52 protein-coding genes and 2 tRNA genes (2 of these 54 running past the window's edge) are annotated in these 55744 nt (G+C 70.3%); 27 read left to right on the top strand and 27 right to left on the bottom strand.

Annotated features, from left to right (window positions below; translation table 11 throughout):
* The 3 genes from EV148_RS03720 to EV148_RS03710 form a co-directional block, all read left to right on the top strand.
* A protein-coding gene (locus EV148_RS03720; RefSeq protein WP_131993597.1) for a patatin-like phospholipase family protein crosses the window boundary here: on the top strand, positions 1–1123 show its 3' portion. Its footprint begins 104 nt before the window's first position; only the last 1123 of its 1227 coding nucleotides appear in the window; its start codon lies off the left edge, out of view; its stop codon occupies positions 1121–1123.
* Positions 1124–1344: 221 nt separating this feature from the next.
* Positions 1345–1671 (top strand): tetratricopeptide repeat protein, encoded by a 327-nt coding sequence (locus tag EV148_RS03715; RefSeq protein ID WP_131993997.1) that lies wholly within the window; start codon positions 1345–1347, stop codon positions 1669–1671.
* 17 nt (positions 1672–1688) lie between these two features.
* On the top strand, positions 1689–2270 hold the full coding sequence (locus tag EV148_RS03710) for a hypothetical protein (protein ID WP_131993594.1): 582 nt from the start codon (positions 1689–1691) through the stop codon (positions 2268–2270).
* A 220-nt stretch (positions 2271–2490) separates the two neighbouring features.
* Here EV148_RS03710 and EV148_RS03705 read toward each other — a convergent pair whose 3' ends face one another.
* Entirely contained in the window at positions 2491–3405 is a 915-nt protein-coding gene (locus EV148_RS03705; RefSeq protein ID WP_277871120.1) for an LpxL/LpxP family acyltransferase, read from the bottom strand.
* Between the two features lie 86 nt (positions 3406–3491).
* Here EV148_RS03705 and dtd point away from each other — a divergent pair, with 86 nt between their 5' ends.
* The 3 genes from dtd (at position 3492) to EV148_RS03690 (ending at position 8284) form a co-directional block, all read left to right on the top strand.
* Positions 3492–3932: a D-aminoacyl-tRNA deacylase gene (dtd, locus tag EV148_RS03700; RefSeq protein ID WP_131993588.1), complete on the top strand. Its 441-nt coding sequence runs from the start codon at positions 3492–3494 to the stop codon at positions 3930–3932.
* Positions 3933–4146: 214 nt separating this feature from the next.
* Positions 4147–5991, top strand: coding sequence for an RNA polymerase sigma factor RpoD (gene rpoD / locus EV148_RS03695; RefSeq protein ID WP_131993585.1), 1845 nt, complete (start codon positions 4147–4149; stop codon positions 5989–5991).
* A 298-nt stretch (positions 5992–6289) separates the two neighbouring features.
* On the top strand, positions 6290–8284 hold the full coding sequence (locus tag EV148_RS03690; RefSeq protein WP_131993582.1) for a S8 family serine peptidase: 1995 nt from the start codon (positions 6290–6292) through the stop codon (positions 8282–8284).
* Positions 8285–8332: 48 nt separating this feature from the next.
* Here the strand turns inward: EV148_RS03690 and EV148_RS03685 are convergent, their stop codons facing one another.
* Positions 8333–9832 carry a hypothetical protein gene (locus EV148_RS03685; RefSeq protein ID WP_131993579.1) on the bottom strand — a complete coding sequence of 500 codons (1500 nt, stop codon included), beginning with the start codon at positions 9830–9832 and terminating at the stop codon, positions 8333–8335.
* Between the two features lie 318 nt (positions 9833–10150).
* On the opposite strand from EV148_RS03685, the gene EV148_RS03680 reads away from it, so the two are divergent.
* Both EV148_RS03680 and EV148_RS03675 read left to right on the top strand, forming a co-directional pair.
* Positions 10151–10226, top strand: a tRNA-Ile gene (locus tag EV148_RS03680).
* Positions 10227–10404: 178 nt separating this feature from the next.
* Positions 10405–11631, top strand: a complete 1227-nt coding sequence (locus tag EV148_RS03675) for a tyrosine-type recombinase/integrase (RefSeq protein WP_131993576.1) — start codon at positions 10405–10407, stop codon at positions 11629–11631.
* 142 nt (positions 11632–11773) lie between these two features.
* On the opposite strand, the gene EV148_RS03670 is transcribed toward EV148_RS03675, so the two are convergent.
* The gene (locus tag EV148_RS03670; protein ID WP_131993573.1) at positions 11774–12208 is read right to left on the bottom strand and encodes a hypothetical protein; all 435 of its coding nucleotides are present in this window, start codon (positions 12206–12208) and stop codon (positions 11774–11776) included.
* Positions 12209–12323: 115 nt separating this feature from the next.
* On the opposite strand from EV148_RS03670, the gene EV148_RS03665 reads away from it, so the two are divergent.
* Positions 12324–13283 (top strand): SOS response-associated peptidase family protein, encoded by a 960-nt coding sequence (locus EV148_RS03665; RefSeq protein WP_131993570.1) that lies wholly within the window; start codon positions 12324–12326, stop codon positions 13281–13283.
* Between the two features lie 155 nt (positions 13284–13438).
* Positions 13439–13759, top strand: coding sequence for a hypothetical protein (locus EV148_RS03660; RefSeq protein ID WP_131993567.1), 321 nt, complete (start codon positions 13439–13441; stop codon positions 13757–13759).
* A gap of 349 nt (positions 13760–14108) precedes the next feature.
* On the opposite strand, the gene EV148_RS03655 is transcribed toward EV148_RS03660, so the two are convergent.
* Complete coding sequence (locus tag EV148_RS03655) at positions 14109–14387, bottom strand: hypothetical protein (protein ID WP_131993564.1); 279 nt, start codon at positions 14385–14387, stop codon at positions 14109–14111.
* A 151-nt stretch (positions 14388–14538) separates the two neighbouring features.
* Positions 14539–14865 carry a hypothetical protein gene (locus tag EV148_RS03650; RefSeq protein WP_131993561.1) on the bottom strand — a complete coding sequence of 109 codons (327 nt, stop codon included), beginning with the start codon at positions 14863–14865 and terminating at the stop codon, positions 14539–14541.
* Positions 14866–15551: 686 nt separating this feature from the next.
* Between EV148_RS03650 and EV148_RS19130 the strand changes: the two genes are divergently transcribed.
* From EV148_RS19130 to EV148_RS03630, 3 genes are all read left to right on the top strand, one after another.
* The gene (locus EV148_RS19130) at positions 15552–15893 is read left to right on the top strand and encodes a type II toxin-antitoxin system antitoxin SocA domain-containing protein (protein WP_131993555.1); all 342 of its coding nucleotides are present in this window, start codon (positions 15552–15554) and stop codon (positions 15891–15893) included.
* A 987-nt stretch (positions 15894–16880) separates the two neighbouring features.
* Positions 16881–17489, top strand: a complete 609-nt coding sequence (locus EV148_RS03635) for an OmpW/AlkL family protein (RefSeq protein ID WP_131993552.1) — start codon at positions 16881–16883, stop codon at positions 17487–17489.
* A gap of 1 nt (position 17490) precedes the next feature.
* Complete coding sequence (locus EV148_RS03630; protein ID WP_131993549.1) at positions 17491–18567, top strand: NAD(P)/FAD-dependent oxidoreductase; 1077 nt, start codon at positions 17491–17493, stop codon at positions 18565–18567.
* Positions 18568–18588: 21 nt separating this feature from the next.
* Here EV148_RS03630 and EV148_RS03625 read toward each other — a convergent pair whose 3' ends face one another.
* Entirely contained in the window at positions 18589–19644 is a 1056-nt protein-coding gene (locus EV148_RS03625; protein ID WP_131993546.1) for a hypothetical protein, read from the bottom strand.
* Positions 19645–19823: 179 nt separating this feature from the next.
* On the opposite strand from EV148_RS03625, the gene EV148_RS03620 reads away from it, so the two are divergent.
* Entirely contained in the window at positions 19824–20546 is a 723-nt protein-coding gene (locus EV148_RS03620; protein WP_131993543.1) for a Crp/Fnr family transcriptional regulator, read from the top strand.
* A 30-nt stretch (positions 20547–20576) separates the two neighbouring features.
* Here the strand turns inward: EV148_RS03620 and EV148_RS03615 are convergent, their stop codons facing one another.
* The 12 genes from EV148_RS03615 to EV148_RS03560 form a co-directional block, all read right to left on the bottom strand.
* Positions 20577–22535, bottom strand: a complete 1959-nt coding sequence (locus EV148_RS03615; protein ID WP_131993540.1) for a PAS domain S-box protein — start codon at positions 22533–22535, stop codon at positions 20577–20579.
* Positions 22532–23257 carry a response regulator gene (locus EV148_RS03610; protein ID WP_131993537.1) on the bottom strand — a complete coding sequence of 242 codons (726 nt, stop codon included), beginning with the start codon at positions 23255–23257 and terminating at the stop codon, positions 22532–22534. Before EV148_RS03610 ends, EV148_RS03615 begins: the two co-directional genes overlap by 4 nt.
* Positions 23258–23347: 90 nt before the next feature.
* Positions 23348–23521 carry a cbb3-type cytochrome oxidase assembly protein CcoS gene (gene ccoS, locus EV148_RS03605; protein WP_131993534.1) on the bottom strand — a complete coding sequence of 58 codons (174 nt, stop codon included), beginning with the start codon at positions 23519–23521 and terminating at the stop codon, positions 23348–23350.
* Positions 23518–25941 (bottom strand): heavy metal translocating P-type ATPase, encoded by a 2424-nt coding sequence (locus tag EV148_RS03600; protein ID WP_131993531.1) that lies wholly within the window; start codon positions 25939–25941, stop codon positions 23518–23520. Before EV148_RS03600 ends, ccoS begins: the two co-directional genes overlap by 4 nt.
* Before the next feature lie 4 nt (positions 25942–25945).
* Positions 25946–26170 carry a hypothetical protein gene (locus EV148_RS03595; RefSeq protein WP_131993529.1) on the bottom strand — a complete coding sequence of 75 codons (225 nt, stop codon included), beginning with the start codon at positions 26168–26170 and terminating at the stop codon, positions 25946–25948.
* Positions 26167–27582 (bottom strand): cytochrome c oxidase accessory protein CcoG, encoded by a 1416-nt coding sequence (gene ccoG, locus EV148_RS03590; protein WP_199222706.1) that lies wholly within the window; start codon positions 27580–27582, stop codon positions 26167–26169. Before ccoG ends, EV148_RS03595 begins: the two co-directional genes overlap by 4 nt.
* A complete protein-coding gene (locus EV148_RS03585; RefSeq protein ID WP_241987959.1) occupies positions 27579–27833 on the bottom strand; it encodes a hypothetical protein in 255 nt (84 codons plus the stop codon). The genes ccoG and EV148_RS03585 overlap by 4 nt, the downstream gene beginning before the upstream one ends.
* Positions 27834–27835: 2 nt before the next feature.
* Positions 27836–28771, bottom strand: coding sequence for a cytochrome-c oxidase, cbb3-type subunit III (gene ccoP, locus EV148_RS03580; protein ID WP_131993523.1), 936 nt, complete (start codon positions 28769–28771; stop codon positions 27836–27838).
* The gene (locus tag EV148_RS03575; protein ID WP_131993519.1) at positions 28768–28923 is read right to left on the bottom strand and encodes a cbb3-type cytochrome c oxidase subunit 3; all 156 of its coding nucleotides are present in this window, start codon (positions 28921–28923) and stop codon (positions 28768–28770) included. The genes ccoP and EV148_RS03575 overlap by 4 nt, the downstream gene beginning before the upstream one ends.
* Positions 28920–29543: a cytochrome-c oxidase, cbb3-type subunit II gene (ccoO, locus tag EV148_RS03570; protein ID WP_131993516.1), complete on the bottom strand. Its 624-nt coding sequence runs from the start codon at positions 29541–29543 to the stop codon at positions 28920–28922. The genes EV148_RS03575 and ccoO overlap by 4 nt, the downstream gene beginning before the upstream one ends.
* A 10-nt stretch (positions 29544–29553) precedes the next feature.
* Positions 29554–30978, bottom strand: a complete 1425-nt coding sequence (gene ccoN / locus EV148_RS03565; protein WP_131993513.1) for a cytochrome-c oxidase, cbb3-type subunit I — start codon at positions 30976–30978, stop codon at positions 29554–29556.
* A gap of 151 nt (positions 30979–31129) precedes the next feature.
* The gene (locus EV148_RS03560; RefSeq protein ID WP_131993510.1) at positions 31130–31696 is read right to left on the bottom strand and encodes a GNAT family N-acetyltransferase; all 567 of its coding nucleotides are present in this window, start codon (positions 31694–31696) and stop codon (positions 31130–31132) included.
* Between the two features lie 161 nt (positions 31697–31857).
* Between EV148_RS03560 and EV148_RS03555 the strand changes: the two genes are divergently transcribed.
* Genes EV148_RS03555 through EV148_RS03545 form a run of 3 tightly spaced genes read left to right on the top strand, consistent with a single transcriptional unit; the run spans position 31858 to position 33189 of the window.
* Positions 31858–32148: a hypothetical protein gene (locus EV148_RS03555; RefSeq protein ID WP_131993507.1), complete on the top strand. Its 291-nt coding sequence runs from the start codon at positions 31858–31860 to the stop codon at positions 32146–32148.
* Between the two features lie 15 nt (positions 32149–32163).
* Entirely contained in the window at positions 32164–32988 is an 825-nt protein-coding gene (locus EV148_RS03550; RefSeq protein WP_131993504.1) for a universal stress protein, read from the top strand.
* Between the two features lie 12 nt (positions 32989–33000).
* Positions 33001–33189, top strand: a complete 189-nt coding sequence (locus EV148_RS03545; RefSeq protein ID WP_131993501.1) for a hypothetical protein — start codon at positions 33001–33003, stop codon at positions 33187–33189.
* Between the two features lie 104 nt (positions 33190–33293).
* On the opposite strand, the gene EV148_RS03540 is transcribed toward EV148_RS03545, so the two are convergent.
* From EV148_RS03540 to EV148_RS03525, 4 genes are all read right to left on the bottom strand, one after another.
* On the bottom strand, positions 33294–35831 hold the full coding sequence (locus EV148_RS03540) for a cation-translocating P-type ATPase (RefSeq protein WP_131993498.1): 2538 nt from the start codon (positions 35829–35831) through the stop codon (positions 33294–33296).
* Positions 35832–35877: 46 nt separating this feature from the next.
* Positions 35878–36429 carry a cytochrome b gene (locus tag EV148_RS03535; protein ID WP_131993495.1) on the bottom strand — a complete coding sequence of 184 codons (552 nt, stop codon included), beginning with the start codon at positions 36427–36429 and terminating at the stop codon, positions 35878–35880.
* A 23-nt stretch (positions 36430–36452) separates the two neighbouring features.
* Entirely contained in the window at positions 36453–36767 is a 315-nt protein-coding gene (locus EV148_RS03530) for a DUF190 domain-containing protein (RefSeq protein ID WP_158287301.1), read from the bottom strand.
* Positions 36768–36930: 163 nt separating this feature from the next.
* Positions 36931–37007, bottom strand: a tRNA-Arg gene (locus EV148_RS03525).
* A gap of 226 nt (positions 37008–37233) precedes the next feature.
* Between EV148_RS03525 and EV148_RS03520 the strand changes: the two genes are divergently transcribed.
* Positions 37234–37737, top strand: coding sequence for a c-type cytochrome (locus tag EV148_RS03520; protein WP_131993991.1), 504 nt, complete (start codon positions 37234–37236; stop codon positions 37735–37737).
* A gap of 171 nt (positions 37738–37908) precedes the next feature.
* On the opposite strand, the gene EV148_RS03515 is transcribed toward EV148_RS03520, so the two are convergent.
* On the bottom strand, positions 37909–38502 hold the full coding sequence (locus tag EV148_RS03515) for an acyl carrier protein phosphodiesterase (protein ID WP_131993489.1): 594 nt from the start codon (positions 38500–38502) through the stop codon (positions 37909–37911).
* Between the two features lie 162 nt (positions 38503–38664).
* Here EV148_RS03515 and EV148_RS03510 point away from each other — a divergent pair, with 162 nt between their 5' ends.
* The 6 genes from EV148_RS03510 (at position 38665) to EV148_RS03485 (ending at position 43697) form a co-directional block, all read left to right on the top strand.
* A complete protein-coding gene (locus EV148_RS03510) occupies positions 38665–39345 on the top strand; it encodes an alpha/beta hydrolase (protein ID WP_425479833.1) in 681 nt (226 codons plus the stop codon).
* Positions 39342–40451: a cell division protein ZapE gene (gene zapE, locus EV148_RS03505; RefSeq protein ID WP_131993486.1), complete on the top strand. Its 1110-nt coding sequence runs from the start codon at positions 39342–39344 to the stop codon at positions 40449–40451. Before EV148_RS03510 ends, zapE begins: the two co-directional genes overlap by 4 nt.
* Positions 40448–41938 (top strand): ArnT family glycosyltransferase, encoded by a 1491-nt coding sequence (locus tag EV148_RS03500; protein ID WP_131993483.1) that lies wholly within the window; start codon positions 40448–40450, stop codon positions 41936–41938. Before zapE ends, EV148_RS03500 begins: the two co-directional genes overlap by 4 nt.
* Positions 41935–42759, top strand: a complete 825-nt coding sequence (queF, locus tag EV148_RS03495; protein WP_131993480.1) for an NADPH-dependent 7-cyano-7-deazaguanine reductase QueF — start codon at positions 41935–41937, stop codon at positions 42757–42759. Before EV148_RS03500 ends, queF begins: the two co-directional genes overlap by 4 nt.
* 102 nt (positions 42760–42861) lie before the next feature.
* Positions 42862–43173, top strand: coding sequence for a LysM peptidoglycan-binding domain-containing protein (locus EV148_RS03490; protein WP_131993477.1), 312 nt, complete (start codon positions 42862–42864; stop codon positions 43171–43173).
* A gap of 26 nt (positions 43174–43199) precedes the next feature.
* Positions 43200–43697 carry a hypothetical protein gene (locus EV148_RS03485; protein WP_131993474.1) on the top strand — a complete coding sequence of 166 codons (498 nt, stop codon included), beginning with the start codon at positions 43200–43202 and terminating at the stop codon, positions 43695–43697.
* A 181-nt stretch (positions 43698–43878) separates the two neighbouring features.
* On the opposite strand, the gene EV148_RS03480 is transcribed toward EV148_RS03485, so the two are convergent.
* Complete coding sequence (locus EV148_RS03480; RefSeq protein WP_131993985.1) at positions 43879–44823, bottom strand: DegV family protein; 945 nt, start codon at positions 44821–44823, stop codon at positions 43879–43881.
* A 349-nt stretch (positions 44824–45172) separates the two neighbouring features.
* Here EV148_RS03480 and EV148_RS03475 point away from each other — a divergent pair, with 349 nt between their 5' ends.
* Complete coding sequence (locus tag EV148_RS03475; protein WP_131993471.1) at positions 45173–47395, top strand: NADP-dependent isocitrate dehydrogenase; 2223 nt, start codon at positions 45173–45175, stop codon at positions 47393–47395.
* A 353-nt stretch (positions 47396–47748) separates the two neighbouring features.
* On the opposite strand, the gene EV148_RS03470 is transcribed toward EV148_RS03475, so the two are convergent.
* Both EV148_RS03470 and EV148_RS03465 read right to left on the bottom strand, forming a co-directional pair.
* A complete protein-coding gene (locus EV148_RS03470) occupies positions 47749–50196 on the bottom strand; it encodes a hypothetical protein (RefSeq protein ID WP_131993468.1) in 2448 nt (815 codons plus the stop codon).
* A gap of 75 nt (positions 50197–50271) precedes the next feature.
* Positions 50272–52980, bottom strand: coding sequence for a protein kinase domain-containing protein (locus EV148_RS03465; RefSeq protein WP_131993465.1), 2709 nt, complete (start codon positions 52978–52980; stop codon positions 50272–50274).
* Positions 52981–53213: 233 nt separating this feature from the next.
* On the opposite strand from EV148_RS03465, the gene EV148_RS03460 reads away from it, so the two are divergent.
* Positions 53214–54863 (top strand): hypothetical protein, encoded by a 1650-nt coding sequence (locus tag EV148_RS03460; protein WP_131993462.1) that lies wholly within the window; start codon positions 53214–53216, stop codon positions 54861–54863.
* Between the two features lie 108 nt (positions 54864–54971).
* Here the strand turns inward: EV148_RS03460 and EV148_RS03455 are convergent, their stop codons facing one another.
* On the bottom strand, positions 54972–55139 hold the full coding sequence (locus tag EV148_RS03455; RefSeq protein ID WP_131993459.1) for a DUF1328 domain-containing protein: 168 nt from the start codon (positions 55137–55139) through the stop codon (positions 54972–54974).
* Between the two features lie 201 nt (positions 55140–55340).
* Here EV148_RS03455 and EV148_RS03450 point away from each other — a divergent pair, with 201 nt between their 5' ends.
* Positions 55341–55744, top strand: partial view of a class I SAM-dependent methyltransferase gene (locus EV148_RS03450; protein WP_241987957.1) — the beginning only. The gene runs 553 nt beyond the window's last position; 404 of the gene's 957 nt are visible here — the first part of the coding sequence; it begins with the start codon at positions 55341–55343; the stop codon falls past the right edge of the window.

Below are 55744 nucleotides of genomic sequence, written 5' to 3'. Positions count from 1 at the left end.
CGCGCTCGTGCTGCAGGGTGGCGGTGCGCTGGGCGCCTACCAGTGTGGCGTGTACGAGGCGCTGCACGAGGCCGGCATCCGGCCGAGCTGGTTCGCCGGCACGTCGATCGGCGCGATCAACGCCGCGATCCTCGCCGGCAACGCCCCCGAGCGGCGCGTCGAGCGCCTGCGCGAGTTCTGGCAGACGATCTGCGCCCCTGCGGGCGCGGTCGGCTGGCCGCTCGTCGCGCTCGCCGGCATCGCCGAATGGTTGCCGCCGAGCACGCCGCTCAACGCCTGGCTCAACGCGCTCGGTGCCTGGGGCGCGCTCGCGCACGGCCAGCAAGGCTTCTTCACGCCACGCCTGCCGCCGCCGTTCGCCTTCAGCGACGGCAGCGCCGCGGCGACGAGCTTCTACGACACCGCGCCGCTGAAGGCGACGCTCGAGCGACTGGTCGACTTCGACCGCCTCAATGCGGACGGCGTGCGCCTGTCGGTCGGTGCGACGCACGTCGCGACCGGCAACTTCCGCTACTTCGATTCCGCGCGCGAACGCATCCGGCCCGAGCACATCCTCGCCTCGGGCGCGCTGCCGCCCGCGTTCCCGGCCGTCGCCGTCGACGGCGAACTCTACTGGGATGGCGGCCTCGTCTCCAACACGCCGCTCGAATACGTGCTGGAGTCGCAACCGCGGCGCGACACGCTCGTGCTGCAGGTCGACCTGTGGAGCGCGCGCGGACCGCTGCCGAAGACCGTGCTCGACGTGCTCGAACGCCAGAAGGACATCCAGTACTCCAGCCGCACGCGCCAGGGCACCGACCAGGTCGCCGCGCGCCAGCGCCTGCGCAACGCGCTCGGCCTGCTGCTCGAGCGCGTGCCCGCGGGCCGCCTGCCGGACGGGCTGCGTGCCGAGCTCGAACCATGGCTGTGCGACCGCGTCTTCAACATCGTGCACCTCATCTACCGCGCCAAGTCCTACGAGGAGCAGTACAAGGACTACGCGTTCGGCGCGGCGACGATGCGCGAGCACTGGGCCCTCGGCCGCGACGACATGCGCCGCAGCCTCGACCGACCCGACTATTTCACGCTGCCCGAGCGCGGCCTCGGCGTCGTCACGCACGACATCCATCGCGCCGGCGGGTGAGACCCGCCGCGAGGCGGCTCCCGCCATGGTCGTGCGAGTGACCGGCGACGCGGGCCGCACGCCGCGCCGACCGAGGCCTGGCCCGTGTTTCAGGCTTTTGCTCGTGCCGCGTCATCCCGGGGCGCGGTCGTGCGTTGCAACGGTCGCCTGCCGAACCGGGAGTTTCGATGGATCCTGTCGTGCCGCGTGTATCCGGTGCGCCGACGCGCGATGATGGGCGGATGGAGCCGGACTTCATCGCCCGCCTGCGTACCCAGCTCGGTGGCCCCCGCGACGGCGCCTTGCTGCGCTTCTCGCTCGGCAACGCACTGCTCGGGCAAGGCGATGCCGCGGGTGCGGCGGTCGCGTTGCGCGAAGCGCTCGCGTTCGATCCGCAGTATTCGGCGGCGTGGAAGCTGCTCGGGCGCGCCCTCGCCGACGGCGGCGACATCGCCGGCGCGATCGACGCCTTCGAGCGCGGCATCGCGGTCGCACGCGCGCGCGGCGACGAACAGGCCGCGAAGGAGATGGGCGTGTTCCTGCGCCGCCTGCGGAAGCCGTCGCCCTGAATCGCCTGCATATGCTCATGCTCCTGTCGGTCGCTGTGGTCGCGGCCGGCCTGCTGCGCATCGCCGCGCAGCGGCCGGTCGCGCACGCTGCGGGCGTGCTCGTCGACTCGGCGCCGCGCCAGACCGATCCGGTCGATCCGACCCCGCTGCGGCATGGGGACTATCTGCTGCAACCGCTCGCCGACTTCACGATCGAGGCACGCGTGCTGTCGCGCGAGGACTACCGCTTCGACGAGGGTGCATCGCTGTCGCCGACCGACCTCGCGCTGGGCTGGGGCCGCATGTCCGACAGCGCGGTCATCGACAAGCTCGACATCCGCCAGTCGGTGCGCTTCTTCACCTGGCACTGGCGCGACGCGCAGGCGCTTGCGCCGGCGGAGGTCGTGCGCTCGGCGACCAACCTGCACGCGATCCCGGCCGACGCGGCCATCGCGCGCGCACTCGCGCGCGTGCGCGTCGGCGAGATCGTCGAGTTGCGCGGCCGCCTGGTCGAGGCGAGCCGAGCCGATGGCTGGCACTGGCGCAGCTCGCTCAGCCGCGACGACAGCGGCGCGGGCGCGTGCGAGCTCATGCTGGTGGAGGCGATCGAGCGGCGCTGACGCAAGGGCAGCGTGGACGGCCTTCTTCCGTTCGCCCCGGGCGCAGGCCGCAGGCCCCGAGTCGCAGGGTCGCGAACAAGAACAGGAGACCTTGCTCCCCTCGTGGACCGGCGGCTTCGGCTCCGCCGCTTCGCGGGCCGCGCCCGGCGCGACCGGAATCTTTGCCGTGCGCCGGCCGGCGAAGACACGGAAGGCGCGCGCGACCGGCGCCGGCGAGCCCTCAGTCCTCAGCCCTCAGCCCACGCCCCACCGAATTCGGCCACCGCTTGTACGTCCACTGGTACTGCGTGAACGCGAGGCGCACGCAGTCCTCGACGCCGCGGTTGAGCGCGGTGCAGGCGACGCTGATGTCGGGGTCGGCGATGCCGGCGGGCGCCGGCAGGAAATGCACGCGGTAGCCCGCGCCGCGCGGCAGGCGCTCGACGAAGCTCAGCAACACGCAGGCGCCGGTGCGCTCCGCGAGCCGCGGCAGCAGCACCATCGTCGGTGCAGGCACGCCGAAGAACGGCGCCTGCACGCCTTCGCCCCGGCGCGGCTGCTGGTCGGGCAGGATGCCGACGACGCCGCCGGCGGCGAGGCGCTTGTACAAGGTGCGCACGCCCGCACCTTCGGCCCGGACCTGTTCCACCGGCAGCGCACCGCGTGCCCGCAGCAGCAAGGGTTCGAGGACGGCATGGCGCGGCGCGCGATAGAGGATCGCGAGCGGCGTCTGCATGGCCAGCCAGTAGTTGAGCAGTTCCCAGCAGCCCAGGTGCGGCGCGGCGACGATGAGGCCGCGGCCGGCCGCGAGCGCCGCGTCGAACAGCTCGCGGCCGCGCACGTCGCGCACGAGCGCGAGCGCGTCTTCGGGGCGGTTGCCCCAGATCGCGGCGACCTCGGCGAGCGCCTTGCCGGTCTCGACGAGGCTCGCGCGCGCGAGACGTTGTCTGCTTTCGGTGCTCTCTTGCGTCAATACGAGCTGCAGGTTGCGCTCGGCGACGCGGCGGCTGCGCCCGCCGCGCAGCCACGACAGCCACCCGAACGCCGCGCCGAGCACGTGCACGAGGCGGAGCGGGCAACGGCCGACGAGGCGCAGGCTGCGGTAGAGCAGCGCGGCCGGCCAGGACAAGGCGGGGGACGGCATGGCAACGGCGATTGTAAAGGCGCGGCGCGCAGGGTGCGGACCGATTGACCGTCGCCGGGCTGGCGGCGAGCATGCGGGGCTTGCCGTCGGAGCCCGTGATGATCGCCCTGATCCAGCGCGTCAGCGAAGCGCGCGTCGAAGTCGACGAGGTCGTCGTCGGCCGCATCGATGCGGGCCTGCTCGCGCTCGTCGCGGTCCAGCCCGGCGATGGCGAGCCGCAGGTGCAGCGCATGCTCGAGCGGCTGCTCGGCTACCGCGTGTTCGCCGACGCCGGGGGACGCATGAACCGTTCCCTGGCCGACACCGGCGGCGGCCTGCTGCTGGTGTCGCAATTCACGCTCGCCGCCGACACGCGTTCGGGCACGCGGCCCGGATTCTCCACCGCGGCGGCGCCGGCCGAGGCGGAGCGTTGGTTCGCGCGCCTGGTCGAATTGTCAACATTGCGCCATCCGAGGGTGGAAACCGGGCGTTTCGGCGCCCATATGAGGGTCCATCTGGTCAACGACGGGCCGGTCACGTTCTGGCTCGAGACGCGCTGAGGCGGCGGATGATCCACGTCGGCGGCGTTTTACGTATTAGGAGTAATGGGCCCGCTGGCGTACGGGTTCCCGCGGCCGGAGGCCGCCGGCAGCACGCCGGACTCCGACGGCCCGCGTGCGGTCCGACGGCACCGCCGCAGGCCGGGCCGCCGCGCCCTTGACGCGGCTCCTATACTCACTTTCCTTTGCCGTACAGAAACCTTCCGGAACCGACATGGCCGCAGAGCACAACCAGGAGCAGCAGTCCGAGATCAAGACCCTGATCATCAAGGGCAAGGAACAGGGCTACCTGACCTACGCCGAAGTCAACGACCACCTGCCCGACGACATCGTCGACCCGGAGCAGATCGAAGACATCATCGGCATGATCAACGACATGGGCATCGAGGTGCACGAAGTCGCACCCGATACCGAGACGCTGCTGCCGGAGACGCCGGTCGCGACCGACGACGACACCGCGACCGAGGAAGCGGTCGCCGTGCTCAGCGCCGTCGACGCCGAGGTCGGCCGCACCACCGACCCGGTGCGCATGTACATGCGCGAAATGGGCACGGTCGAGCTCCTGACCCGCGAGGGCGAGATCGCGATCGCCAAGCGCATCGAAGAAGGCCTGAACCAGGTGCAGAGCGCCCTGGCGAGCTTCCCGTGGTCGATCCAGCTGCTGCTGGAGGAATATGACCAGCACCTCGAAGGCAAGAAGCGCCTGTCCGAAGTGCTCGCCGGCTTCGCCGACATGGAGCAGCCGGACGTCGTCGTGGCCGAGGCCGAAGAGACGGTCGCCGCCACCGAGGACGAGGAAGAACACGAGGCGGAGGGCGGCGAGGAGTCCGATCCCGCCGACGTCGGCCTCGACCTCGCCGAGGTCGCGCGCCGCATGGACGAGCTGCGCCAGATCTATGCGAAGTTCCAGAAGACCGCCGACAAGCACGGTACCGCCGACCGCAAGTCGCAGAAGCTGCGCGACGAGATGGCCGAGGCGTTCCTCAAGCTCAAGTTGCCGGCGATCATGATCGACGGCTTCGTCAAGAAGCTGCGCGACGTCGTCAACAACATCCGCAACCACGAGCGGGTGATCGGCGACCTGTGCATCAAGCACGCGCGCATGCCGCGCAAGGACTTCCTCAAGCTGTTCCCGGCCAACGAGACCAACCTCGAGTGGGCCGACGAACTCGCGCGCAAGCGCCAGAAGTGGTCGCCCGCGATCAAGATGCAACGCGACGCGATCGTCGCCGAGCAGGAGAAGCTGATCGCGATCGAGCAGGCGCTCTACCTCGGCGTCGCCGACATCAAGGAGATCAACCGCGCGATGTCGATCGGCGAGGCGAAGGCCCGCCGCGCGAAGAAGGAAATGGTCGAGGCGAACCTGCGCCTGGTGATCTCGATCGCCAAGAAGTACACCAACCGCGGCCTGCAGTTCCTCGACCTGATCCAGGAAGGCAACATCGGCCTGATGAAGGCGGTCGACAAGTTCGAATACCGCCGCGGCTACAAGTTCTCCACCTACGCGACGTGGTGGATCCGCCAGGCGATCACGCGCTCGATCGCCGACCAGGCGCGCACGATCCGCATCCCGGTGCACATGATCGAGACGATCAACAAGCTCAACCGCATCAGCCGCCAGATGCTGCAGGAGATGGGTCGCGAACCCACGCCGGACGAGCTCGCGGTGAAGATGGAGATGCCCGAGGACAAGATCCGCAAGGTGCTCAAGATCGCCAAGGAACCGATCTCGATGGAAACGCCGATCGGCGACGACGAGGACTCGCATCTCGGCGACTTCATCGAGGACGCGACCATCGTCTCGCCGATCGAATCGTCGACCAATATCGGCTTGATGGAAACGGTAAGGGACGTGCTCGCCGGCCTCACGCCGCGCGAGGCGAAGGTGCTGCGCATGCGCTTCGGCATCGACATGAACACCGACCACACGCTGGAAGAAGTCGGCAAGCAGTTCGACGTCACGCGCGAGCGCATCCGCCAGATCGAGGCGAAGGCACTGCGCAAGTTGCGCCACCCGAGCCGTTCGGAACAGCTGCGTTCGTTCCTCGACATCGACTGACGCACCACCTGCGGTACGCCACGAAAACGCCCGCGCCCGTCGCGGGCGTTTTCGTTCGCGCACGGCCATCGCAGGGCCTGCCGGTGGCCGCGGCACGCCCTCGCCCAGCGCACCCCGACGATGCCGCGGCGTACGGGCGGGATGCTTGCGCGCTGCCGCCGCGCCCGCGGTAGACTCGGGCGTTCGGCCGGGGCGGCATGCCGCGAAGCGACCGGGGTCGGAGGGGAACCCGGATCGCATGCACCGCCCTCGCCGTGTCCCCGACCTGCCGGTCGCCAAACGTTGCTGGGGAGTATCCATGAAGCGCCATCGTATTCCGTCGATCCGTCGTTCCACGCGCGGCCTCGCGCTGTGCGCGCTCGCGCTCGCCTGCAGCCAGGCGTTCGCCGCCGAGATCAGTCCCTCGCTCGCGGTCGAGGCCGACGCGGGCGGTCGCGTCGAGGCGCTGATCGTGCTGCCCGACCAGGCGACGCCGGTGCTGGCGCCGCTCGGTCCCGACGCCGACTACCTCGTGCGCCGCCGCGCCCTCGTCGATGCGCTGCGCGCGCGCGCCGACACGGAGCAGGCGGACCTGATCGCCTGGCTGCGCGAACGCGGCATCGAGCATCGCCCCTACTGGATCGCCAACCTCGTCTGGGCGCGCCTGTCGAGCGCCGACCTCGCCGAACTCGCGACGCGCCGCGACGTGGTGCGCGTGGAGCCGAATCCGCGCTTCCAGCACGCGCTGCCGGCCGACGAGCCGGAGACCGCGCAGCCACAGGCGATCGAGACGATCGAATACGGCGTCAACAAGATCAACGCTCCCGCCGTGTGGGCGCTCGGCTACACCGGCCAGGGCGTCGTGATTGCCGGCGAGGACACCGGTTACCGCTGGGACCATGCCGCGCTGAAGTCGCATTACCGCGGCTGGAACGGCACCAGCGCCGACCACAACTACAACTGGCACGACTCGATCCATGACTCGGTCGGCAACGTCTGCGGCAACGACGCGCCCGCGCCGTGCGACGACAACAGCCACGGTACGCACACCGCGGGCACGTTCGCCGGCGACGACGGCGGCAACAACCAGATCGGCGTCGCGCCCGGCGCGAAGTGGATCGGCTGCCGCAACATGGACGCGGGCGCCGGCACGCCGGCGCGCTACATCGAGTGCATGCAATGGATGCTCGCACCGACCAACCTCGCCGGGCAGAACCCCGACCCGGACCTGGCCCCGGACGTCATCAGCAACTCGTGGACCTGCCCGCCGAGCGAAGGCTGCACCACCGGCACCGAGATCAAGACCGCGGTCGACAACCTCGTCACCGGCGGCATCTTCTTCGCGGCCGCCGCCGCGAACGACGGCCCGAGCTGCAGCACGATCACCGACCCGCCGGCGATCTACGACTCCGCGTTCGTCGTCGGCGCGACCGACAGCCAGGATCGCGTCGCGTCGTTCTCGAGCCGCGGCCCGGTCAGTGGCGCATCGCGCGTCCGTCCGGATGCATCGGCCCCGGGCGTCAGCACGCGCTCGGCGACCAACGCGAGCACGACGAGCTACGGCACCAAGAGCGGCACGAGCATGGCGACGCCGCACGTCGCCGGCGCCGCCGCATTGCTGATGTCGGTCAACCCCTCGCTCAAGGGCCATCCGGACCAGGTCGCCGACCTCCTGCGCAACACCGCGGCCACCACGGGCGTGACCGATCCGTCGAACTCCGGTTGCGGCGGCCTGACCATGGCCGACCATCCGAACTACCAGGTCGGCTGGGGCCGCATCGACGTGCTCGCCGCGGCGCAGGCCGCGATGGGTTCGGACCATACGGTCACGCCGAGCGTCGCCGGTGGCCACGGCACGATCACGCCCTCGACGCCGCAGACGGTCGGTGACGGCGCGACGATCGCCTTCACGCTCGCGCCCGACGCGGACTACCACGTCGAGACGCCGATCGGCGGTACCTGCCCGGCCGGTTCGCTCGCCGGCAACGTCTACACGACCGGCGCGATCACCGCGAATTGCACCGTCATCGCCAGCTTCGCGATCGACACCTGGACCGTGAGCGCGAGCGCCGGCCCGAACGGCTCGATCGCGCCGGCGTCGCAGACGGTCGATGCAGGCACGAGCGCGACGCTGACGGTCACGCCCGACACCGGCTTCGTCGTCGCCAGCGTCGTCGGCGATACCTGCACGCTCACGCCGGGCAGTGGCGACACCTGGTCGACCAGCGCGATCCACGGCGACTGCGCGGTGAGCGCGACGTTTGCCGCCGACGGCGACGACACGATCTTCGACGACGGCTTCGACGGCCCCTGACCACCCCCGGTCGCAGGCGGCGCCGCATCGCGCGGCGCCGCCGCGGCGTCAGTTCACCGTGAACGTCACCGGCACCGCCACGCGCCGCCGGGCCAGGTCGTTGTTCGCGACGCAGACGTTCGCGTGGTACGTGCCCGGCGCGAGCGACGACGCGTCGAAGCCGACCGTGACCGGCGTGGTCGCCCCCGCCGCGGTCGAGCCGCGCGTCGTCGAGTAGGTGAGCCACGGCACGTCGTCGGGGTACGCGCACACGCCGCCGAGCCGCGCGACGGCGAACGCGGCGAGCTGGCTCTGGGTCGGGTCCGCACCGATCGCATCGACGAGGGTCAGCGCGCCGGTCGAGGGCTCGATCGCGTACATCTGCGCTTCGCCGACGCTGTTGTTGAACGCGGCGTAATAGAGCGTGCCGCTGTAATCGTCGAAGTCGAGTCCCTGCGCGAAGTTCGCGTCGAAGCCGAGCGAGGCGACGACCGCCGCGTCCCCGGTCGCCTTGTCGATCGCGACGAAATCGTCGGCGACGAGGTCGACGCCGTACATGCGGCCTTCGGCATCGACCGCGATGTCGACGACGAGCGTGCCGTTGGCCGGGTCGCCGATGCCGCCGATGCGCCCGACCAGGGTCGCGGTGGCGGTGAGCGGATCGATCGTGTAGAGGTACGAATCGATGCCGAAGCGCCCTTGCGCGTACGCGCTCGCGTACAGGGTGCCGGTCGAGGCATCCCAGGCGAGTCCGGCCCAATCGATGCCCGCGCCGGCCTCCAGCACGGCGGTGCCGATCACGTCGGTGGACCCGTCGCGCGTGTCGAGCGTGAGCAGGTGCCAGCTGTAGTGATCGATCGCGTACAGCTTCGAGAAGTCCTCGTCGGCGAATTCGCCTGCGGTCAGGACGAGGTCGCCGACGCCCGCGACCGGCGTGATCGTCTCCGGATGCGTCGCGTCGAGGCTGACCAGTGAGGACGTGCCGAAATCGATCGCGAATGCCGCGACGCCCTCCGCCTGCGGCGCCTGCGCACGCGGCGTTCGCGCCGGATGCGGCTTGCGTCGTGGCGCCGGCGCGGCGCTCGTCGCCGCGGGATCGCCGAGCGGCACCGTGTAGCGCGATGTCGCCGGGAGGTGCGCGTCGGTGCCGAACGAGGCAATGTTCCAGGTCAACGGCCGGTTGCCGACGTTGCCGATGTCGAGCGTCGCGCTCGTCGACGTGCCCGCGGCCGCGCCGACATCGAACTGCGCCGGCGTGACGACGATCTGCGGCACGCCGACGTCGAGCACGACCCCGGCACTCGCCGTGTAGGCGACCGGCGTCGTCGGCGAGAACAGGATCGCCTTGCCCGCGCCGACCGATGCGCTCTTGTACGAGTACTGCAGCGCGGCGTCGACCCCGGGCGGCGCATTGAGGCCGATCGTCGCGCTGATGCCGTCGTTGCGCGCGGGATCGCCGACGTCGGTATCGGCGTACTGGAACAGGATCGCATTGCTGCCTTCGTAGATCAGCCGTGCATGAACGGATCGCCGCGGCGCTGGAGCCCGGCGGTGACTGCGGTATGACATGGGTTCCCCTCGCTTCGATGGTGTCCACGCACGCGATGCAGGGCACACGCCCCGCGCCGCCAGCAAGCATGGCCACTGCCGGTACGACCGGCATTCGTCGCGCATGAGGAATCCGTTGCGCGGCCATCACGGGCGCGCTGCAGCGCGTTGAGCCAACGATTAGCGGCCGAGTACAGGCGTCATGCGTACGAGACACTGAGCCGGACCCCGGTGGGCGGTCCCTCGCCGCAGGCGAGCAGCCTCGGGGCCCGGGCCCGCTCGCGCCATCGTGCGGACTCGTCGCCATGCCCGCACGCGGTTAAACTCGCGGGCCATTTCGGGCCTGTAGCACAGCGGTTAGTGCAGGGGACTCATAATCCCTTGGTCCTCGGTTCGAATCCGAGCGGGCCCACCAATTACCAGTCCATCGGCGTCCGGTGTTGTCCGGTGCCGATGGATAGTCCCGCAAAAGGCCGCGATTCATGAGCCTACGCGGTCCGATAGCGTCCGGTGACATCCGACGAAGATGTGAGTAGGGTCTGTGAGTATGGCGGCCGTTACCCGGCGCGCTACTCACTCGGGGCCTACTCACCATGCTGACCGACGCGAAACTGCGAGCGCTGAAGCCGAAGACGAGTGTCTACCGCGTCGCTGATTCAAACGGCCTCTGCATCGAAGTCTCAACCGCTGGCACGCGCCTATGGCGCTATCGCTTTCGGTTCAACGGCAAGGCCAGCATGCTCGCGCTCGGCGAGTATCCGATCGTCTCGCTCGCCAAAGCCCGTAGATCGCGCGACGAAGCCCGTGCAACGCTCGCGGCGGGCGTCTCTCCCGTCGCCGCTGGTCAGGCGCGCAGGGCGACGCAGGCGGAACGCGCCAGCAACACCTTCGCAGCGGTCGGCTCCGAGTACATGGCTCAGCGCGTCAGGACGCTGACCCCGGGATCAGCGAAACGCGAGCGGCGTCTGCTCGAGCGGGATCTCGGACTGCACATCGGAAACATGCCGATCGCCGATGTGACGGCGAAGGCGCTGCTGTCGGCGCTCCGGAGGATTGAAGCTCGCGGAGCGATCGAGACAGCGCACCGTGCGCGATCACTCGCGGCCCAGGTGTTCCGCTACGCGATTGCGACCGGCCGCGCTGAACGCAATCCGGCAGCTGATCTGGTGGGGGCGCTAGCGACTCCGGAGACTCAGCACTTCGCCGCCGTCACCGAACCGAACGACGTCGCGCCGCTGCTGCGCGCGATCCACGGCTATCGCGGGACCGCCATCGTCTCTGCGGCATTGAAGCTTGCGCCGCTCGTATTCGTGCGCCCTGGCGAGCTGCGTACGATGCGATGGGCGGACGTCGACACGAAGGCCGCTGAGTGGCGATTCACCGCGAGCAAAACTAGCACGCCGCACATCGTTCCTCTCTCATCGCAGGCCATCGCCATTCTCGACGAACTACGTCCGTTCACGGCGACGAGCGAGTTCGTGTTCCCGGGTGCGCGCTCGATGCGCCGGCCAATGTCGGAGAACGCGGTCAATGCCGCGCTGCGTGGTCTCGGCTACGACGGCAACACCATGACGGGACATGGATTCCGAGCAATGGCGCGCACGATACTCGATGAGGTGCTCGGGTTCCGGCCCGACTTCATTGAGCAGCAGCTCGCGCACGCAGTGCGTGATCCGCTCGGCCGCGCGTACAACCGCACTGCGCACCTACCTGAGCGTCGCAAGATGATGCAGGCGTGGGCGGACTATCTGGACAACCTGCGCGCCGCGAACAACGTCGTCGCAATCGCGACCAAGAGAGCATCCGGCAAGAGCCGGTAATCGCCGCGACGGCGTGCTGATACACGCCGTCGCGACTTCCACCACCGTTCGAAAGGAGACGGGCGCTGGCACCTGCAGGCCAAGGGCCGAACGATCCGCATCGTCGCGGGTGATGCATACCTCGCGATTTCGGACACCGGGCTCAGCGCGTAGTCGAGATGCCAACGGCGCCATTCGCCCACGCGTCCCCGCATGGAGTGCTGCTCGACGGGGGCGGCGGCGGGTTGAGGCGCTGGAGCTTGTGTAGATCTGCGAGTTCGGGATCGACGCGATCGAACTCGCCGGCGCGCTCTCGAGGCATTTGATCACGCGGCCGCCAGCCGAGCACAAGCCATTCCCCGGGCGGCACCATTGAGCATTCGTACGGTCCGCGGTAGCAGCCCGCATTGCGCACCCAGCACGTCTCGCGCTGCGCATTGACGAGCAGCAGCTCGGACACCTCGCCGAGCAGCGGCCGGTGATGGTGCCCCTTCCCCTGAATCGCGTAGCACTCAATCACGCGCGCCGACGTCGGCAGCGAGAGAACTTTGGGCGGCGGCGAGCGCCAGCGTGTAGAGCGTCTGACCATGCGGCGCATGCTCCGATCGCTCCGTCGCACAGGATGAGAAGCCGCCGCCGTGGCGCACGGCCTTCAGCTGCCGGGAGGGCTCAGGGCGCTATGCTGGCTGCTCCTCGACTCGGACGCCGGCAGCATGTGCTATTCCGCCCAGATCTGGCAAAGCTATCAGCGCTACGTGCGCGCGTGGGGCGCCGACATCTCGATCACCGAGTTCGTCGAGCTGTACTGGCTGCGCGCGCAGAACCCGAAGATCAAGATCGCCAAGGCGATGGATGCGTCGTTCGCGGACGGCGCTGGCGAGGAGCACCAGCGCATCCGCGAGCTGGTCGGCGAGTTCAACGCGGCGCAGGAGTCGAAGCTCACGCAGGACCTCTTCGCGCAGCGCAAGCGCCTCGCCGACGCCGAGCGCATCCTGCAAACGAAGACGACGAAGAAGGCGCAGGAGGACCAGCGCATCGCGACGTCGAAGTCGGAGTGGATCCTCGGGAAGCTCGACGCGCTCCGCCGGCCGGAACTCACCGACGAGGACTCGCGCATCTTCCCCGGATGGTACGCGCCCGTGATGGTCTGGCAGGACGGCCGCCGCGTCTTGCGGCCCATGCGCTACCAGTGCCGCCCGGTCGGAGCGCCGGCGTTCTACGACACGAAGTTCCCCGGCACCTACAACGCCCGCCGCGACAACCTCGAGGGCACCTTCTGGCGGAAGCTGTTCGGGTACACGCACGGGATCATGGTCGCGAACGCGTTCTTCGAGAACGTGAGCCGGCACACGATGGAGCACCGCGAGCTCGCTGCCGGCGAGAAGGAAGAGAACGTCGTGCTCGAGTTCCGGCCGCAGCCGACGCAGGACATGCTGCTCGCGTGCGTGTGGTCGGAATGGAGGGCTGAGGGGGAGTCGCTGCTCTCGTTCGCTGCGATCACCGACGAGCCGCCACCAGAGGTTGCCGCGGCGGGTCACGACCGCTGCGTGATCCCGATCAAGCCCGAGAACGTCGACGCCTGGCTGCGTGCGGGTCCGAACGACCTCGCCGCGATGTACGCCATCCTCGACAACCGCGAGCGTCCGTACTACGAGCACCGCCTCGCGGCATAGCACCATGCCGGCAAACACCTATGGCGACCGAAACCCGTTCGCGGACGACACGCTGCAGGAACTCGGCACGCGGTGCCACGAGATCGCGAGCGAACTCCGGCAGCGATCGCAAGTGGTCGGCGGAAGAGCGCCGGGAGCTGGCCGAGCGCACGCGCATGCTCCTGCTCGCCGTTGGCCTCCGCCTGCAAAGTGCGTCGAAGCTGACGCCAAGTTCGCCCGAGCAGGCAGTCGGCATGTCTGGGGGCGACTTCGTGCGCGAGTTCGATCGTTATCGCATCGGCCTGACCCGGGACGGTGAGCGGCGCGCGCGTCACGAGGCGATCACGCGCGCCGCCAACTTCGCGCTCGGCCGCGCGGCGGCTCGATGGCTCGACGATCCGAACGTGCTGTGGAGCGCGCGCCGATCGTACATCGCAGCGCAGAGTGACGAGGGATTCGAAACCTGCCTCAGTGAGTTGGCTGCGCTTCGCGAGTGAGCGTCGCGCGTGCCGCTCGGCGCCCGACAGGGGCGCCGAGCGACACATCCTTCTTCAGGGAGGAGTGTCGTAAATGCAACCGATAAACGTCCGGTGCCCCTGCGAGTCGCTCATGTACGAGCAACTCACCCAAAGCGTATGGGTGATCGCGAGCCAGTACATATGATTTCCGGCCTGAACGTAGTCCGAGCCATTGCTGTGGTTGTTGCCTCCAGCGTGTTGGTCTGGAATGAACTCCCCGAGCGCGTTACGCGCGCTTCCCTTCTGATACTTGCATCCCGTCGAACCCAGCGTCAGCAGATTCAGCTCGAAAGTCGCGACGTCGCCATTGCCGAAAACGAAGGCCGCCTTAGGGCCGGCCCCGATCCAAGTTTAAGCTCGTGATTCCGTAGCCGTCATGATCTGGCGCTTCCAAGTAGAAGGAGAGATCCTCGAACTTGGCTTGCCAATACACGAAAGCACTTTGGGTGACCGCATCGGTCAGCACTGATCCGGCGATCGAGCGCACGTGCTGGCCACCAGAGAGGACGTCGCCTTCGACATCGACCAGGACGTCATAGACCTTCCCGGTATTCTTGTTGAAGACGTAGTACTCATATGATCCCACAACATTCGGCGACGACGTCATCGCCTGACTGTTGAACTGCGCCTGCGTTGTGCAGTTGTTGCAGTACGCAAGTTTTGCGGGGCGCGGTCGCGTGGGCGTTCCCCAGCAGCGCGAACGGAATCACGAGTGCCGCTATCCATTTGTACATGCGAATCTCCTTCGTTGACCTGATTTACGCGTTGGCTTGGCGCGGCATTGAGCGCGCAAGGAGATAGGCCAGGCCTACTCCGATGATCAGAGAAGCGACGTCACCGATCGCATACGACAGGTTGCTCGCGCGAGCCTGCGCCATGGCATTCGTCACAACATCGAGCTTGCCGGTGTAGTGGAAGGCGATCGAATAGCCGATGCCCTGCAGGGCATAGAAGGCGGCGAAGCAGAAGATCGTGAATACGATCGGCCGGGATACGCGGCGCCAGAAAGTGGCGGCCGTCATCGCAGTGAAGAGAAGCGGCAGCATCAGCACGACCATGAGCAGAACGCTTGAGTCGATGGTCATCGGAGGCCCCAAAGCCAGGCGAGTTTCCGCGCGAATTGGACGGGTAACTCACGCCGGCCTGCAAGCACAGAATCGCTAGATTGTGAGCCCCGCTACTGCCGTCCAATGCTCCGCGCGACGGGTACGCGCTGCGCCTGCGGCGGCGAACGCCGCCGCCGCTCGCTGTGAGTGCACTGGTGGTGCCCGGCGGGCGGAGGGGCGGATTCGATGGGTGCCGAAGGAAGGGGTTGCTCGCCACGCTGGCGGATAGGTGAGGTCGGGCTCGGTCTCCCTGGGTCGTCGGCTCGCCGATTGTCTACCCATCCGGGCAGGTTCGGATTGCGCGACGATGTCAGCCCTCCGAGCACGAGATGTGTCCCACTCCGAACACTGGTAAACCGTGCGGGGAGTGGATCTCCGAGCCATTGCCGTGGTCTCGGCGCGACAGCGAGGCTAGAACCTGACTGTCACCTTCTCTCGTTTGACCTCTGGCATCCCTTTCAGGCTGACTCCCGGCGCGCGGCAACGCACCGGACCGGGGTAGGGGAATTCAAAAGTTTGGTGAACATGGCACCTCGCTTCGGCATTCCCCCCGATCGAATGATCGGGAGCCGTAGGTGCAGTTAGGGTTGGTTTGCGCCTGATCAAGGGGGCTTCGGGAGGCGCGTCGCATCTTTCGCGACGCCGAGTCGGCGTCGATCACGCCGATGCAACTCCTCAAGCTGGTGTACCTGTGCCACGCCTGGACCCTCGGGCTCCTGGGCCGTCCCCTCTTGCGCGAAGAAGTCCAAGCTTGGCGCTATGGCCCTGTGTTCCCTGCGCTATATACCATGCGATCAAGGGCTTCCGAAGCTCGCCGATCACAGCAGTTCCCGATGCGCCCGAGGTCAGCCTGGACGCGGAAGAGGAGAGTGTGGTCAAGCAAGTTTGCGAAGGCTATGCCAGCTGGTCGGGCATGGATTTGTCGCGCCTCACGCAGTCGAACGGGGTCGCCTTGGCATGTCACTTGGAACGCGTGTCAGGGTAGCCCTACGGCCGCGGCGTCGTGAAGCGTCGGCAATAGTCGCGAAGGCCTGTCGCCAAGTGCATCGAGAAGTCGACGAGTCGCTCGAGCTCTGGCACTTGGAAGACACCAGGCTCGTAGTACTCGAAACGAAACTCGCGTCCGTAGCGCTCACTCAACGGGCCTAGCTCAGAGCAGATTCGACGATCAATCTCGACCTCCAGCCCAATCCTTCGACGCTTCGCTTCCTTCATGAGCGCGACTAGGTCGTGACCGATTCGACGAACCTCGCCATAGGGTTTGCCACGCGGCTAGCAGGAAAGCTTTCAAGGACAGCTCGATCGAATGGGCCGCCAGAAAGTAGGCGGGGCCGAGGAGTCTGGGTTGCTGCGCGACCTGGAAGGCTGCGTCGGCATAGTTCATCGCGAACCTATGCATGCCGGCTGGCGTCGTCATCGTTGCAACCCCTTGTGACCGGCGGATGGTGGCTCATTGGCTGGTGCGGTTTGTGAGTACGGTTGCGAGTATGACGCGATATTCGCTGGAGTAAATTGCTTACATAACAGCGCGTTGGGTAACCTTTTCGATAGCGAGCGGGCCAGCCCACCCATGGCCGCCGCTACGCGCACGGTCGAGGATTGCGGCATGCGGCCCGCCGGTTGGCGTCGCATCGGCGCAAGCGGGGCGACGCTCGGCTCGCTCGATCTGGCGAGACGGTCGCGAGTCTGTTGCTCCCGACTCAGGAGCATCGACTTGGGAAATGACATGGTCCGTACCGCCGGGATGCCGCACGGCTGAAGTTACCGGCGAGGCCGCTGGCGCGAAACCGCGACAATGATCGAGGTCGCTCGGGGTTCTCGTCTGGCCGATCACATCCGCGACGAACCATCGACGTCGCCCGTGCCCATCGCGCCCAGGCGCGCATGCGGCGCGACGTCGCACCCCCGGGCCGAGTTGACGTGCATCAAGTGCGCCACACCGCGCGCTCCGAAGATTCCGTTCACGAACCTTCCCACTCGAACGGAGCATCACGATGTTGCGCAAGCTGCCCCTCGCGATCATGTTGGCCGTCGGCGCCACGGCCGCGCACGCCGAGCAAGGCGACTGGCAGGTCAAGTTCGGCCTCCATGCGGTCGATCCGAAATCCAGCAATGGCCACCTCGCGGGTGGCACGCTCGCGGCGGATGTGGATTCTTCGTGGAGCCCGAGCGTGTCGCTCGAATACTCGGTTACGGGGAATCTCGGCATCGAGGTGCTCGCGGCGCTGCCGTTCGAGCACGACGTGAAGCTCAACGGCGCCAAGGCGGCGACGGTCAAGCAGCTGCCGCCGACGGTGTCGCTGCAGTGGCACTTCATGCCGGACGCGAAGGTGAGCCCGTTCGTCGGCATCGGCGTCAACTACACGCGCTTCTTCTCGGTCGACGAAACCGGGCCGCTCGCCGGCGCGAAGCTCGATCTCGGCGACTCGTGGGGTCTCGCGGCACACGCGGGACTCGACTTCGCGCTCGCGCCGCGCTGGTCGCTCACCGTCGACGCGCGCTGGATCGACATCGACACCGACGCCAAGGTCAACGGTGCGAAGGTCGGCTCGGTCGCGATCGACCCGCTCGTGTACGGCGTCGCGCTCGGCTACCGCTTCTGAGATGGACGGCGGCCATGACGCGCGGCCGATCGTCACCGACGCGGTGATCATCGGCGCCGGTCCGGTCGGCCTGTTCCAGGTGTTCGAGCTCGGCCTGCTCGGCCTCGGTGCCCACGTCATCGACGCGATGCCGCAGGCCGGCGGTCAGTGCGCCGAGCTCTACCCGGACAAGCCGATCTACGACATTCCCGCGCTGCCGCGCTGCGGCGCGCGCGAACTCGTCGAGCGGTTGCTGGAGCAGGCGGCTCCGTTCGCGCCCGGGTTCCACTTCGGCCATGTCGCGAGCGGTCTCGAACGCCGACCCGATGGCCGCTGGCGCGTGACCACGCACCACGGACGCGTGTTCGATGCCGGCGTCGTCGTCCTCGCCGCCGGCCTCGGCGCGTTCATGCCACGCACGCTCGACCTCGACGAGGCGCGCCGGCTCGAAGGCGTCGCGGTGCACTACAAGGTCGCCGACGTGCGCGCGTTCGCCGGGCGCGAACTCGTCGTCGCCGGCGGCGGCGACGCGGCACTCGACTGGGCGATGGAACTCGCCGGGCTCGGCGCGTCGGTCGTGCTCGTCCACCGCAGTGCGAAGTTCCGCGCCGCGCCCGCGAGCGTCGCGCGCATGCACGCGCTGTGCGACGAGGCGCGCATGCAGTTCCTCGAGGGCGACATCGTCGGCCTCGATGCCGGTGTCGAAGGCGATCGCGACGCGCTGCGCGCCGTACGCGTGCGCACGCGCAGTGGCGTCGTGCAGCGCGTCGGCGCCGACCACCTGCTCGTGTTCTGGGGCCTGCATCCCGCGCTCGGGCCGATCGCCGCCTGGGGGCTCGACCTCGAGAAGAACCAGGTCGTCGTCGACACCGCGACGTTCGGCACGGGCGTGCCCGGCGTGTATGCGGTCGGCGACATCAACACTTACCCCGGCAAGAAGAAGCTCATCCTCAGCGGCTTCCACGAGGCGGCGCTCGCCGCGTTCGCGGCCAAGGAATACTTGAGCCCCGGCCAGAAGGTGCCGCTGCAGTACACGACGACGAGCCCGGCGATGCACCGGCGGCTCGGCGTCAGTCCGGATCTCTCCGATATCGGCTGAGCACGGCGGCGCGGGCGCGCCTCAGGCGACCGCCACGCCGTCGGCTGCCGTCGCGAGGACGAAGCGCGGTTCGGCCAGGCCCAGCAGCACCGCCTGCACGTGCGCGCGATCGCGCTCGTCCGGCGTCGGCAGGCGCGCCACGCGCACGGCGCAATCGATCTTCGTGTCGAGCCACGGCTGCAGGACGCCGCGCAGCTCGAGTTGCGCAGCGATTGAGACCCCTTCGAATGTCTCGCTCGCCGGCAGCGCCGTGCCCGCGGCACGCAGCAGCACGCGCGCGTAACCGTCGGAGCGGACGACCCGCCCGTCGGGTGGGAAGCGCACGACGCGCGCCGCGGCGGCGATCGGATCGAGGCCATCCGCGATGCCGTTGGCGAGCAGGGCGAGCCGCGGATGCGCGACGAGCGCGAGCGGGCCCGCGTGCCGCAAGCCATGCCGTTCCGCGTCGGCCACGAGCTCGGCGGCGATGCCGCGCGCGCCGGCGCGCCGGCGCAGTGCACCGGTCAGGGCGACACGCGCGCCTTCGTCGCGGGCGAGCAGCACGTTCGCGCGCCAGCAGCCTTCGGCGAGCCAGCGACCGAGATTGCGCACGAAAGCGCGCGCGGGCGCGCTGTCGTAGCGCAGGCCGAGCAGGGCGAGGGTATCGGCGACGCCGGTCACGCCGAGCGTCGGGCGTGGCGCAGGGCCCGGCCCGGCCGGCGCCGGTACCGCATCGAGCGCGCGCAGGGCAAGCCCGGCGCAGTCGGCGAAACGCATGCGGTCGAAGCGTGCACCGGGCTGGCCGGGATCCTCGACGAAGCGCGCGGCGTTGACGACCGCACCCGGGTCGGCCGGCCACGGCGCCGATTCGGTGCCGGCGCTCGCGACGATGCGTTCGTCGAGCAGGATGCGCCACGACGACAGCGCCGCGAACAACGGCTGTCGCAGCGACGCGCGCGCGGCGCCGAGCGCGTCGGCGACGCGCCGCCACGTGCAGTCGACGGTCATGTCGCGCAGTTGTGCGCCGTCGCGGCGGCGAAACCACGCATCCCATGCCTCCACCGCGGCGGGGTCGATGAATGTCGTCGTGCGTTGCATGCCGGTCCTGGCGACGGAACCCGTCGCGTCGACGGGAGTATCGGCATGCGGCGCGCGCGCGACTTGCGGCAGATCAAGTCGCGCGTGTTACACGCTGTTACCGAGCGTGTCCGTGGCGTCGTCGTCGCGGGCGGCCCGGTTCCTAGACTTTGCGCCATCGAAGACGACGGAGCTGCACGATGTACGCGAACGAAGCGACCAACCGAGGCCCGCTGGCGCAGGCACCGCGCCCGGCATTCGAAGCGCGCGACGACATCGGCATCGAAGAGCTGCGCGAACACGTCCGGGTCGGGCGCCGCAAGGTCGCGGCCGGACAGCACGTCTACCGCGCCGGCCAGCCGTTCCACGCGCTGTTCCTTGTCAACTTCGGCTGCCTCAAGACGAGTGAACTCGCCGACGACGGCCGCGAGCAGGTGACCGGCTTCCGCATGCGCGGCGACCTGCTCGGTGTCGAATCGATCGGCCTCGCGCGTTACGCCTGCGACGTCGTCGCGCTCGAGGACTCGGAGGTGTGGGAATTGCCGTACCCGCCGATGCTCACCGCCTGCCTGCGCGTGCCCGCGCTGCAGGCGCGCCTGACCGAATCGCTCGCCGCCGAGATCCGCCGCGACCGCCAGTGGATGCTCACGCTCGGCACGCTCGGCGCGGAAAGCCGCGTCGCCGCATTCCTGCTCGACCTCGCCGACCGCCACGCGCGCATCGGCCTCGACCCGAACCGCTTCGTGCTGCGCATGTGCCGTATCGACATGGCCAACTACCTCGCGCTCAAGCACGAGACCGTCAGCCGCGTGCTGTCGCACCTCGCCGACCGTGGCTTCATCGACGTGCGCCGCCGCGACGTGACCATCCTCGACGCCGACGCCCTCGCCCGCGCCGCATCCGACCAGGCGGCGGTGCACTAGGCGGGCAGCGACACAAGCAGGACCAACGCCTCACGGCCGCGCGGCGCGGGCGAACAGGCGGTCGATGGCTTCGGCGAGTGCTTCGCGGCGGTAGGGTTTGCGCAGCAGTGGCAGGCTCGGGTCGTCGATGTCTTCGCCGGTGCGTTCGTAGCCGGAGGTGAGCAGGACCGGCAGGCCCGGGCGGAGCAGGCGCGCTTCGCGCGCGAGTTCGATGCCGTTGATGCCGCTGCCGAGTACGACGTCGGTGAACAGCAGCTCGATCGAGGCGTCCTCGCGCAGCAGGGCCAGCGCTTCTTCGCCGTTCGCGGCGACGCGGGCCAGGTGGCCGAGCGCGCGCATGAAGGCGACGGCGATGCCGCGCACCTCCGGTTCGTCCTCCACCACCAGTACGACCTTGCCGCCGCGGGTCGCGGACGGGGCAGGTGCCGGCGCCGTGCCGGCGCCGTCGGTCGCCACCGGCAGGTAGAGCGTGACGCGCGTGCCGTAGCCGAGCTCGCTCGCGATCGTCATCGAGCCGCCCGACTGGCGCGCGAAGCCATACACCATGCTGAGGCCGAGGCCGCTGCCGCGGCCCGCGTCCTTGGTCGTGAAGAACGGCTCGAGCGCGCGGGCAAGCACGTCGGCCGGCATGCCCGTGCCGGTGTCGGCGACGCTGATGACGACGTAATGGCCGGCGGCGAGATCGGCGACTTCGGCGTCTGCATCGATGCGCAGCTCGTCGACTTCGATCTCGAGGTTGCCGCCGCGCGGCATCGCGTCGCGTGCATTGAGCGCGAGGTTGACCAGCGCGGCGTCGAGTTCGCCCGGGTCGGCGTAGACGGCGGGTATCGCGGCCGGGCATCGGATCGACACGCTGATGCTCTCGCCCAGCGTGCGCCGCAGCAGCGCGTGCAGGTCGGCGAGCCATTCGGGCAACGCGATCGTGCGCGGCGTCAGGCGCTGGCGCCGCGCGAACGCGAGCAGCTTGCGCGTGAGCGCGGCGCCATTCGCGACCGCGCGCATCGCGCCCTGCACGATCTGCTCGCGCTCGGCGCCTTCGAAGCCATCCTGCAGCAGTTGCAGGTTGCCCGAGATCACCGTGAGCAGGTTGTTGAAGTCGTGCGCGACGCCGCCGGTGAGCTGGCCGATCGCCTCGAGGCGCTGCGCATGCGCGAGCTGCTCCTCGCTGTGGCGTCGCTGCAGCGCCGCGCTCAGGAGGTTGGCGATCGACTGCAGGAAGTGCAGCTGGTCGCGGTCGAACGCCGATGCATCGGCAGACAACGCGAGCAGGGCGCCATCGGCGCCATAGCGGCCGCGCAGGGGCAGGCAAGCCGAGCGGTGCAGGCCGGCCGCGGCAGCAGCGGTGCGCAAGGCATCGCCGTCGTCGTCGCGTGCGAGCAGGTCGGGCAGGTCGTCGAGCAGGGCCGGCGGCACGCCGAGCGCGGCCTGCACCTGCACGCCGGCGCGCTGCGGCGACGACAGCAGTACCGCGACGCCGTCGATGCCGAGCGCGCCGGCGACCATGCCCGGGATCGACGGCAACAGCGACTCGACCGCGCGCGATTCGAGCGCGATGCGGCCGGCTTCGGCGACGGCCGCGTCGTACCGCGCGCGCGCAAGCGCCTGGCGCACGCGCCGCGTCTCGGAAATGTCGCGGATCGAGGCGGCATACAGCGGATGCGCGCCGCCCTGCACCGGGCTCAGGCTGATCTCGACCGGAAACTCGCTGCCGTCGAGGCGCTGGCCGACGAGTTCGAAGCCGGCGCCCATCGGCCGCAGGCGCGGGTTCGCCATGTAACGTTCGCGATGCGCGACATGGCCACCGCGCAACGCGGCCGGCAGCAGCACTTCCACCGGCTCGCCGACGAGGCCGCCCGGCGCGCGGCCGAACAGCGCTTCGGCCTGTGCATTGGCGAGCACGATGCAGCCGCTGCGGTCGACCACGATCGTCGCGTCGGGCGCGGTCTCGAACAGCGTGCGGAACAGGTCCGGCGTGGCGACGTCGTTCATGTACGTTCGATCCTGGCCGCGAACAGGTAGCCCGCGCCGCGCACGGACTTGATCAGCTGCGGGTCGGCCGGGTCGGCTTCGATCTTGCGGCGAAGGCGGCCGACCTGCATGTCGATCGAGCGATCGTACGGGCCGGCCTCGCGGCCATGCAGCGCGCCGATGAGGTCGTCGCGCGACAGCACCTGGTTCGGCCGCGCGACGAACGCGGCGAGCAGGTCGAACTCGCCGGTGGTCAATGCCACGGCCTGGCCGTCGTGTTCGCGCACGAGCGTGCGCGACGCGGCATCGAACGCATAGCCGGCGAAGCGCGCGACCGCGCTGGCGGGACGCGTGGCGCCGCGTTCCCGGCTGCGGCGCAGCACGCTGCGCACGCGCGCGAGCAGTTCGCGCAGGTCGAACGGCTTGGTCACGTAGTCGTCGGCGCCGAGCTCGAGACCGACGATGCGATCGACGGTGTCGCCGCGGCCGCTCACGATGACGACGGGTCCGCTCCAGCTGGCACGCAGGTAGCGCGTCAACTCGAGCCCGTCCTCGCCCGGCAGGCCGAGGTCGAGCAACACGATGTCGATCGGCGCGGACGCCAGCGCGCTGCGCATCGAGGCGCCATTGGCCGCCGCGACGACGCGGAAGCCGTGCAGGCCGAAATAGCGCTGCACGAGCTCGACGATCGCGACGTCGTCGTCGACGACGAGCAGGGTGGGCGTGGCGTCGGCGGCGGACATCGCGGGCGTCGGTCGAAGGCGCGTGGGCGGGGCATCGTAGCATCGGCGTGGCGTCCCGATGAGGCCGCCGTGCGCGGCGGCTGCTCACCCTCAGCGCGGGGCTGGCCCGGCATCGCGCGTGGCCGCCTCGTCGTCGACGAGCGGGGCGAGTGCGGGCGTGTCGAGGTCGTCGTACTGCGCAGCGTCGACGGCCCAGAAGAACGCCGCGACGGCGAGGCCGAGCAGCACCAGGCTGACAGGGATGAGGGCGAGAATGATGTTCATGCGGGTTGCGTCCGGGGCAGCGGTGGCGCAGGCGCAACCGCGGACGGGCGCCGCGCGGCGCGGTGGTGGCCGATCGCGAACGTGTTCACGACGACGATGAGCGAACTGGCCGACATGCCGATCGCCGCGAGCCAGGGTGGCACGAAGCCGAGCGCGGCGAGCGGGATCGCGAGGAGATTGTAGACGAGCGTCCAGCGCAGGTTGCGACGGACGACGGCGAGCATGCATCGCGCGACCTCGCGTGCCTCGACCAGATGGCCGAGGTCGGGGCCGCTGAGGACGATGCCGCTCGCCGCCTGGGCGATCGCGGCGCCGTCGCCGAGGGCGATCGCGACGTCGGCGCCACCGAGCACGGGCCCGTCGTTGACGCCGTCGCCGACCGCGGCCACCGCCACGCCGCGATCACGCAGCGCGGCGATGTGCGCGAGCTTGTCCGCGGGCGTGGCGCCCGCGCGCCACCCGGCGATGCCGAGCGTCGTCGCGACGCGACGGACGCGGTGCGCATGATCGCCGCTGACGATCTCGCAGGCGATACCGGCCGCGTGCAGTGCGTCGATCGCGGCGCGCGCGCCGTCGCGTACGCGCTCGACGACCGGGAAGCGCGCGATCTCGCCGTCGTCGTCGGCGAGCACGAGGGCATCGCCGTCGTCGCCCGCGGCGAGCGCGAACTCCGCGCGGCCGAGTCGCAGCGTGCGGCCGCCGAGATGACCGGCCACGCCGCCGCCGGTCTCGCGCACAGCCGTGATCGCCGGCAGCGCGAGGCCACGCGCGGCGTCGCGCAGCGCACGCGCGAACGGATGCGTGCTTCCCTGCTCGAGCGCCGCGGCAGCGGCGAGGGCGGAGGCGCGCGAACCGCGGGCGATGCGCATGCGCGCGAGGTCGATCGCCGGCTCGGTCAGCGTGCCCGTCTTGTCGAACACGAAGCGCTCGACGCGGGCGAGTGCTTCGAGCGCGTCGGCGTCGACGACCATGACGCCGCGCCGCGCGAGCACGCCGACCGCACGCGTCAGCGCCGCCGGGGCGGCCAGCGCGAACGCGCATGGACAGCTGATCACGAGCACCGCGACCGCGCTCGCGAACGCGCGCGACGGATCGAAGATCATCCAGGCGAGCGCGACCACGCCCGTCGCCGCGAGCACGCGCAGGACGAAGCGCGCCGCCGCCGCATCGGCGAGGCGGGCGACGCGCGGGCGCGCCGCGGCGGCGCGCTCGACCATGCGCGCGAGCGTCGACAGCACGGTCGCCGGCCCGACCCGCCGTACCTCGACCTCGATCGGACCGTCGAGGGCGACGCTGCCGGCGACGACCTCGTCGCCGGCCTCGCGCAGGCAGGCGGCGGATTCGCCGGTCAGCAGCGACTCGTCGACGCGGCAGCGCGCGCCGTGCAGCACGCCGTCGACGGGAATGGTCGCGCCGGCGCCGACGCGAACGACCTCGCCGGGTTCGAGTTCGTGAACGCCGACCGTCTCGCAGGTCCCGTCGACCAGGCGTTGCGCGGTCGCCGGCTGCAGGCGCACCAGCGCATCGGCCACCTCGCCCGCGCGCTGGCGCGCGCGCAGCTCGACGTAGCGGCCGAGCAGCAGCAGGAACACGAACATGCTGACCGAGTCGAAATAGACCTCGCCCTCGCCGAGCACGGTGGCGACCACGCTGCCGGTGTAGATCGCGCCGATCGCGAGTGCGACCGGCGTGTCCATCGACAGCCGTCGCGCGCGCCATTCGCGCAGCGCACCGGCGAAGAACGGCCGCGCGGCGTACAGCACGACCGGCGTCGCGACGAGCATGCCCATCCAGCGCAGGAACGCCGCCACCGCCGGCGCGATGCCGTCGAACGCGCCCGCGTACAGGGCGACCGCGTACATCATCGCCTGCATCGCGCCGAAGCCGGCGACGATGAGGCGCTTCATCGCCGCGCGCCGCTCGCTCGTGCGCAACGCGTCGACGCGATCGCCCTCGAGCGGATGCGGTCGATAACCGAGCCGCGCGAGCGCGGCAAGCAGCACGGACAGCCGCGTGCGACGCGGATCGAACGCGACGCGCACGCGCTGCACCAGCGGCGACACGGTCGCCTCGTGCACGCCCTCGCAGCGCGAGAGCGCGCGTTCGATCAGCCACGCGCAGGCGCTGCAATGCATGCCTTCGACAAGCACGGTCGCCTCGCAGCGTCCTGCATCGAGCTCGCGCACGTGCCGTCGCGCGAGGCGCGGCCGATCCCATTCGGCGAAGTCGTCCGCGGGCGCGGCGCGCGTGCCAGCGCCTTCGCGCAACCGGTAGTAGTCGGCGAGGCCGAGGCCGTCGATCCACTCGACTGCGGCGCGGCAGCCGATGCAGCAGACCGCATGCGCCTGCCCGCCGACGGTCGCGAGCAGCGGCGTGCCGTCGCCGACCGGCTCGCCGCAATGGAAGCACGCGCCGGCCATCGCCTCAGTGCCGCGACGCCGCGGCGCCCGGCCGCGCCGGCGGCTGGTGGCCCGGCCGCGGCGCGTCGTCGGGCACGACGATGTGCGCGTCGGGATGGCGCATCGCGGTCGCGACGAGCGAGAGCGAGCCGAGCACGGTTGCGCCGAGCAGGACGACGATGAGCCAGACCTCGACGACGCGATACCAGCGCGTCGATGCGGGGGGAACGGATTCGGCGGGCGTGTTCACGGGGACTCCGGGGCGAAGAACTGCGCCTTCGCGCGGGCGAGCTCGCGGCCGTCGTCGGCGCTGACGACGATCGTGACGGGATTGCGTCCGCGCACCGCGCCGGGTTCGGCGCGCAGGGTCAGCGGCAGCGAAAAGACCTCGCCGGGGTCGAGCGACACGCTCGCGCTGCCGATCGTGCGTAGTGGCAGCGGCGTGTCGGCGTGCAGCGACAGCGCGACCGCGCGATCGGACTTGTTGGCGAGCTTGACCGCGTAGCTGTTCTCGATCGCGCCGTCGCCGACGCTGCGGAACAGCGCATTGCGGTCGTGCAGCACTTCGGCGATCAGCGGTGCGCGCGCGGCCACGCCCCACGCGAACGCGGCGACGAGCACGCACAGCGCGCCGGCGTAGGCGAACACGCGCGGGCGCAGGATGCGCCGTGCCTTGCCGCCCAGTTCGTTCTCGGTGGTGTAGCGGATGAGGCCACGCGCGAGGCCGATCTTGTCCATCACGTCGTCGCAGGCGTCGATGCACGCGGCGCAGGCGATGCAGTCGATCTGCAGGCCTTCGCGGATGTCGATGCCGGTCGGGCAGACCTGCACGCAGGCGCGGCAGTCGATGCAGTCGCCGAGCGTGCGCGTCGCCACGCCCGCATCGACGCTGCGCAGCTGCGCGCGCGAACGGTGGCCGCGCGGTTCGCCGCGTGCGACGTCGTAGCTGATCACGAGCGTGTCGCGGTCGAACATCGCGCTCTGGAAGCGCGCATACGGGCACATGTACTTGCACACCTGCTCGCGCAGCATGCCTGCGTTACCCCAGGTCGCGAACGAGTAGAACAGGACCCAGAACGCTTCCCAGCCGCCGAGCCGCCACTGCAGGACTTCGGCGCCGAGTACGCGGATCGGCGTGAAGAAGCCGACGAAGGTGAAGCCGGTCCACAACGCGAACACGACCCAGGCGACGTGCTTGGCGGTCTTGCGCGCGAGTTTGTTGCGGTTCCACGGCGCCTTGTCCAGGCGCATGCGCGCGTTGCGGTCGCCCTCGATGCGCCGCTCGATCCACAGGAACACTTCGGTCCATACCGTCTGCGGGCAGGCGTAACCGCACCAGAGCCGGCCCGCGAGCGCGGTGAAGAAGAACAGGCTCAGCGCGGCGATGATGAGCAGCAGGGTGAGCAGGTAGAAGTCCTGCGGCCAGAAGGTGAGGCCGAACACGTGGAAGCGGCGCGCCGGCAGGTCGAACAGCACGAGCTGCTGCCCGCCGACGCTGATCCACGGGAACGCGTAGAACATGCCGAGCAGCCAGAACACCGCGGCGATGCGCAGGCGCTGGAAGCGGCCATCGATCTCGCGCGGATAGACCTTCGGCTGCCTCGCATAGAGCGCGCCGCCGTCGACGACGCGCACGTCGATCTTGCGGGACTGCCCGTTCACGGCTGCCTGCCGTTCCGCGCGGGCGGGCGCAGCAGCAGCGCGGTGAACAGGCTCGCCGACGCGGTGCAGAGCCAGAACATGAAGAAGCCGATCGAGTAGCCGAGTTCGCGCGAGAACGCGATGCGCGGCCAGGTGATCGTCGCGAGATCGAGCGGATCGACGACGGCGAAGAACACCATCGTCGCGACGCCCGCGGCGAAGAACGACGGCCACAGGATCGCGCCGAACCAATGGACGCGATGGTCGCGCATCGTCATTGCGCACCGGCCGCCGGTGCGGCGGAGGGCGCCCCCGCCCGTTGCGGGTTCTGCGACAGCAGCCACGCGACGGCGAGGCGCGCGCGGTCTTCGCCGAGCACGGACGCCCACGCCGGCATCGTGCCGCTGCGGCCGTCGGTGATCGCGGCGCGCACGGCGGCGACGTCGCCACCACCGTGCAGCCAGATGTCGTCGGTGAGGTTCGGTGCGCCGAGCGCGTGGTTACCCTTGCCGTCCTTGCCGTGGCACGCGGCGCAGATCGTCTCGAAGCGAGGCTGGCCGAGCGCGGCGAGGCGTGCGTCGTGCGGCCGGCCGGAGAGGCTCATCACGTAATGGGCGACCTCGTCGACGCCGCCGTCGGGCAGCGTCGCGGCGAGCGGCGGCATCACGCCGTGGCGCCCGCGCATCACGCTCGCGAGCATCGTCTCGCCGTCGCTGCCGTAAAGCGCGTCGTCGTCGACGAGGTTCGGATAGCCCACTGCGCCGCGCGCATCCGAGCCGTGGCAGGCGGCGCAGGTATTGGCGAACACGTTGCGGCCGATCTTCACCGCCTTCGGATCCTGCGCGAGCGCGTCGAGCGATCGGCCGCGAAAACCCGCGTAGAGCGTTTCGAGTTTCGCATTGGCCTCGCGCAGTTCATCGGCGGCGGCGGCGCCGGACGTCCATCCGAGGCGGCCGGCGAAGTTGCCCATGCCCGGATACAGCACGAGGTAGCCGATCGCGAAGACGACGGTCAGCACGAACAGGCCGAACCACCAGCGCGGCAGTGGATTGTTGAGTTCCTCGAGGTCGCCGTCCCAGACATGGCCGGTGGTCGCGCTGCCGGCGCCGTCGCCGCCGCGGCGGCGCGCGGTCGCGAACAGCAGGGCGACGAGGCCGACGATGTTGACGACGACCAGCAGGATGATGAACCAGCTCCAGAACGCGCTCATGGGCAATCCTCCGCGTGCGGGTTGTCGGTCGGACGCTCGAGCGCGAGCGCGGCGGCTTCCTCGAACGCGTCGCGGCGGCGCGCGCTCCAGGCCCAGGCGGCGAGCACGGGGAACAGCACGAGCATGACCGCGATGAGGATGCCCGAGGTCATTTCGCGGCCTCCGCTGCGGCCGGCTGCGTGTTCGTGCCCAGGCCCTGCAGGTAGGCGACGAGCGCATCCATTTCGGTCTGGCCGGTGACAGCCGCGCGCGCGCCGGCGAAGTCCTCGGCGCTGTACGGCGTGCCGAGCTTCGCGAGAGCGTGCATCTTCTTTTCGACGAGGTCCGGATCGACGAGCGCCTGCGACAACCATGGATAACCCGGCATGTTCGATTCCGGCACGACGTTGCGCGGGTTCTTGAGATGCACGCGGTGCCAGTCGTCCGAATAGCGGCCGCCGACGCGCGCGAGGTCCGGCCCGGTGCGCTTGGAGCCCCACTGGAACGGGCGGTCGTACACCGATTCGCCCGCCGCCGAGTACGGCCCGTAGCGCAGCGTCTCGGAAGCGAGCGTGCGGATCATCTGCGAATGGCAGCCGTAGCAACCCTCGCGCACGTAGACGTCGCGGCCGGCGAGGCGCAGCGGCGAATACGGCTTGATCCCCGGCGCCGGCTCGACCGCCTGCGCCTGGAACATCAGCGGCACGATCTCGGCGAGGCCGCCGCTGAGGATCACGACGAGGATGAGTGCGGCCATCAGGCCAACGTTCTTTTCGATGAAGGCATGCAGCATGGCGGCGACCTCAGGCGTGGACCGGCAACGGGACGGCGACGACCGGCAATGTCCGGCGTGGCAGGCAGGTCTTCCACGCGTTCCAGGCCATGACCAGCATGCCGGCGAGGAACAGCAGGCCGCCGAGCGCGCGCGTCACGTAGTAGGGATAGGTCTGGCGCAGCGACTCGATGAACGTGTAGGTCAGCGTCCCGTCCGGATTCGTCGCGCGCCACATCAGGCCCTGCATGACGCCGGCGATCCACATGGCGGCGATGTACAGCACGACGCCGATCGTGGCGATCCAGAAGTGCAGGTCGATGGCACGGGTCGAGTGCATGCGTTCGGCGCCGAACAGCTTCGGCAGCATGCTGTAGACCGCGCCGATCGTGATGAAGGCGACCCAGCCGAGCGCGCCGGCGTGGACGTGGCCGATCGTCCAGTCGGTGTAGTGCGACAGCGAGTTGACCGTCTTGATCGACATCATCGGCCCTTCGAAGGTCGACATGCCGTAGAACGACAGCGAGACGATCAGGAACTTGAGGATCGGATCGGTGCGCAGTTTGTGCCACGCACCCGACAGCGTCATGATGCCGTTGATCATGCCGCCCCAGCTCGGCGCGAGCAGGATCAGCGAGAACACCATGCCGAGCGACTGCGCCCAGTCCGGCAGCGCGGTGTAGTGCAGGTGGTGCGGGCCGGCCCACATGTAGACGGCGATCAGCGCCCAGAAGTGCACCACGGACAGCCGGTACGAATAGATCGGCCGCTGCGCCTGCTTGGGGATGTAGTAGTACATGATCCCGAGGAAGCCCGCGGTGAGGAAGAAGCCGACCGCGTTGTGGCCGTACCACCACTGCACCATCGCGTCGACCGCGCCCGAGTAGATCGGGTAGGAGTCGGTCAACGTCACCGGGATCGCGAGGCTGTTGACGATGTGCAGCACCGCGACGGCGAGGATGAACGCGCCGAAGAACCAGTTGGCGACGTAGATATGCTTCACGCGCCGCTTGACGATCGTGCCGAAGAAGACGATCGCGTAGACGACCCAGACCGCGGCGATGAGCACGTCGATCGGCCAGATCAGCTCGGCGTATTCCTTGCTCTGCGTGTAACCGAGCGGCAGCGTGATCGCGGCGAGCACGATGACTGCCTGCCAGCCCCAGAACGTGAACGCGGCGAGGCGGTCGCCGAACAGGCGCGCCTGGCAGGTGCGCTGCACGACGTAGTACGAGGTCGCGAACAGGCCGCAGCCGCCGAACGCGAAGATCACCGCGTTCGTGTGCAGCGGCCGCAGGCGGCTGTAGGTGAGCCACGGGATGTCGAAGTTCAGCGCCGGCCAGGCCAGTTGCGCCGCGATGAGCACGCCGACCGCCATGCCGACGATGCCCCAGACGATCGTCGCGATCGTGAACTGGCGAACGACCCGGTCATTGTAGGTTTCCACGTTCTGCATGGGATGCCCCTGGCTGGTTGCGCGCGCAGTGTCCGCGGGCACCGGCGCGCGGACTTGATCGAGGTCAAGATCGGCGATCGCTGGCGCGCCGCTGCGGCGATTCGTCACACGCTGGCGCCACGCCGTCGCGGCCGCGGCCGCGGACGTCGCCTCAAAGCTTCAGCGAATGGATCACCTGGCTCGCATCGAGCGGATCGCTGCGCCGCGTGAAGCCGAGGTAGGCGGCGAGCTCGCGCATCGGCGCGTTGTCCACCGCATCGAGCGACACCATCTCGTGGATGCCGCGCGCGCGGGCGACCGCGATGAGGTGGCGCATGAGCAGCGTGCCGAGTCCCCTGTGCTGCCACTCGTCGGCGACGGTGACCGCGCATTCGCACGACTTGCGGTCGGCGCCGAGGCTGAAGCGGCTGACACCGATGATGTGCTTGCCGCCCTCGCGCGCGACCAGCGCCGCGAACGCGACTTCGCGGCGGAAATCGAGCTGCGTGAGCTGGCGCACCAGCGCGTCGCTCGGCGAACCGATCAGCCCGAGGAAGCGCAGCCGCTGCGAGCGCGGCGAAAGATGCTCGATGAACTCGCGCTCGAGCGCCGCGTCGTCCGCGCGCAAGGGGCGGACCAGCACGCGCGTGCCGTCGAGCAACTCGTCGTGCCAGTGCTGCGCCTCGTCGCCGACGGCGTGCGGGATCGGGGAGGACGTGTTTCCGGACTGCGATTGCATGGCCGAACTCCTCGGGGAAGACGCGCCGATCCTGCGCGCACGCCGCGCCGCTGCATTGATCTGGATCACCTTGGACGCGGACCGCGGCGTGGTTGACCGGCATCAAGTCGCCGGCGGCCGCACGGCGCTAGCGTGGCGTCCGACGAATGACGGAGGCGACCATGCAAACCCGACATCCCGCGGCCGAAGGCGCCGCTGCGGCGGCGATCGGCGCGGACCTGCTGCGCATCCGGGCAGGCTTCGACGCGGCCGTGCTCGACTTCGTGGTCGACCGCTGGCGCCGCAACCTCGACGTATTCATGCGCCTGGCGACCTGCGGCTCGCCGCTCGCCTTCACGCTGCTGTGGATGGATGCGGCCGCCGAGGCGACGGCCGAGGGCTTGGCCATCGCGCAGCGCCTGTGCGGCATGGTCGAGCCGGCAGTCGCCGACAGTGCCCTCGTCGTGTCCTGAGCCGGGAGAACCAATATGCACGACATCATGGTCCACACCGGGCGCCATGACGCCTGGGGCAGCGGCGTCGAATACGCCGCCGATCTCGCCGCGCGCCTCGACGGCGCGCTCACCGGCGTCTTCGTGCACCCCTCGCCGCTCTACATGATGCCGCCGTACGCGCCCGGCAGCGTCATCCAGGCGGCGTTCGAAGCCGCGCGCGAGGCGGAGCAGTCCGCCTGGGCCGCGCGCGACGCGTTCACCACCTGGGCGATGAAGATCGGCGTGCGCCAGGCGTTCTGGCAGGTCGCCGAAGGGCGCACGCCGGAGACGCTCGCGCACATCGGCAACTGGCACGACCTGCTCGTGCTCGAGCGCAACGCCGACATGCCATGGGGCGCGCCGCCCGACCTCGGCGCGATCGTGCTCGCCTCGCGCATGCCGTGCATCGTCGCGCCGCCGGGTTGCCGCGACGCCCCGCTCGGCCGCATGGCGATCGCCTGGAACGGCTCTGCCGAAGCCGTGCGCGCGCTGCACGCCGCGTTGCCACTGCTGCATCACGCGTCGACGATCGTGCTGCTCGACGGCGGGCGACGCGCGCCGGACATCGAAGCGGGCTGGCTGCCGCCGTTCGATGTCGATGCGTACCTCGCGCGGCACGACATCCGCGTGACGAAGAAACCGATCCTCGTCGACGACGACGGCGCCGGCGAAGCGATCCTCGCCGCGGCCGGCGAGGTCGGCGCGGAGCTGCTCGTGATGGGCGCCTATGGTCGCTCGCGCTTCAGCGAATGGGCGTTCGGCGGTGCCACCCGTACCGTGCTGCGCGAGGCGACCCTGCCCGTGCTCATGCGCAACTGAGAGGAAAGCGCCATGGACCACGCCAACGGCGTCCTGCTGCTCATCGCCGCCCTCGTCACGGTGCCGTCGCTCGTCGCGGGCACGATGTACTGGACGCACCGCCGCGGCGCGGGCATCGTCAAGGGTTGGGGCGGCGCGCTGTTCATCCTGCTCTGCTGGATCGCCGCGCTCGGCCTGATCCTCTATCGCACCGCGCACTGATACCGATCGCGCGACGGGCGCGATGTCACTGCAGGAGTCCACCCCGTGGGCAACCGCAGCGTCGAAAATGCACCGGGGCGCGACGGTCGCGCAGGGGTGCGCTCCTAGGGAGGCGTGGTACGTGCGCTTGCGAGCCGATCCACGCGCAGGCGCACGGCGAGTACGAAGGCGAGCAGGGCGAGCGGAAGCGTGCCCGCGAGCCCTAGGATTCCCGCCGGGGGCACTGCGAAGCGGAAGAAGCGCGCGAGCGCGGGCAGCGCGAGCGAGAGCGCGAGTGCGCCGCACGCGCCCGCGACGACGAACCAGAACGCGTGGTTGCGGGTCCGCCAGAGTCCACGGCCGCGGTTGAGCGCGATGAGGCCGACGTTGCTAGCGACGAGGGCGACGAACGCCGCCGCGGCGACCTCCGCGTCGCTGCATCCCTGCGCGCGTGCGAGCGCGTAGACGAATGCGCAGGCAGCGAACGCCAGCGCGCCGTCGCCGATGCTGCCGGCGAGCAGGCGCAGGCCGATCACCGCGCGCCGTGGATCGCGCGGCGGCCGCCGCATGACGTCGGCGGCCGCGGCCTCGCGCTCGAACACGAGCGCGCAGGCCGGATCGATCACGAGCTCGAGGAACACGATGTGGATCGGCCAGAGCACGAGCGGCCCGCCACCGAGCAGCGGCAGCAGCGCCATGCCCATGATCGGTACGTGCACGGCGAGGATGTAGCGCATCGCGCGCACGATGTTGTCGTGGATCGCGCGGCCGCGGCGGATGCCGCGCACGATCGAGACGAAGTCGTCGTCGAGCAGCACGAGCGCGGCGGCCTCGCGCGCGACGTCGGTACCGCGCCGGCCCATCGCGATGCCGACGTCGGCGGCCTTGAGCGCGGGCGCGTCGTTGACGCCATCGCCGGTCATCGCGACGATCCCGCCCCGCGCGCGCAGGGCCTGCACGAGGCGCAGCTTGTGTTCCGGCGTCACGCGCGCGAACACGCGCCGCCGCGCGAGTGTGCCGGCGAGCTGCACATCGTCGCAGGCGGCGAGCGCCGCGCCACCGAGCGCGCCGTCGCCGATGTCGATGCCGGCCTGCCGCGCGATCGCCTCGGCAGTGTCGGCGAAGTCGCCGGTCAGCATGATCACCTCGACGCCGGCCGCCCGCGCTTCCGCGACCGCATCCGCGACGCCGGCGCGCAGTGGGTCGACGAACGCGACGAGGCCGGCTTGGGCGAAGACGAGCTGCTCCTGTCGCTCCGGCAACGGCTCCCCGGCGGGATGCGCGAGCGCGCCGATCGCGATCACGCGCAGGCCCTCGCGTCCGAGCGCGGCGACCTCGGCGAGCATCCGCGCGCGTCGTTCCGGCGCGAGCCGGCACAGCTCGGCCACCGCTTCCGGCGCGCCGCTGCAGGCACCGATGAGCCCGGAGGGCGTGCGCCATACCTGGGTGCGCGCGAACAGGGCCGGCGTCAACGCGTACTCGCGCACGAGCACGCGCTCGTGCGCGTCGGCGGGCGGCGACGCTTCGACGATCGCGCGCTCCATCGGGTCGGTCGGGTCGACGCGGCAGGCGAGCGCGGCCCGCGCGAGCAGGTCGTCGAACGCCGCGCCGATCGGCGCGCCGGAGGCGAGATCCCAGGCCGATTCGCCGCAGCGCAGCGCGGCGACGCGCATGCGGTTCTCGGTGAGCGTGCCGGTCTTGTCCACGCACAGCACGGTGATCGCGCCGAGCGTCTCGATCGCCGGCATGCGCCGGGTGAGCACCTGCTCGCGTGCGAGGCGCCAGGCACCGAGCGCGAGGAACACGGTGAGCACGACCGGGAATTCCTCCGGCACGTTGGCGATCGCAAGCGTGACGCCGGCGAGCAGCGCGTCGATCCAGCCGCCGCGCAGCGTCGCGTACAGGCCGGCGACCAGTGCGCAGAGCGCGAGCCCGATCGCCGCGAACGCGATCACCGCGCGGTCGATCTCCCGTTGCAGCGGACTGCGTGGTGTCGCCGTGTGCACGAGCGAGGTGCCGATGCGGCCTACCGCCGTGCGTGCGCCGGTCGCGACGACTTCGGCGAGGCCGTGGCCGCGGACGACGAGCGTGCCCCGGTAGACGTGGTTCGCGCGCGTCGGCGCGCCGTCGTCGCCGTCGGCGTCCGCGTGCTTGGCGGCAGGCAGCGCCTCGCCGGTCAGCAGCGACTCGTCGACACCCAGTTGCGTCGCCGCGAGCAGGCGCGCATCGGCCGGCACGCGATCGCCTTCGTCGAGCACGAGCACGTCGCCGACGACGAGGCGGCGCGCATCGATGCGCACGCGCTCGCCGTCGCGCAGCACCGAGGCCTGCGGCGCGGACAGGTCGCGCAGCGCGTCGAGCGCCTTCTCGGACTTGTTCGACTGCTGCAGCGTGATGCCGATAACCACGGCGACGGAGGCGACCAGCACGAGCGCCTCGCCGATGTCGCCGAGCACGACGTACAGCGCCGCGGCCGTGCCGAGCAGCAGGAACATCGGCTCGGCCAGCACCGCGGCCACCCGCGCGAGGACGCCGCGCCGTTGCGCCATCGGCAGCTCGTTCGCGCCGTCGCGCGCGAGCCTGCGTTGCGCATCGATCGTGGCGAGACCGAGCGCGGCGGGCTTCGGCTCGCCTGTGCAGGTGGCTGTCGCGTCGTCGTTCATGCGGCCCCGGGCTCGGATCGATCGGTTCGCCGCGCGGCGGCGGGCGTCAACGCCGCCGGCGTCGCGGCAGCATGCGCAGCAGCGTGTCGTCGCGGCGCAGCCAATGGTGGGCGAGCGCGGCGGCAGCATGACCGCCGACGAGCGCATAGCCGACCATCGCCCCGCCTGCGTGCCATGTCCCGGCGATTCCGGCGAGGGCCGGGTCGGCCGGCACGAGCGGCGGCAGCTCGAAGGCGCCGAACGCGATGCGCGTGCCGCGCGCACTGGCGAGCAGCCAGCCGAGCAGCGGCATCGCGACGAGGAACGCATACAGCAGCACGTGCATGGCGAGCGCGAAGCGTGCCTGCAGTCGCGATGGCGGCGGCACGATCGCCGGGCGCCGCCCCGCGCGCAGGGCGAGCCGCGCGAACACGGTCACGAACACGCACAGGCCGGCGAACGCGTGTACCGCATCCAGCCGGGCGCGTTGCGGACCGTCGTGCGCGAACAGCGCCTGCGACGCGACCGACGCGTATGCGGCTACGATCAGCAGCGCCATCGTCCAATGCAGGGCGATCGTCGGCGAGCTGTAACGATGCGGGTCGTTCTTCCAGCGCATGCGGTCCTCCGCGTCGAGCGGCCTCAGGACCGGCCGCCGACGAGGCCGAACTCGACCGGCCAGCGCGCGTAGGCGAGCGCGACCGGTTCGCCGGCGAGGGAATCGACGAGCCGCCGCGCATCGTCTTCGGTCAACAGGAACTCGACGAGGATGGGCTGGCTGCCCGGCAGTTCGCCGAAGCGCGGTTCGTGCAAGCCGCCGTGGCGGCCGAACCCGGCGATCGCGCGGAACACCGACGCGCCGGGCATGCCGAGGCTGCGCGCGTGCTGCAGCAGCCATTCGTGGGTCGGCCGTCCAGGCTCGGCCGGGTCCTCGCAGAAATGGAATCGCAGGCACATGCCGCGCATCGCAGCGCTCCTCGGCGGGACTCCCGCTTCCGTGGGCATGCATCCATTGTCCGCGTGGCGCGGCGCGACGAGTTGACGCGGGTCAAATCGGGGCCGGCAGGCGGCAGGCGCGCATCGCGCAACCCGGATGGCGGGGCCTCGATACAGAAGGAGATGGCGCGCCCGAGAGGATTCGAACCTCCGACCACCGCCTTCGGAGGGCGGTACTCTATCCAGCTGAGCTACGGGCGCATCGTCGCGGTTGCCGGGTCGGTCGGACCGCCCGGCGGGGGCGCAGTATAGCCGACCGCCGGCGTGCTCCGGGCCCGGCGATGCGCGGCGGCCCGGCGGCGCCTTCCGCGGGCCGGGGCGTGCCCGCTATAATCCCGGGACTTTTTGCACGCCGAACGGGCCCCTGGCCCGGCGCATCGCGTCCTTTCGAGGTGGATCCGTGACCAATCCCGTTCCCAAGACCGACATGGTCTTCCTCAAGCACTTCGCGCAGCTGATCGCGTTCCTCATGTTCGTCGCGGTCCTGCTGGTCGTGCTCGGCGCGTACATCTATTCCAAGCACCCGCCGGAAGAGAACCCGGACAAGGCGAAGGTCGTGGCCGAGCGCATCGCGCCGGTCGGCGGCGTCTACGCCGGCGACACCGGCCGCGCCGCGATGCAGGCCGCGCAGGACGCGGCCGCCAAGGCTGCCGCCTCGCAGGTCGCCTACGGCGGCACCACCGACGGCAAGACGATCTATGGCAACCTCTGCCACAGCTGCCACGACACGGGCGCCGGCGGCGCGCCGAAGATCAGCGACAAGGCGGCCTGGGCGCCGCGCGTCGCGCAGGGCATCGACACGCTCGTCAAGCATGCGATCGAGGGCTTCACCGGCAAGGCGGGCGTGATGCCCGCGCGCGGCGGCAACCCGGCGCTCAACGACGAGCAGGTCAAGGCCACCGTCGAGTGGATCGCCGGCGAAGTGAAGTAAGACGGTCGGGGTCGATGTAGGGCGGGTCGAGCCGCGCAGCGGCGAGTCCCGCCGCGGCGCGCCGTAACGTTGCGGTGGTACGTGCGATACGCGTAGTGCCTGCACGAGAGCATCGCGCCTTCCGGCGCTCCCCGCCTCATGAGTCCCTCGGTCGCTTGGCGACGCGCGTGCCTACGGCACGCCGAGCCGCGCCCGCTCGCGCCCCGCATGCGCGAGCAGATCCGGAAAGAATGCCGCGAAATCGCCTTCGAGCGCGTCCGCCTGCGCCTCGATCGCGGGCATCGCGTGCGCGAGCGGGTTGTCGCGCGACAGTCGCTGCGACAGTCCGCGGAACACGTCGGCAATCATCGCGCGCTCGCGGTAGCGTTCGGGCAGGTCGTTGCGGCCGAGGTATTCGACGAAACGGCGCATGCGCGGCGGCACTTCGTCCGCGCGGCGTTCGAGCAGTGCACGCACCTCGCGCGAGTACGTCGCGAGCGGCACGGGTGCCCAGCGCGACCAGTCGCGCGCGAGCAGGTGGTCGAACCAGACGTCGAGCAGGATGCCGGCGTAACGACGGAACGGCGGCGCGAAGCGCGCACGCGCCGCTACCACGCGGGGATGCGTATCGGTGTACGCGTCGACGCTGCGATGCAGGGCGATGCCCGCGCGCACGCCGACACGGAGCGCGGGATCGATCGCGCCGCGCACGAAATCGCCGACCAGGCTGCCGAAACGCACGTCGTCGTCGGCGCCTGCGAGCAGCGCGTGCGCGAGCAGGTTCATGCACGGATCGTCCAAGCGCCTGCCGCCGGCGTCAATGGGTCGGGCCAGCCGATCGTCGGAGAGCGGGGTGGCGATCTCCGGCGTGCATGGCGGATGCTCCTCGGTGGGCATCCGGTACTACGCAGATGGATGGCGCAAACGCCATCCACGTATCATTCGCGCATGAACGACATGCCTGCCGCTGCTCCCGCGTTTCCGTCCGAAACCTCCAGTCTGCTGCTGCCGGGCCCTGCGGGGGCGATCGAACTCGCCTGTGCGCTGCCGGGCGACGCGCCGCCGCGGCGCGGGATCGCGATCATCGCGCACCCGCATCCGCTGCAGGGCGGCACGATGCACAACAAGGTGGTGACGATCACCGAGCGCGCGCTGCTCGAACTCGGCCTCGCGACCGTGCGCTTCAACTTCCGCGGCGTCGGGCGCAGCGAAGGGGTGCACGACAATGGCGACGGCGAGACCGACGACCTCGTCGCGATCGCGACCTGGCTGCGCGCGCAGCGGCCCGGTGATGCGCTCTGGCTCGCGGGCTTCTCGTTCGGCAGCTACGTCACGCTGCGCGCGGCGGCCCGGCTGGACGCCGCGCAGTTGATCCTGATCGCGCCGCCGGTCGGGCGCTGGGACTTTTCCATGGTCGGCGCGCCAACCTGTCCCTGGCTCATCGTGCAGGGCGAGGAGGACGAAGTCGTCGACGCGGCTGCGGTGTTCGCCTGGGCGGAAGGCCTGCAGCCGAAGCCGCAACTGATCCGCATGCCGGAGACCGGGCACTTCTTCCATCGGCGCCTGATGGACCTGCGCGGCGCGCTGAAGAACGCGCTTGCCGCGAACCTGCCGCCGGCGCGCGCATGAGCGCAGCCACCAGCGACAGCGACGACGCCACGCCCGGCGCGCGCTACCGCCGTGGCGTCGCGGCGGGCGAATGGCAGGACGATCCGGCGCAACGCGAAGCGCTGGCCGCGCTCGACCGGCTTGCCACCGACCTCGCGCGGCCCGTCGAGCGCTCGCTCTGGCAACGCCTGCGCGGCGAACGGCCGCCGGCGCCGCGCGGCATCTACCTCTGGGGCCGCGTCGGCCGCGGCAAGACGTTCCTCACCGAACTGTTCTGCGCCGCATTGCAGACCACGCGCAAGCGGCGCGTGCATTTCCACCGCTTCATGCAGGACGTGCACGCCGAACTTCGCACGCTCGAGGGGCGCAGCGATCCGCTGGTCGAGGTCGCCGCGCGCCTCGCCGCCGCGCTCGACGTGCTCGTGCTCGACGAGTTCTTCGTCGGCGACATCGGCGACGCGATGATCCTCGGCAACCTGCTGCGCGCGTTGTTCGACCGCGGCGTCGTGCTCGTCACGACGTCGAACACGCCACCGCAGGGACTCTACAGGGATGGCCTGCAGCGCGAGCGGTTCCTGCCCGCGATCGCGCTGCTCGAGCAGCATTGCGACGTCATCGAGCTCGTCTCGCCGACCGACTGGCGGCTGCGCGCACTCAAGCAGGCGCCGGTCTACTACACGCCACCGGGTGCGCCGGCCGAACGCGCGCTGCAGGCGGCGTTCCAGCGCGTCGCGCACGGCGAGGTGCGGCGAGACTTCGAGCTCGTCCTAAACGACCGCGCGGTGCCGGTGCGCGCGGAAGCGGACGGCGCGATCTGGTTCGATTTCACCGTGCTGTGCGAGGGGCCGCGTGGCGTCGCCGACTACATCGAGCTCGCGCGCGCCTACCACACGCTGCTCGTCTCCAATGTTCCGCAGTTCACGCCGCAGACCGACGACGCCGCGCGCCGCTTCGTCGAACTCGTCGACGAGGTGTACGATCGCGGCGTGAACCTGGTGCTCTCCGCGGCGGCACCGATCGTCGATCTCTACGACGGCGAGCGCCTGCGCGCCGAGTTCGCGCGCACGGAGTCGCGCCTGATCGAGATGCAGAGCGAGGACTACCTCGCGCGCGAGCACCAGCCGTGACGACCTCTCAGCGCCTGCGCGTCGTGATCTTCGCGGCCGCGGTCGTGCTGTATGCGTGCCTGCTGCAGGGCGTGCGTCCGCTCTATTCGCCCGATGAGGGGCGCTATACCGACGTCGCGCTGATGATGCTCGCCGACGGCGACTGGCTGCACCCGATGCTGCATCCGGAAGTGCCGCACTGGTCGAAGCCGCCGCTGGCCTACTGGAGCATCGCCGCGAGCTTCGCCACGTTCGGCCACGCCGAGTTCGCCGCGCGCCTGCCCGGCGCGCTCGCGTTCGCGGCGACGATCCTGCTGCTCGGCCGCCTCGGCCGGCGCCTCGTGCCCGCGCAGCCGTGGCTGCCCGCGCTCGTCTACGCGACGTTCGCCTTCCCGTCCGCGGCGTCGAACCTCGTCACGACCGATACCCTGCTCGCGCTGTGGGAGACGCTGTCGGTCGTCGCGTTCGCCGAACTGTGGTGGACCGCGGATGAGCGCGCCGCGCGGCGCGCGCGCCTGCTGCTCGGTTTCGCGCTCGCGCTCGCGTTCCTGACGAAGGGGCCGCCCGGCCTGCTCGCATTCGCCGCATGCCTCGTGTTCGCGGCCTGGAGCGAAGGCGCGCGCGGCGTCCGGCGCGCGTTCGGCTGGGATGCGCTGCTCGTCTTCCTCGTCGTGGGTGGCAGCTGGTACGCGATCGTCGCCTGGCAGGAGCCCGGCGTGATGCGCTACTTCCTCGTCGAGGAAGTCGTCAACCGCGTCGCCAGCGACAGGATGCACCGCAACGCCGAATGGTACGGCGCGTTCAAGGTGTACCTGCCGACATTGCTGGCCGGAACGCTGCCGTGGCTGCCGCTGCTGGTGCACGCGGCATGGCGCGGCCGCCGAAACCTCGTCGCGCGCCTTCGTGCCGACGCGGTGTCGCGCCTGCTCGCGTGCTGGCTGCTGCTACCGCTCGTCGTGTTCGTGCTCGCGCGCTCGCGCCTGCCGTTGTACGTGCTGCCGCTGTTCGCGCCGCTCGCGTTCGTCGTGGCGCGCGAGCTTGCGCCGTGGACGCCGCGTCGCTGGCAGCTCGTGCTGCTCGGCGCGTGGTGCGTCGCGATGGTGGCCTTGCGCGCGGTGCCCGCGCGGCTCGACGTCGATGCGGACGACCGCGCGCTTGCGCAGGCGATCGATCGAGAGTTGACGCCGCGGCCGGCCGAGGTCGCGTTCGTCGAGGACGCGCCGCGTTTCGGCCTTCGCTTCTATCTCGGCAGCGCGGTCGAACGGCTCGACCTGCCCGACGAACCGCCGCAGCCGCAGGCGCAGGACCTGCCGAGCGAACTGCGCGAGCGCGAGGGTTGCCGCCTGCTGCTCGTCGCGCCGGCGCGACGCGCCGAACTGGAACGGGCACTCGCCGCCTACGGCGTCCGCTGGCGCCGCATCGCCGACGTGCGCGGCTACGCCGGGCTCGCCCAGCTCAGCGACGATTGCGCGTGGCGCGTGGACGACCGCGTTATGCTGCCGCCATGACCACCGCCGACACCCACGGGCCGCTCGGCCGCAGCGTCGCCTACGCGAGCCGTTACGACGCGGGCCTGCTGTTTCCGATCGCGCGTTCGATCGGCCGCGCCGAGCTCGGCCTCGATGCGTCGTTGCCGTTCGACGGCGTCGACGTCTGGAACGCGTACGAACTGTCCTGGCTCGACGCGCGCGGCAAGCCCGAGGTTGCGCTGGCCGAGTTCCGCGTGCCGGCAGCGTCGCCCGCGATCATCGAGTCGAAGTCGTTCAAGCTCTACCTCAACAGCTACAACCAGGAACGGCTCGCCTCGATCGACGCGCTGCGCGAGCGCCTCGTGCACGATCTTTCCGCCGCCGCGGGCGCCTCCGTCGAGGTGCTGCTGCTGCCACCGTCGCGCTTCGGCTCGCTCGCCTTGCGCGAACTCGACGGCGAATCGATCGACGGCCTCGCGATCGACGTCGACGATTACGGACCGCCGAACGACGCCCATCTGCACGCAGGCGGCGTGCCGGTCACCGAGACGCTCGTGTCGAACCTCCTGAAGTCGAACTGCCCGGTCACCGGCCAGCCCGACTGGGCCAGCGTGCAGGTCCGCTATCGCGGTCCGCGCATCGATCGCGAAGGCCTGCTGCGCTATCTCGTGTCGTTCCGCGAGCACGCGGGTTTCCACGAGCAGTGCGTCGAGCGCATCTTCGTCGACATCAGTCGCCGCTGCGCACCCGAGTCGCTCGAGGTCTACGCGCGCTACACGCGCCGCGGCGGCCTCGACATCAATCCATGGCGGGCGAGCAGCGGCGCCGGGGTGGCCAATCCGCGCGGCGCGCGCCAGTAGCGCGATGCAATTTGTAACGCAGGGCGCACGGGCCCTACTCATTCGCGGTTAAGCGCGATGGGGTGTAATGTGCGGGTCCTGCAACGGAGAGGAGAGCGGACGATGGCCAACGAGCCGAAGAAGCCGGATTTTTCCAACGTGCAGGGCGGCAGCCAGTCGTCCGCGCCGCCGCCGGCACCGAAAGCGGATTTCAGCAACGTGCAGTCCGGCGTGGAATCGACCGCGCCCGCCGTGGAGCCCGCCGCGCAGACCTACACGGTCGTCAAGGGCGACAGCCTGTCGAAGATCGCCAAGCATTTCTACGGCAGCGCGAACCGCTGGAAGCGGATCTTCGAAGCGAATCGCGACCAGCTCGACGACCCGGACCTGATCAAGCCCGGTCAGGTGCTCAAGATTCCCGCCGACAACGATTGATCGCCCGCCATCCTGGAGAAACGACGATGATCAACCCACGCAGCCAGCTCACCCTGATCGCCGCGATCGCCGGCGCGTTCGCGCTGTCCGCCTGCGGCAAGAAGGAAGAACCCGCTCCGGCCCCGGCCCCGCCGCCGGCCGCCTCGACCCCGGCACCGGCGCCCGCGCCGCCGCCGGCCGCCGAACCCGCGCCTGCACCGGTCGCGGTCGCGTCGGTCGACCTCGGCACCGCGGTCGGTCCGGACCAGAAGGTGACGACGCCGACGACGACGTTCACGCCGAAGGACACGATCTATGCCGCGGTGTCGACGACCGGCACGGCGCCGAACGCGGTGCTCAACGCGAAGTGGACGTACCAGGACGGCCAGACCGTCAACGAGTCGAGCCAGACGATCGCACCGAACGGCCCGGCCGTGACGAGCTTCCACATCAGCAAGCCGGACGGCTGGCCGGCCGGCGACTACAAGGTCGAGATCTCGCTCAACGGCACGTCCGTCGCGACGAAGGACTTCTCGGTCAAGTAGGCGCAGGATGCGCTCGGCACAGGGATGTGTGCCGACACACATCCGGAAACGAAGCAAGGGCGCGAGCAATCGCGCCCTTCTTCTTTGGCAGTGGGCCAGGTCAGGCAGGGTCCGGTGCCCGTATGCGCGCAACACTTCGACGTCATTCCCGCTTTCGCGGGAATGACGTCAGGGCAGTACGTCAGCCGCCGAACTCATGCTCCGGAGAAGCAAAGCCGATCGTCACCGCGCCGGTGCCGACGTTGACCATGCCTGTCACGCTCATCGGCGCCTCGTACACCTCGACGCCGTGCTCCGCGCAGACCTGCTTGAGCGAGGCGTAGCCGGGCAGGGTATCGAGTTCGTCGAGCCGGCCGCCGTAGCTCACGCAGACGGTCGGTGTGAGCAGTCCTGTGCGCACGCGTTTGGCGATGTAGCCGAACAGCGTTTCGGCACCCTGGTCGAAGCCGCGTACCTTCGCCACCGGCGCGGTCGTGTTGCGATAGCCGCGCAGCAGCGGCTTGATGTCGAGCGCGGTGCCGAGCGCGGCGCTGAACCAGCCGACGCTGCGGTCGCCCTTCTTCTGCGCTCGGGCGCGCATGTAGTAGAGGTCGCGCACGATCATGTAGCCGAACGTGTTGTGTGCGATGTACTCGAGGCGCTCGCGCATCTGTCCCGGGTTCATGCCGCTCTCGCGCAGGCGCACCGCCTCGACCGCGGTCACGCCGGTCGCGGCGAACAGGTTCTCCGAATCGATCACGCGCATGAGGAACGGGCCGGGCACGCCCGCGTCGCGGCGGATCGGCCGGTAGTCGGTGAGGATCGCGAAGCTCGCCTTGCTCGCGTTGGCGTGTATCCCGCTGCGTGACGAGGCGATCGTGATGCAGAACACGCAGTCGTAGTCGACGACGAGGCGGCGCAGGAACAGGTCGCGGATCTCCTCGACGCCGAACGGCTCGGTTTCCGCCGCATGCGCGCGCGTGCCGAGGTCCTCGTCGAGGAAGCGCTGGCGCACCGCGGGGTCGCGATCGTCGACGAGGGTCGCCTCGTCGATGCGCGTGGTGATCGGAAGGATCGTGAATCCGTGCCGGTGCAGGTAGTCGCCGGGCAGGTCGCAGGCCGAGTCCACCACGAAGCCGATGCGCATTAGCAGGTCCTCCACGACATTGCCGTGCGCCATGGCGCCGATCGACCGATCGGCGGCGCGTCGGAGCCGCGCTCCAAACTTAGCACGGCGATGCCCATGCAAGGATCATGCAGCGCAGCGTGGAAATCCCTCGCGATGCGCCGGGCATGCGGGTGCGTGCGCACTCCGGACGGTGGCGTACGGCGACCGTCCGGCCGCATGCCGGCTTCATCGGCGACGCCGAACGCGCGACAATGAGCGGCTGGCCGCCCGCGTCGCGTCGCCCGACGCGCCCGGCGGCGTTCCCCATCCGACACATCCCCGCGCGCCCTGCCGTGGCGCGACGCCCACGACGAGGTTGATCCGCCCCATGTCCGACAGTCCGAACATCATCTACACGCTCACCGACGAAGCGCCGTGGCTCGCCACGCAGTCCCTGCTGCCGATCGTGCAGGCGTTCGCGCGCACCGCCGGCGTCGCCGTCGAGACGCGCGACATCTCGCTCGCGGCGCGCATCCTCGCCCAGTTCCCGGACCGCCTCGGCGAGCGCAAGGTCGCCGACGACCTCGCCGAGCTCGGCCGCCTCGCCACGACGCCCGACGCGAACATCATCAAGCTGCCGAACATCAGCGCGTCCGTGCCGCAGCTGAAGGCCGCGATCAAGGAACTGCAGGCGCAGGGCTGGCCGCTGCCCGACTACCCGGACGAGCCGAAGGACGCGCACGAAAAGGACGCCAAGGCGCGCTACGACAAGGTCAAGGGCAGCGCGGTCAACCCGGTGCTGCGCGAAGGCAATTCGGACCGCCGCGCGCCGCTGTCGGTGAAGAACTACGCGCGCAAGCATCCGCACAAGATGGGCGCCTGGAGCGCCGACTCGAAGACTCACGTCGCGCACATGGATGCCGGTGACTTCTACGGCAGCGAGAAGTCGACCACGGTCGCGCAGCCGACCATGGTGAAGATCGAATGGGTCGGCAAGGACGGCGCGAACGTCGTGCTCAAGGAAAAGACCGCGCTCAAGGCCGGCGAGATCATCGATGCCGCGGTGATGAGCCGCAAGGCGCTCGCCGCGTTCGTGCGCGCGCAGATCGCCGATGCGAAGGCGCAGGGCGTGCTGTTCTCGCTGCACCTCAAGGCGACCATGATGAAGGTGTCCGACCCGATCATGTTCGGCGTCGCGGTGGGCGAGTTCTATGCCGACGTGCTCGCCAGGCACGCCGACGCGTTGAAGCAGGTCGGCTTCGATCCGAACAACGGCATCGGCGACCTCGATGCGCGCATCGCGAAGCTGCCGGCGGACCAGCGCGCCGCGATCGAGGCGGACCTGCGCGCGCAGTACGCGAGCCGCCCGGCGATCGCGATGGTCAACTCGGACAAGGGCATCACCAACCTGCACGTGCCGAGCGACGTCATCGTCGACGCGTCGATGCCGGCGATGATCCGCGACTCCGGCCGCATGTGGAATGCCGAAGGCAAGCTGCAGGACACCAAGGCGGTGATCCCCGACCGCTGCTACGCCGGCATCTACCAGGCGGTGATCGAGGACTGCAAGGCGCATGGCGCGTTCGATCCCGCGACGATGGGCAGCGTGCCGAACGTCGGCCTCATGGCGCAGGCAGCCGAGGAATACGGTTCGCACGACAAGACGTTCCAGGTGTCCGGCGACGGCGTCGTGCGCGTCGTCGACGAGGCCGGCACGGTGCTGCTCGAGCAGCCGGTCGAGGCGGGCGACATCTTCCGCATGTGCCAGACCAAGGACGCGCCGGTGCAGGACTGGGTCAAGCTCGCGGTCACGCGCGCGCGGCTCAGCGGCACGCCGGCGGTGTTCTGGCTCGACGCGAAGCGCGCGCACGATGCGCAGCTGATCCGCAAGGTCGAGAAGTACCTCACGGACCACGACACGAACGGCCTCGACATCCGGATCCTCGCGCCGGTCGACGCGATGCGCCACTCGCTCGCGCGCATCCGCAAGGGCGAGGACACGATCTCGGTCACCGGCAACGTGCTGCGCGACTATCTCACCGACCTGTTCCCGATCATGGAGCTCGGCACGAGCGCGAAGATGCTGTCGATCGTGCCGCTGATGGCCGGCGGCGGCCTGTTCGAAACCGGCGCCGGCGGCTCCGCGCCGAAGCACGTGCAGCAGTTCCTGCAGGAAAACTACCTGCGCTGGGATTCGCTCGGCGAATTCCTCGCGCTCGCCGCGTCGTTCGAGCACCTCGCGCAGCGCTACGGCAACGCCGCGGCCGGCGTGCTCGCGCGCACGCTCGACCAGGCCAACGGGCGCATCCTCGACGAGAACCGCTCGCCCGCGCGCAAGGTCGGCGAGCTCGACAACCGCGGCAGCCACTTCTACCTCGCGCTGTACTGGGCGCAGGCGCTCGCCGCGCAGGACGACGACGCGGCGCTGAAGGCGAAATTCGCGCCGCTCGCGCGCGCGCTCGCCGACGCCGAGGCGAAGATCGTCGCCGAACTCAACGGCGTGCAGGGCAAGCCGGTCGACATCGGCGGCTACTACCACGCCGACCTCGGCAAGGCCGGCGCCGCGATGCGCCCGAGCGCGACGTTGAACGCGGCGCTCGCCATGCTCTGAGCGCGACGTCCAACGCGGCGCTCGCCACGCCCGGAGGTCGACGTCCAACGCGGCGCTCGCCGTGCCCCGCGCCGCAGGCGGCGCTGGGCGTGTGGGAACGCGAGCCACGCCTCGCCGGGCACCGGCGCGCGTGGCTCGCGCAAGCTGCGCGCCGCGGCGCCGCACCTGCCGCTGCGGCCGGCCGCGCCTGCGCGGATTGCGGTCGCGTGCACGCCGAGGTGTCGGTGCAATCACCCGCTCGCGCGCACGCAACGCGACGCCCTCGCCGCGGACCTGCCGCGACGCCTGCTCGCGCTCGTGCCGCACGACTGAGCCGCGCGCGCCGCGATGCACGTGCCGGGCAAGGTGATGCGTCAGTCGAACGCGTTGCGGAAGATCACGTCCGACGGCGTCGTGCCCGGCACGGAATAGCGCGCGACCGCCTGGATGTCGCCTTGCGGCAACGTGATCGTGCCGTAGACGCTGCCATCGTCGAGCATGCGCCACGGGCGCGGGCCGTAGGTCACGCCCGTGCCATTGTAGAAGCGCGCGCGGTCGGCGAGCGACAGGGGATCGAGCAACACCGCATCCTCGACGCCGGGATCGACGAGGCGCATTCCGAAGATGCCGTACGCCGTCGACTCGACGTCGGTCAGGTAGCGTGCTTCATGGCGCGTGGCGAGGACATGGCCTTGGGCGTCGATGCGCCAGAGCGTGTCGGATCCCCCTGAAGCCCAGGGATATGCCCCCACCAGCCAGCTGCCATCGTCGAGCGCCGCGATGAATTCCGGCCGAAAACCGCCGCCCGCCTCGTCGAGGGGAATGTCCGCGTCGACCGAACCGTCGAGGTGGATCCGGCGCAAGGTCATCGGATCGTCGCCGTGCGGCAGGATCGCGACCGTGTCGCCATCCGCGCCGACCGCGGCGGCGATCGATGGGGCGTAGGTTTCCGGGAGTTCACGCCGGCTGATGAGATCGCCGTCCTGCGCGATGTGCAGGACGGTCACGTAGAACGGTGGGCAGCCGACGCCGCAGTAACCCCAGCCTTTGGTCAGTACGACCACGCTTCCATCGACGAGTCGGCGCGCACCGTCGATGTAGAAAGTCTGGTCGGAGACCGGATGCGCGCGGATGTCGAGGTCCGATCCGTCGTCGGCGACGTGTTGCCAGTAGAGCGACTGGCTGCCGGCGAACAGCATCACGAGGTCGGAGGGTCCGGGCAGCGGGACGAACCTCTTGCCGGGGGCGTCGAACGCGCTCGAGCCGCCGACCAGCGAATCGACGGCGACGAGTGCATTTCCCTGCGCATCGTAGCGCTCGATCAGCGTGCGGCCGTCCGGATCGGCGAGCGACGGCGGATTCCAGCGTATGGCCCAGGCGCCGCCATCATGCGCGAGGGCAGCCGCGACCCACATGCTCGCATCGCCGTAGTCCGCGCACCATTCGCATGCATGCGAGCGCCAGCGCAGGTCACCATCGGGTGAGTACAGCGCCAGGTGCGCGAGCGTGTCGACGAGCACGCCGACGCCGGCGCGCGCGTCGAGCGCCCACACCATCGACGACACGACGTGGGTGCGGCACGGTTGGGCGAACCAGTACGGGTCGCCGCCGGCGTCGATGCGCACGATCCGCGGGTAGGCAGCGCAACGGTCGTCGGACGGAGTGGCGTCGGCGACGAGGAACGCGATGCTCGCGCCGACGTCGGCAGGATGGCTCGCCGGGTTCCACCCCGGGCTCCACGTGCCGAGCGACTGCGTCCATTCGGCCGTGCCGCCCGGGTCGATCGCGCTGCCCTCGATCGCCCGTTCGGGGGTGAAGCGGAGCGCGAACACCCCGGCGTCGCGCGCCGTGAAATCATTCGCCGGCAACGACCATTGCTCGTCGCCCGTCGACGGATCGATGCGCCGGACCACGGAATCCTGGAAGCCAGTCGCGAGGACGTAGGTCGCGCCATCGCCGTCGGCGTCGATCCGGGTGTACGCGCGGGCATCCGCGGTCACCTGCATCAGCGGGAAGCCGAGCGCGTCATAACGCGCGTAAAGACCATGGCCGCCGATCGACCCTGCGATGCGCGCGCCGCCGTCGCTCGTCGCGTCGACATCGTAGATGAAGCTGGCACCGCAGCCCGTGCACGAGGACACGTCCGCGGACAGGCGCATGCCGTCGAAGTCGTACCGCGCCAGCGTCACCGTCGATCCGCCCGATGTCGCGACCCAGACCGCGTCGGCGCCGACGGCGAGGTCCCCTGCGCCGAATTGATAGGTCGCCGCAGGATCGCTCGCGCTCCACAGTACCTGGCCATCGCTGCCGACGCGCATCGTGCGGAACGCGCGCATCGCGACGACGGAGCCGTCACCGAGTACCTCCAGGTGCAGGCAGGTCGAAGGCTCGCCGCTGCAGTACGCCTCCGCCGGCATCGATACGCTCCACACCGGCTCGAGCGAGGCGTCGAAACGCGTGAGTGTCGCGGCGGAGTCGTCGTTGCCGGCAAGGACGTACAGCGCATCGTCGGCGATGCTCGCGCGTACCACGAATTCGCCATGCTCGTAGTCGACCGGCATGGCGTTCGTGCGTGCGACCGAGCCGTCCGCGGCATACCGGCGCAACACGATCTCCCGGTTCGCGGTCGTCACGGCGATGACGCTGCCGTCCGGCATCCCGATCGTGGCCGGTGCGGCGGAGGACGCGATGCGGTCGTAGACGAGCTGGTCTTCGGTCTGTCGCGCGATCCATTGCGGAGCGAGCAGGGGTGCCTCACCCGCATGCACGGCGTGCGGGAGCGAAGCGAGCGCGAAGACGAGCGGCACGATCGGTCCGCGCATGGAACTCCTCCCTCGCCCCGGCTGATCGACTGGATGCTAGCACCTCCGCGCGGGCGCGTCGGTCGATGCTGCGACTCAGGTGCCGATGGTGGCGAGCGCGTGTTCGGTGCGGTCGCGCAGGGATTCCTTCGCCTCGCCGAAGCCTGCGAGGGCCGCACGCAGCCGCGTCCGCGCCGCCGCCTGGTCCCCGCGTGCGACGAGTGCCAGGCCATGCAGAGCATCCAGCCGCGCCTTCCACAAGCCGTCGGCGGCACCGGCTTCGAGCGCGCTGGCGTCGAGGCGGTCGAGCCCGTGCATCGCTTCGTCGACGCGGCCGAGTTCGATCTCGGCGGCGACGAGCCAGAAGCCGGCGACCTGGCACTGCGGATTGTTCGCGCCGAGTTGCGCAGCGAGCTGGTCGTAGGCGGGTTGCAGCTTCGCCGCGGCGTCGCGCGCATCGCCGGATTCGTACAACGCCTGGCCCCAGTTCGCGAGCGTGACGGCGGTGACGTTGTGCCCGGCGCCGAGCCGCTTGCGGAAGCCTTCGTGCACGCGTTGCGCGTAGTCGAGCGCGTGCGGCCAGTCGCGCTGCTTCATCGCGACGTCGAACAGGTCGCTCAGCACCATCAGGTTGCGCGTGTGGTCCTCGCCGAGGCGCTCGACGATCGTCTTCTGCGCTTCGAGCAACTGCTCCTGCGCCTTCGCCGGATCGCCGCCCTGCGTGTACGTGCGCGCGACCGCGGCCTGCGCGAACGCGATCACGAGGCCGTTGTCGTCGGCGCGCGCGCGCGCCTCGGCGATGAGGGATTCGCCTTCCGCGCGTGCCTCGTCGAGGTGGCCGGTCTGGGTCAGCGCGCCGACGAGGTCCATGCGCATCGAATCGCGCAAGGTGACGTTGTCGGGGTCGGTCGCGCGCAGCAGCGGGATCGCGGTGCGGTATTCCGGCAGCGCCTTGGCGTAGTCGCCGCGGTTCATCGCGTAGATGCCCCATGCGGACGCGCGCAGGAAGCGTCGTTGCGGGTCCTGCGAATCGCCGATCAGGCGGTCGAGTGCGTTTAGGTGCTCGAGCGATTCGTCGAACTTGCCGGTGCGCGTGAGCAGGCGCGCGAGCAGGGTGCGTGCCTTCAGCGCGTCGAGGCTCGCTTCGCCTTCCTCGCGCTCGTATAGCGCGAGTGCGCGGCGCGCCTCGTCCTCGGCCTCGGGCAGGCGTTCGATCATGTTGAGCAGCATCGTGAGGCTGGTGCGGATCGACGCTTCGGTCAGCGGTTGCCCGGCGAAGCGCGTCGCGATGCGTGCGCGCGCGCCGAGCAGCACGTCCTTGAGCGAGGCGTCGCCGCCCTTGGACAGCACGAGCGGGTTCGAGCGGCCGATCAGGTCCTCGTTGAGGAAGCGGTTGATCGCGTTCGCGCGCGCGAGCTCGCGTTGCGCCTCGTCGCGCGCGCCCGAGGCGGCGATCCACAGGCCGAGCGCGGCGAGGAGGCCGGCGGCCAGTGCGCCGAGCAGCGCGATCGCATAGGGACGACGCGCGCGACTGCGCGCGAGCGCCTCGCGAGCCTCGCGATCGCGGCGTTCGGCCTGCGCGGATGCCGAGCGTGCGTCGCGCCGCGCCGCGAGGCCGCGCAGCCGCGCGGCGAGTTCGGCGGCGCTGGCGAGGCGGCGTTGCGGCTCGCCGTCGGTGGCGAGGCGGATGTCCTCGCGCAGCAGTTCGTCGTCGACGTCGCGCTCCCAGCCGGACGCCATCGGCCGCGCGAGGTCGCCGGCGAGCAGCTGGAAGAGCATGACGCCGAGCGCATAGACGTCGCTGCGCACGGTCGGCGCCTGCCCCGCGAACAGCTCCGGCGCGACGTACAGCGCGGTGCCCGCGGTCGAATCGGTCGCGACGTCGCGCGCGGTGGCCGGCCCGAGGCGCGTGATGCCGAGTTCGGCAAGGCGTTCGGGATCGACCAGATGGCCGCTCCCGAAATCGGTCAGGCGCACGTGCAGCGCGCCGTCGCGCTCGTCGACAAGCACGTTCGCGGGCTTGAGGTCCTTGTGCAGCACGCCGACGCCGTGCGCGGCGTCGACCGCATCGGCGACCTGCAGGAACAGCGCGAGGCGCTCGTCGGTGCCGGTCGCGGCGAGCGACGCGATCGACCATTCGAGCAGGTTGTCGCCGCCGTATTCGCATTCGAGGAAGAACGGCGGGTTCTCGAAATTCCAGTCGATGATGTCGACGAAGCGGCCGCGCTCGTCGAGGCTTTCGCGCAGCACGCGCGCGAGCGTCGCCTCGCGCTTGAGCGCGCGCAGGCGTTCGCCGTCGGCGCCGAACTTGTAGACGCGCAGCACGTGCGTCTTCGCCTGCTCGGCGAGCCAGACCTCGCTGCCGCGGTTGGCGCCGAGCTGGCGGCGCAGGGTGAAGTTCGGCCGCCCGGGCACCGGCCGGCCCGGCGCGAGGTCGAGCCGGCTGTCGATGCGGCGCCCGACCGCGACGCGCGCGACCTCGCCGTCGAGGCGGTAGCCGACGCGCGCCTGCGTCACGAGGCGCTCCGCGTTGGCCTCGCCGAGCGCGCGGCGCAGCTTGGCGATCGCGTTCGGCAGCACCTTGTCGACCGTCACGCGGCCGGCCCAGACCTCGCGCAGCAGTTCTTCCTTGGTGACGATCTCGCCCGCGTGGCGCAGCAGGTAGCCGAGCACGTCGAGCGCGCGTCGCTCGACTTCGACCGGCAGGTCGGCCACGCGCAGTTCAAAGCGCGCCTCGTCGAACTCGGCGCTGCCGAAACGGTAGCGGTAGGCGGGCGGGGCGTGCGGGTCCGGGGCGTCGGTCATGATCGAATTTCGAAGCGTGGCATCGGCTTGCGCCAGGTTCGCGGAGCCATGGACGGGTCGCGTTACCCAATCGTTACCGCGGCGATGACGAAACGGGCCGCCTGCGCGCGACCGCCTACGCTAGCATGACCGGCGCGCACACTACGCGACCCCTCGTACGACGACACACCCGGCTGCGTGCAGCCGGCGGGTTGCTGCGCGCGTCCGAAACCCTGAGCCGAGGAACTGGAATCATGTCGATCAATACATCCGTCGCTGCCACCGCCATTGCATGCGCGCTGGCCCACGCGCCGACGGCCGACGCGCAGGCCGTGGCCTGGCGCGCGGTCGCCGGGCAATCCGGCAGCGTGGCCACCGCAAACCTGCCCGCGGGCGTGGACCGCTCGTACTCCGACGCCTCGATCGGCAGTGCCGGTGCCGGCATGGTCGGTCTGCGCGTGAGTTCGCCGAGCGCGAGCAGCGGCTACTGGGCGCGCCGCAACGGCGTGCTCACGCGCTACGTGCAGACCGGCGTCACCGGCGCGCTGGGCCCGGGCCGCGGCGCCGGCGAAGCCAGCCACGTGTTCCTCTCCTACGTGAATGGCTGGAGCGAAGCGGGGCCTGACGGCCAGCGCGTGTTCGCGGCCCGTGCCGGCGATCCTGCGCTTGGCGACCCAGAGGCGAGCTGGGGCCTGTGGCGTTGGGACGGCACGAAGAACATCGAGATCGCGCGCGCGCTGACCGACAGCGTGCTCGGACCCGGACTCGGTGCCGGCTGGCGCTTCCAGAACGCGTCCGGGTTCGCCGGCGCGCGCATGCTCGCCGGTGGCCGCGCGCTGCTCGTCGGTACGGTGACGACGCCGACGACGGCTTCGCGCGACGTAGTGGTGCTGCACGTGCCGGGCAGCGGCAACGTGCCCTGCGCGCTCGAGGACTCGACCGACCCCGCGCTGTCGCCCGGGCTCGTCGCCGGCGACTCGTTCCCGGCCGACTGGAACGGCTCGCTGGCGGCGTTCGCGGTGAGCGCCGACGACCACGTCTACGCGCGCCTTTCGACGAGCAACTCGCGCGAAGGCATCTGGCAGCTCTGCGACGGCGCGCCGCGCGCGCTCGTCGCCGACGAAGTCACCGGCGCGCTCGGTCCCGATCTCGGCGTCTCGACCGCGTACTTCTCGTCGTTCTATGGCCCGCCCAAGCCCGCCGACGCCGGTCGCGTGTTCTTCGTCGCCACCGGTCGCCTCGCCCAGGGTGGCGCGAGTTTCGGCGGGCTGTTCCACCACGACGCCGGCGGCAACCATCCGCTCGCGCTGAATGGCGACACGGGTGCCTACTCTCCACACTGGCTCGACGCGACCTTCACGTCGATCGACGAGACCACGCTGACCGCAGCCGGCGAATGGGCCGCATTCGAGGCGAACATGCGCACCGGCGACGGCGCGGCGCCGACCGGCCTGTTCCGCGTGCGCCCGGGCCAGGCGCCGGAACCGGTCGCGATCATCGGCGCGGACGTGCCGTATGCGCCGGAGGAAAACCACACCTGGTCGAACCTGCGCGCGAGCGCGGTGCTTGCCAACGGCGACATCCTGCTCGAGGCCTATACGAGCCCCGGCAACGAATACGCATTGTGGCTGCTCAAGCGTGGCGCCGCGCCGCGCCGCGTGCTGCGTGCGGGCGACATCGCGATCGTGCCGACCGCGAGCGGCAACGTGCAGGCGGCGATCAACAACTTCACGCTCGCGGGCGGTGCCGGCATCGGCCAGTACGACCGCGGCGGCGATTCATGGATCGGCGCCGACGGCACCATCCTCGCCTCGGCATCGGTCAACGGGTACGGCTCCGTGCTGCTGATGGCGACGCCTTCGAATCCGATCGATCTCATCTTCCGCAACGGCTACGACGGCTGACCCGCGACGGAAGCCTTCGCCCTGCCGGTCGCGGCGCGCGGCCAATGCCACGCGTCACGACCGGCGGCGGCCCTGCGCGACGCGGGCCTTCCCGCGCCGCGGGTGTCGCTACACGCCCGGGCCGCGTCGGCCCATGACCAGCGAGACGACGAACAGCACGAGGAAAACGAGGAACAGGATCTTCGCGATCGAGGCCGCGGTGCCGGCGACGACGCCGAAACCGAGCACGCCCGCGATGAGCGCGATCACCAGGAACACGATGGCGTAGTACAACATGCGATTCTCCTTGCAAGGATTCCGTATGCGATCGCCGCGCGTGACGGCGCCGTTCGCGAGGACACGGTGGAGCCGCGCGCGTGAATGCGTTGTGACCTGCAGCGGCCACCGTTCAGCGCGCGGATGGCCGCGGGCCGCGCAGGCGCTGTGCTACCCTCGCGGCCCCGGGAAATCCGCGTACGACCGAACACGAGGAACGCCATGAACAAGCTCGCCTGCCTGATTCCGCTCGCGCTCGCGCTCGCGGCCTGCGGTAACACCAACGAGCCCGCCGCACCGGCCGCATCGACGCCGCAACCGGCGACTCCAGCTGCCGCGCCCGCGCCGGCCGACCAGCCCGAGCAGCCGACGCCGCCGCAAGCTGCGAACGACCTGCTCGGCGCGAAGCTCGACGGCATCCTCGCCGGCGACTGGCGTTCGGCCGCCAACAAGGCGCGCGACCAGTATCGCCACCCGAAGCAGACGCTCGAGTTCTTCGGCATCAAGCCCGGCGACACGGTCATCGAAATCACCCCGGGCGGGGGCTGGTATACCGAGATCCTCGCGCCGCTCATGAAGGGCAACGGCACCTACATCGCCGCGGTCGCCAAGCCGACGCGGCCCGA

It is taken from the genome of Dokdonella fugitiva (assembly GCF_004342425.1).
Lineage (GTDB): Bacteria > Pseudomonadota > Gammaproteobacteria > Xanthomonadales > Rhodanobacteraceae > Dokdonella_A > Dokdonella_A fugitiva.
The sequence above is the reverse complement of the archived record's forward strand: the minus strand, read 5'-3'. Positions and strand labels throughout refer to the sequence as shown.

Excerpts from the sequence above, each read along its gene's own strand:
- EV148_RS03555 (WP_131993507.1), top strand. The coding sequence starts at position 31,858 with ATGCAAACCCGACATCCCGCGGCCGAAGGCGCCGCTGCGGCGGCGATC.
- EV148_RS03475 (WP_131993471.1), top strand. The coding sequence starts at position 45,173 with ATGTCCGACAGTCCGAACATCATCTACACGCTCACCGACGAAGCGCCG.
- EV148_RS03550 (WP_131993504.1), top strand. The coding sequence starts at position 32,164 with ATGCACGACATCATGGTCCACACCGGGCGCCATGACGCCTGGGGCAGC.
- EV148_RS03655 (WP_131993564.1), bottom strand. The coding sequence starts at position 14,387 with ATGACGTCGTCGCCGAATGTTGTGGGATCATATGAGTACTACGTCTTC.
- EV148_RS03530 (WP_158287301.1), bottom strand. The coding sequence starts at position 36,767 with ATGTGCCTGCGATTCCATTTCTGCGAGGACCCGGCCGAGCCTGGACGG.
- EV148_RS03675 (WP_131993576.1), top strand. The coding sequence starts at position 10,405 with ATGCTGACCGACGCGAAACTGCGAGCGCTGAAGCCGAAGACGAGTGTC.
- EV148_RS03690 (WP_131993582.1), top strand. The coding sequence starts at position 6,290 with ATGAAGCGCCATCGTATTCCGTCGATCCGTCGTTCCACGCGCGGCCTC.
- zapE (WP_131993486.1), top strand. The coding sequence starts at position 39,342 with ATGAGCGCAGCCACCAGCGACAGCGACGACGCCACGCCCGGCGCGCGC.
- EV148_RS03630 (WP_131993549.1), top strand. The coding sequence starts at position 17,491 with ATGGACGGCGGCCATGACGCGCGGCCGATCGTCACCGACGCGGTGATC.
- dtd (WP_131993588.1), top strand. The coding sequence starts at position 3,492 with ATGATCGCCCTGATCCAGCGCGTCAGCGAAGCGCGCGTCGAAGTCGAC.
- EV148_RS03660 (WP_131993567.1), top strand. The coding sequence starts at position 13,439 with ATGCTCCTGCTCGCCGTTGGCCTCCGCCTGCAAAGTGCGTCGAAGCTG.
- EV148_RS03710 (WP_131993594.1), top strand. The coding sequence starts at position 1,689 with ATGCTCCTGTCGGTCGCTGTGGTCGCGGCCGGCCTGCTGCGCATCGCC.
- EV148_RS03460 (WP_131993462.1), top strand. The coding sequence starts at position 53,214 with ATGTCGATCAATACATCCGTCGCTGCCACCGCCATTGCATGCGCGCTG.
- EV148_RS03610 (WP_131993537.1), bottom strand. The coding sequence starts at position 23,257 with ATGTCCGCCGCCGACGCCACGCCCACCCTGCTCGTCGTCGACGACGAC.
- EV148_RS03650 (WP_131993561.1), bottom strand. The coding sequence starts at position 14,865 with ATGACCATCGACTCAAGCGTTCTGCTCATGGTCGTGCTGATGCTGCCG.
- EV148_RS03620 (WP_131993543.1), top strand. The coding sequence starts at position 19,824 with ATGTACGCGAACGAAGCGACCAACCGAGGCCCGCTGGCGCAGGCACCG.
- EV148_RS03520 (WP_131993991.1), top strand. The coding sequence starts at position 37,234 with ATGGTCTTCCTCAAGCACTTCGCGCAGCTGATCGCGTTCCTCATGTTC.
- EV148_RS03515 (WP_131993489.1), bottom strand. The coding sequence starts at position 38,502 with ATGAACCTGCTCGCGCACGCGCTGCTCGCAGGCGCCGACGACGACGTG.
- EV148_RS03625 (WP_131993546.1), bottom strand. The coding sequence starts at position 19,644 with ATGCAACGCACGACGACATTCATCGACCCCGCCGCGGTGGAGGCATGG.
- EV148_RS03585 (WP_241987959.1), bottom strand. The coding sequence starts at position 27,833 with ATGCGCGACCATCGCGTCCATTGGTTCGGCGCGATCCTGTGGCCGTCG.
- EV148_RS03540 (WP_131993498.1), bottom strand. The coding sequence starts at position 35,831 with ATGAACGACGACGCGACAGCCACCTGCACAGGCGAGCCGAAGCCCGCC.
- EV148_RS03600 (WP_131993531.1), bottom strand. The coding sequence starts at position 25,941 with ATGGCCGGCGCGTGCTTCCATTGCGGCGAGCCGGTCGGCGACGGCACG.
- ccoS (WP_131993534.1), bottom strand. The coding sequence starts at position 23,521 with ATGAACATCATTCTCGCCCTCATCCCTGTCAGCCTGGTGCTGCTCGGC.
- EV148_RS03535 (WP_131993495.1), bottom strand. The coding sequence starts at position 36,429 with ATGCGCTGGAAGAACGACCCGCATCGTTACAGCTCGCCGACGATCGCC.
- ccoP (WP_131993523.1), bottom strand. The coding sequence starts at position 28,771 with ATGAGCGCGTTCTGGAGCTGGTTCATCATCCTGCTGGTCGTCGTCAAC.
- EV148_RS03490 (WP_131993477.1), top strand. The coding sequence starts at position 42,862 with ATGGCCAACGAGCCGAAGAAGCCGGATTTTTCCAACGTGCAGGGCGGC.
- EV148_RS03455 (WP_131993459.1), bottom strand. The coding sequence starts at position 55,139 with ATGTTGTACTACGCCATCGTGTTCCTGGTGATCGCGCTCATCGCGGGC.
- rpoD (WP_131993585.1), top strand. The coding sequence starts at position 4,147 with ATGGCCGCAGAGCACAACCAGGAGCAGCAGTCCGAGATCAAGACCCTG.
- EV148_RS03510 (WP_425479833.1), top strand. The coding sequence starts at position 38,665 with ATGAACGACATGCCTGCCGCTGCTCCCGCGTTTCCGTCCGAAACCTCC.
- EV148_RS03670 (WP_131993573.1), bottom strand. The coding sequence starts at position 12,208 with ATGCGCCGCATGGTCAGACGCTCTACACGCTGGCGCTCGCCGCCGCCC.
- EV148_RS19130 (WP_131993555.1), top strand. The coding sequence starts at position 15,552 with ATGCAACTCCTCAAGCTGGTGTACCTGTGCCACGCCTGGACCCTCGGG.
- EV148_RS03715 (WP_131993997.1), top strand. The coding sequence starts at position 1,345 with ATGGAGCCGGACTTCATCGCCCGCCTGCGTACCCAGCTCGGTGGCCCC.
- queF (WP_131993480.1), top strand. The coding sequence starts at position 41,935 with ATGACCACCGCCGACACCCACGGGCCGCTCGGCCGCAGCGTCGCCTAC.
- EV148_RS03470 (WP_131993468.1), bottom strand. The coding sequence starts at position 50,196 with ATGCGCGGACCGATCGTGCCGCTCGTCTTCGCGCTCGCTTCGCTCCCG.
- EV148_RS03485 (WP_131993474.1), top strand. The coding sequence starts at position 43,200 with ATGATCAACCCACGCAGCCAGCTCACCCTGATCGCCGCGATCGCCGGC.
- EV148_RS03465 (WP_131993465.1), bottom strand. The coding sequence starts at position 52,980 with ATGACCGACGCCCCGGACCCGCACGCCCCGCCCGCCTACCGCTACCGT.
- ccoO (WP_131993516.1), bottom strand. The coding sequence starts at position 29,543 with ATGCTGCATGCCTTCATCGAAAAGAACGTTGGCCTGATGGCCGCACTC.
- EV148_RS03575 (WP_131993519.1), bottom strand. The coding sequence starts at position 28,923 with ATGACCTCGGGCATCCTCATCGCGGTCATGCTCGTGCTGTTCCCCGTG.
- EV148_RS03480 (WP_131993985.1), bottom strand. The coding sequence starts at position 44,823 with ATGCGCATCGGCTTCGTGGTGGACTCGGCCTGCGACCTGCCCGGCGAC.
- ccoN (WP_131993513.1), bottom strand. The coding sequence starts at position 30,978 with ATGCAGAACGTGGAAACCTACAATGACCGGGTCGTTCGCCAGTTCACG.
- EV148_RS03560 (WP_131993510.1), bottom strand. The coding sequence starts at position 31,696 with ATGCAATCGCAGTCCGGAAACACGTCCTCCCCGATCCCGCACGCCGTC.
- EV148_RS03685 (WP_131993579.1), bottom strand. The coding sequence starts at position 9,832 with ATGTCATACCGCAGTCACCGCCGGGCTCCAGCGCCGCGGCGATCCGTT.
- EV148_RS03615 (WP_131993540.1), bottom strand. The coding sequence starts at position 22,535 with ATGAACGACGTCGCCACGCCGGACCTGTTCCGCACGCTGTTCGAGACC.
- EV148_RS03665 (WP_131993570.1), top strand. The coding sequence starts at position 12,324 with ATGTGCTATTCCGCCCAGATCTGGCAAAGCTATCAGCGCTACGTGCGC.
- EV148_RS03545 (WP_131993501.1), top strand. The coding sequence starts at position 33,001 with ATGGACCACGCCAACGGCGTCCTGCTGCTCATCGCCGCCCTCGTCACG.
- EV148_RS03635 (WP_131993552.1), top strand. The coding sequence starts at position 16,881 with ATGTTGCGCAAGCTGCCCCTCGCGATCATGTTGGCCGTCGGCGCCACG.